Origin of the sequence: Sulfitobacter sp. 15WGC, assembly GCF_005068605.1 — a bacterium.
In the GTDB taxonomy this organism is placed as follows: Bacteria; Pseudomonadota; Alphaproteobacteria; order Rhodobacterales; family Rhodobacteraceae; genus Sulfitobacter; species Sulfitobacter faviae.
On record NZ_SZNL01000011.1, the window covers coordinates 1 to 54,960 of the forward strand.

At 64.1% G+C, this 54,960-nt stretch carries 57 protein-coding genes and 1 pseudogene (1 of these 58 only partly in view); 21 read left to right on the forward strand and 37 right to left on the reverse strand.

Going from position 1 to position 54,960, the window contains the following annotated elements; genetic code table 11:
* Positions 1-104: 104 nt before the first annotated feature.
* The 4 genes from FCK22_RS10925 to hemN form a co-directional block, all read right to left on the reverse strand.
* A complete protein-coding gene (locus FCK22_RS10925) occupies positions 105-1,877 on the reverse strand; it encodes a TRAP transporter fused permease subunit (protein ID WP_136720420.1) in 1,773 nt (590 codons plus the stop codon).
* A 61-nt stretch (positions 1,878-1,938) separates the two neighbouring features.
* Positions 1,939-2,892, reverse strand: a complete 954-nt coding sequence (locus FCK22_RS10930; RefSeq protein WP_067263903.1) for a TAXI family TRAP transporter solute-binding subunit — start codon at positions 2,890-2,892, stop codon at positions 1,939-1,941.
* A 365-nt stretch (positions 2,893-3,257) separates the two neighbouring features.
* The gene (locus FCK22_RS10935) at positions 3,258-3,602 is read right to left on the reverse strand and encodes a DUF3140 domain-containing protein (protein WP_067263901.1); all 345 of its coding nucleotides are present in this window, start codon (positions 3,600-3,602) and stop codon (positions 3,258-3,260) included.
* 159 nt (positions 3,603-3,761) lie between these two features.
* Positions 3,762-5,117, reverse strand: coding sequence for an oxygen-independent coproporphyrinogen III oxidase (gene hemN, locus FCK22_RS10940; protein WP_067263898.1), 1,356 nt, complete (start codon positions 5,115-5,117; stop codon positions 3,762-3,764).
* A 458-nt stretch (positions 5,118-5,575) separates the two neighbouring features.
* Here hemN and FCK22_RS10945 point away from each other — a divergent pair, with 458 nt between their 5' ends.
* On the forward strand, positions 5,576-7,474 hold the full coding sequence (locus FCK22_RS10945) for an efflux RND transporter permease subunit (RefSeq protein ID WP_282705405.1): 1,899 nt from the start codon (positions 5,576-5,578) through the stop codon (positions 7,472-7,474).
* A gap of 61 nt (positions 7,475-7,535) precedes the next feature.
* Here FCK22_RS10945 and FCK22_RS10950 read toward each other — a convergent pair whose 3' ends face one another.
* From FCK22_RS10950 to FCK22_RS10965, 4 genes are read right to left on the reverse strand one after another with little or no spacing between them, the layout of a single operon-like run.
* Positions 7,536-8,288, reverse strand: a complete 753-nt coding sequence (locus FCK22_RS10950) for an ATP-binding cassette domain-containing protein (protein WP_067261307.1) — start codon at positions 8,286-8,288, stop codon at positions 7,536-7,538.
* Positions 8,285-9,229: an iron chelate uptake ABC transporter family permease subunit gene (locus FCK22_RS10955; RefSeq protein WP_067261309.1), complete on the reverse strand. Its 945-nt coding sequence runs from the start codon at positions 9,227-9,229 to the stop codon at positions 8,285-8,287. The genes FCK22_RS10950 and FCK22_RS10955 overlap by 4 nt, the downstream gene beginning before the upstream one ends.
* Positions 9,219-10,166: an iron chelate uptake ABC transporter family permease subunit gene (locus tag FCK22_RS10960; RefSeq protein ID WP_067261310.1), complete on the reverse strand. Its 948-nt coding sequence runs from the start codon at positions 10,164-10,166 to the stop codon at positions 9,219-9,221. Before FCK22_RS10960 ends, FCK22_RS10955 begins: the two co-directional genes overlap by 11 nt.
* A 4-nt stretch (positions 10,167-10,170) precedes the next feature.
* The gene (locus tag FCK22_RS10965; RefSeq protein WP_067261312.1) at positions 10,171-11,061 is read right to left on the reverse strand and encodes a siderophore ABC transporter substrate-binding protein; all 891 of its coding nucleotides are present in this window, start codon (positions 11,059-11,061) and stop codon (positions 10,171-10,173) included.
* A gap of 104 nt (positions 11,062-11,165) precedes the next feature.
* On the opposite strand from FCK22_RS10965, the gene FCK22_RS10970 reads away from it, so the two are divergent.
* The gene (locus tag FCK22_RS10970; RefSeq protein ID WP_067261313.1) at positions 11,166-11,453 is read left to right on the forward strand and encodes a DUF2218 domain-containing protein; all 288 of its coding nucleotides are present in this window, start codon (positions 11,166-11,168) and stop codon (positions 11,451-11,453) included.
* Positions 11,454-11,537: 84 nt separating this feature from the next.
* On the opposite strand, the gene FCK22_RS10975 is transcribed toward FCK22_RS10970, so the two are convergent.
* Positions 11,538-13,517, reverse strand: a complete 1,980-nt coding sequence (locus tag FCK22_RS10975) for a TonB-dependent receptor (RefSeq protein ID WP_067261315.1) — start codon at positions 13,515-13,517, stop codon at positions 11,538-11,540.
* 438 nt (positions 13,518-13,955) lie between these two features.
* Between FCK22_RS10975 and FCK22_RS10980 the strand changes: the two genes are divergently transcribed.
* The 4 genes from FCK22_RS10980 to FCK22_RS10995 all read left to right on the forward strand — a co-directional run bounded on the left by FCK22_RS10980 (position 13,956) and on the right by FCK22_RS10995 (position 17,877).
* Positions 13,956-15,017 (forward strand): extracellular solute-binding protein, encoded by a 1,062-nt coding sequence (locus tag FCK22_RS10980; protein ID WP_136720422.1) that lies wholly within the window; start codon positions 13,956-13,958, stop codon positions 15,015-15,017.
* Positions 15,018-15,078: 61 nt separating this feature from the next.
* Positions 15,079-16,164, forward strand: a complete 1,086-nt coding sequence (locus tag FCK22_RS10985) for an ABC transporter ATP-binding protein (protein WP_067261317.1) — start codon at positions 15,079-15,081, stop codon at positions 16,162-16,164.
* Positions 16,164-17,021: an ABC transporter permease gene (locus FCK22_RS10990; RefSeq protein ID WP_067261318.1), complete on the forward strand. Its 858-nt coding sequence runs from the start codon at positions 16,164-16,166 to the stop codon at positions 17,019-17,021. Before FCK22_RS10985 ends, FCK22_RS10990 begins: the two co-directional genes overlap by 1 nt.
* 4 nt (positions 17,022-17,025) lie before the next feature.
* Positions 17,026-17,877, forward strand: a complete 852-nt coding sequence (locus tag FCK22_RS10995; protein ID WP_067261320.1) for an ABC transporter permease — start codon at positions 17,026-17,028, stop codon at positions 17,875-17,877.
* 41 nt (positions 17,878-17,918) lie between these two features.
* Here the strand turns inward: FCK22_RS10995 and FCK22_RS11000 are convergent, their stop codons facing one another.
* The 5 genes from FCK22_RS11000 to FCK22_RS11020 form a co-directional block, all read right to left on the reverse strand.
* On the reverse strand, positions 17,919-18,485 hold the full coding sequence (locus tag FCK22_RS11000) for a poly-gamma-glutamate hydrolase family protein (protein WP_067261322.1): 567 nt from the start codon (positions 18,483-18,485) through the stop codon (positions 17,919-17,921).
* Positions 18,486-18,507: 22 nt separating this feature from the next.
* Positions 18,508-19,443 (reverse strand): class II glutamine amidotransferase, encoded by a 936-nt coding sequence (locus tag FCK22_RS11005; protein WP_067261323.1) that lies wholly within the window; start codon positions 19,441-19,443, stop codon positions 18,508-18,510.
* 164 nt (positions 19,444-19,607) lie between these two features.
* Positions 19,608-19,895 (reverse strand): SH3 domain-containing protein, encoded by a 288-nt coding sequence (locus FCK22_RS11010; RefSeq protein ID WP_067261325.1) that lies wholly within the window; start codon positions 19,893-19,895, stop codon positions 19,608-19,610.
* Positions 19,896-19,955: 60 nt separating this feature from the next.
* Positions 19,956-22,352 (reverse strand): PAS domain S-box protein, encoded by a 2,397-nt coding sequence (locus FCK22_RS11015; RefSeq protein ID WP_231886274.1) that lies wholly within the window; start codon positions 22,350-22,352, stop codon positions 19,956-19,958.
* Positions 22,353-22,562: 210 nt separating this feature from the next.
* On the reverse strand, positions 22,563-23,711 hold the full coding sequence (locus FCK22_RS11020; protein WP_067261459.1) for an alpha-D-ribose 1-methylphosphonate 5-triphosphate diphosphatase: 1,149 nt from the start codon (positions 23,709-23,711) through the stop codon (positions 22,563-22,565).
* A gap of 47 nt (positions 23,712-23,758) precedes the next feature.
* Between FCK22_RS11020 and FCK22_RS11025 the strand changes: the two genes are divergently transcribed.
* Positions 23,759-24,436: a DUF1045 domain-containing protein gene (locus FCK22_RS11025; RefSeq protein WP_067261332.1), complete on the forward strand. Its 678-nt coding sequence runs from the start codon at positions 23,759-23,761 to the stop codon at positions 24,434-24,436.
* Here FCK22_RS11025 and phnN read toward each other — a convergent pair.
* Genes phnN through phnG form a run of 7 tightly spaced genes read right to left on the reverse strand, consistent with a single transcriptional unit; the run spans position 24,412 to position 29,498 of the window.
* Entirely contained in the window at positions 24,412-24,960 is a 549-nt protein-coding gene (phnN, locus tag FCK22_RS11030) for a phosphonate metabolism protein/1,5-bisphosphokinase (PRPP-forming) PhnN (RefSeq protein WP_067261333.1), read from the reverse strand. The two genes, FCK22_RS11025 and phnN, sit on opposite strands and share 25 nt — an antisense overlap.
* A complete protein-coding gene (gene phnL / locus FCK22_RS11035; protein WP_136720423.1) occupies positions 24,957-25,640 on the reverse strand; it encodes a phosphonate C-P lyase system protein PhnL in 684 nt (227 codons plus the stop codon). The genes phnN and phnL overlap by 4 nt, the downstream gene beginning before the upstream one ends.
* 52 nt (positions 25,641-25,692) lie before the next feature.
* Positions 25,693-26,463, reverse strand: a complete 771-nt coding sequence (gene phnK / locus FCK22_RS11040; protein WP_067261337.1) for a phosphonate C-P lyase system protein PhnK — start codon at positions 26,461-26,463, stop codon at positions 25,693-25,695.
* A complete protein-coding gene (locus FCK22_RS11045; RefSeq protein ID WP_067261460.1) occupies positions 26,460-27,329 on the reverse strand; it encodes an alpha-D-ribose 1-methylphosphonate 5-phosphate C-P-lyase PhnJ in 870 nt (289 codons plus the stop codon). The genes phnK and FCK22_RS11045 overlap by 4 nt, the downstream gene beginning before the upstream one ends.
* 47 nt (positions 27,330-27,376) lie before the next feature.
* Positions 27,377-28,480, reverse strand: coding sequence for a carbon-phosphorus lyase complex subunit PhnI (locus FCK22_RS11050; RefSeq protein ID WP_067261339.1), 1,104 nt, complete (start codon positions 28,478-28,480; stop codon positions 27,377-27,379).
* A complete protein-coding gene (phnH, locus tag FCK22_RS11055; RefSeq protein WP_067261341.1) occupies positions 28,480-29,040 on the reverse strand; it encodes a phosphonate C-P lyase system protein PhnH in 561 nt (186 codons plus the stop codon). The genes FCK22_RS11050 and phnH overlap by 1 nt, the downstream gene beginning before the upstream one ends.
* Positions 29,040-29,498, reverse strand: a complete 459-nt coding sequence (phnG, locus tag FCK22_RS11060) for a phosphonate C-P lyase system protein PhnG (protein WP_067261343.1) — start codon at positions 29,496-29,498, stop codon at positions 29,040-29,042. Before phnG ends, phnH begins: the two co-directional genes overlap by 1 nt.
* A gap of 101 nt (positions 29,499-29,599) precedes the next feature.
* On the opposite strand from phnG, the gene phnF reads away from it, so the two are divergent.
* Positions 29,600-30,313, forward strand: coding sequence for a phosphonate metabolism transcriptional regulator PhnF (gene phnF / locus FCK22_RS11065; protein ID WP_067261345.1), 714 nt, complete (start codon positions 29,600-29,602; stop codon positions 30,311-30,313).
* On the opposite strand, the gene FCK22_RS11070 is transcribed toward phnF, so the two are convergent.
* The 5 genes from FCK22_RS11070 to phnC all read right to left on the reverse strand — a co-directional run bounded on the left by FCK22_RS11070 (position 30,310) and on the right by phnC (position 34,925).
* Positions 30,310-30,924: a chloramphenicol acetyltransferase gene (locus FCK22_RS11070; protein WP_067261346.1), complete on the reverse strand. Its 615-nt coding sequence runs from the start codon at positions 30,922-30,924 to the stop codon at positions 30,310-30,312. The two genes, phnF and FCK22_RS11070, sit on opposite strands and share 4 nt — an antisense overlap.
* A complete protein-coding gene (gene phnE, locus FCK22_RS11075; RefSeq protein WP_082851945.1) occupies positions 30,924-32,159 on the reverse strand; it encodes a phosphonate ABC transporter, permease protein PhnE in 1,236 nt (411 codons plus the stop codon). Before phnE (FCK22_RS11075) ends, FCK22_RS11070 begins: the two co-directional genes overlap by 1 nt.
* 65 nt (positions 32,160-32,224) lie before the next feature.
* Positions 32,225-33,103: a phosphonate ABC transporter, permease protein PhnE gene (gene phnE, locus FCK22_RS11080; protein ID WP_136720424.1), complete on the reverse strand. Its 879-nt coding sequence runs from the start codon at positions 33,101-33,103 to the stop codon at positions 32,225-32,227.
* A 73-nt stretch (positions 33,104-33,176) separates the two neighbouring features.
* Positions 33,177-34,085 carry a phosphonate ABC transporter substrate-binding protein gene (gene phnD / locus FCK22_RS11085; RefSeq protein ID WP_067261351.1) on the reverse strand — a complete coding sequence of 303 codons (909 nt, stop codon included), beginning with the start codon at positions 34,083-34,085 and terminating at the stop codon, positions 33,177-33,179.
* 45 nt (positions 34,086-34,130) lie between these two features.
* Positions 34,131-34,925, reverse strand: a complete 795-nt coding sequence (gene phnC, locus FCK22_RS11090; RefSeq protein ID WP_067261353.1) for a phosphonate ABC transporter ATP-binding protein — start codon at positions 34,923-34,925, stop codon at positions 34,131-34,133.
* Positions 34,926-35,355: 430 nt separating this feature from the next.
* Here phnC and FCK22_RS11095 point away from each other — a divergent pair, with 430 nt between their 5' ends.
* The 6 genes from FCK22_RS11095 (at position 35,356) to FCK22_RS11115 (ending at position 37,729) form a co-directional block, all read left to right on the forward strand.
* Entirely contained in the window at positions 35,356-35,610 is a 255-nt protein-coding gene (locus tag FCK22_RS11095) for a hypothetical protein (protein WP_067261355.1), read from the forward strand.
* Positions 35,607-36,368 carry a ChaN family lipoprotein gene (locus FCK22_RS11100; protein WP_082851941.1) on the forward strand — a complete coding sequence of 254 codons (762 nt, stop codon included), beginning with the start codon at positions 35,607-35,609 and terminating at the stop codon, positions 36,366-36,368. Before FCK22_RS11095 ends, FCK22_RS11100 begins: the two co-directional genes overlap by 4 nt.
* A gap of 11 nt (positions 36,369-36,379) precedes the next feature.
* Positions 36,380-36,697 carry an antibiotic biosynthesis monooxygenase gene (locus FCK22_RS11105; RefSeq protein ID WP_067261356.1) on the forward strand — a complete coding sequence of 106 codons (318 nt, stop codon included), beginning with the start codon at positions 36,380-36,382 and terminating at the stop codon, positions 36,695-36,697.
* Between the two features lie 160 nt (positions 36,698-36,857).
* On the forward strand, positions 36,858-37,034 hold the full coding sequence (locus FCK22_RS18925) for a hypothetical protein (RefSeq protein ID WP_156505605.1): 177 nt from the start codon (positions 36,858-36,860) through the stop codon (positions 37,032-37,034).
* A gap of 5 nt (positions 37,035-37,039) precedes the next feature.
* The gene (locus FCK22_RS11110) at positions 37,040-37,204 is read left to right on the forward strand and encodes a hemin uptake protein HemP (protein ID WP_082851946.1); all 165 of its coding nucleotides are present in this window, start codon (positions 37,040-37,042) and stop codon (positions 37,202-37,204) included.
* 96 nt (positions 37,205-37,300) lie between these two features.
* On the forward strand, positions 37,301-37,729 hold the full coding sequence (locus FCK22_RS11115) for a YqaA family protein (RefSeq protein WP_067261463.1): 429 nt from the start codon (positions 37,301-37,303) through the stop codon (positions 37,727-37,729).
* Between the two features lie 3 nt (positions 37,730-37,732).
* On the opposite strand, the gene FCK22_RS11120 is transcribed toward FCK22_RS11115, so the two are convergent.
* Positions 37,733-38,254, reverse strand: coding sequence for a cell wall hydrolase (locus FCK22_RS11120; protein ID WP_067261358.1), 522 nt, complete (start codon positions 38,252-38,254; stop codon positions 37,733-37,735).
* 181 nt (positions 38,255-38,435) lie between these two features.
* On the opposite strand from FCK22_RS11120, the gene FCK22_RS11125 reads away from it, so the two are divergent.
* On the forward strand, positions 38,436-39,125 hold the full coding sequence (locus tag FCK22_RS11125) for a UTRA domain-containing protein (RefSeq protein WP_067261360.1): 690 nt from the start codon (positions 38,436-38,438) through the stop codon (positions 39,123-39,125).
* Between the two features lie 37 nt (positions 39,126-39,162).
* On the opposite strand, the gene hutU is transcribed toward FCK22_RS11125, so the two are convergent.
* The 4 genes from hutU to hutI are packed head-to-tail and all read right to left on the reverse strand — an operon-like array spanning position 39,163 to position 44,382.
* Positions 39,163-40,830 (reverse strand): urocanate hydratase, encoded by a 1,668-nt coding sequence (gene hutU, locus FCK22_RS11130; RefSeq protein ID WP_067261362.1) that lies wholly within the window; start codon positions 40,828-40,830, stop codon positions 39,163-39,165.
* Entirely contained in the window at positions 40,827-41,627 is an 801-nt protein-coding gene (gene hutG / locus FCK22_RS11135; protein ID WP_067261465.1) for an N-formylglutamate deformylase, read from the reverse strand. Before hutG ends, hutU begins: the two co-directional genes overlap by 4 nt.
* 11 nt (positions 41,628-41,638) lie before the next feature.
* The gene (hutH, locus tag FCK22_RS11140) at positions 41,639-43,177 is read right to left on the reverse strand and encodes a histidine ammonia-lyase (RefSeq protein ID WP_067261364.1); all 1,539 of its coding nucleotides are present in this window, start codon (positions 43,175-43,177) and stop codon (positions 41,639-41,641) included.
* Positions 43,174-44,382 carry an imidazolonepropionase gene (gene hutI, locus FCK22_RS11145; protein WP_067261365.1) on the reverse strand — a complete coding sequence of 403 codons (1,209 nt, stop codon included), beginning with the start codon at positions 44,380-44,382 and terminating at the stop codon, positions 43,174-43,176. The genes hutH and hutI overlap by 4 nt, the downstream gene beginning before the upstream one ends.
* An 85-nt stretch (positions 44,383-44,467) precedes the next feature.
* Between hutI and FCK22_RS11150 the strand changes: the two genes are divergently transcribed.
* From FCK22_RS11150 to FCK22_RS11165, 5 genes and pseudogenes are all read left to right on the forward strand, one after another.
* Positions 44,468-45,826 carry a formimidoylglutamate deiminase gene (locus FCK22_RS11150; RefSeq protein WP_082851942.1) on the forward strand — a complete coding sequence of 453 codons (1,359 nt, stop codon included), beginning with the start codon at positions 44,468-44,470 and terminating at the stop codon, positions 45,824-45,826.
* 109 nt (positions 45,827-45,935) lie between these two features.
* Positions 45,936-46,154, forward strand: a complete 219-nt coding sequence (locus tag FCK22_RS11155) for a hypothetical protein (RefSeq protein ID WP_067261373.1) — start codon at positions 45,936-45,938, stop codon at positions 46,152-46,154.
* Positions 46,155-46,274: 120 nt separating this feature from the next.
* Positions 46,275-47,117 carry an ROK family protein gene (locus tag FCK22_RS11160; protein WP_282705404.1) on the forward strand — a complete coding sequence of 281 codons (843 nt, stop codon included), beginning with the start codon at positions 46,275-46,277 and terminating at the stop codon, positions 47,115-47,117.
* Positions 47,005-47,265, forward strand: coding sequence for a glucokinase (locus tag FCK22_RS19555; protein ID WP_280321387.1), 261 nt, complete (start codon positions 47,005-47,007; stop codon positions 47,263-47,265). Before FCK22_RS11160 ends, FCK22_RS19555 begins: the two co-directional genes overlap by 113 nt.
* A 47-nt stretch (positions 47,266-47,312) precedes the next feature.
* Positions 47,313-48,583 (forward strand): annotated as a pseudogene (locus FCK22_RS11165) (glycerate kinase).
* A gap of 23 nt (positions 48,584-48,606) precedes the next feature.
* On the opposite strand, the gene FCK22_RS11170 reads toward FCK22_RS11165, so the two are convergent.
* The 6 genes from FCK22_RS11170 to FCK22_RS11195 form a co-directional block, all read right to left on the reverse strand.
* On the reverse strand, positions 48,607-49,695 hold the full coding sequence (locus FCK22_RS11170; RefSeq protein WP_067261378.1) for a zinc-binding dehydrogenase: 1,089 nt from the start codon (positions 49,693-49,695) through the stop codon (positions 48,607-48,609).
* A gap of 72 nt (positions 49,696-49,767) precedes the next feature.
* Positions 49,768-50,988 (reverse strand): TCR/Tet family MFS transporter, encoded by a 1,221-nt coding sequence (locus tag FCK22_RS11175; RefSeq protein WP_067261380.1) that lies wholly within the window; start codon positions 50,986-50,988, stop codon positions 49,768-49,770.
* Between the two features lie 120 nt (positions 50,989-51,108).
* A complete protein-coding gene (gene pcaD, locus FCK22_RS11180) occupies positions 51,109-51,912 on the reverse strand; it encodes a 3-oxoadipate enol-lactonase (protein WP_067261381.1) in 804 nt (267 codons plus the stop codon).
* Positions 51,913-52,082: 170 nt separating this feature from the next.
* Positions 52,083-53,054, reverse strand: coding sequence for a threonine/serine dehydratase (locus FCK22_RS11185; protein WP_067261383.1), 972 nt, complete (start codon positions 53,052-53,054; stop codon positions 52,083-52,085).
* Entirely contained in the window at positions 53,051-53,872 is an 822-nt protein-coding gene (locus FCK22_RS11190; protein WP_067261384.1) for an alpha/beta hydrolase, read from the reverse strand. The genes FCK22_RS11185 and FCK22_RS11190 overlap by 4 nt, the downstream gene beginning before the upstream one ends.
* Positions 53,872-54,558, reverse strand: a complete 687-nt coding sequence (locus FCK22_RS11195) for a haloacid dehalogenase type II (RefSeq protein ID WP_067261386.1) — start codon at positions 54,556-54,558, stop codon at positions 53,872-53,874. The genes FCK22_RS11190 and FCK22_RS11195 overlap by 1 nt, the downstream gene beginning before the upstream one ends.
* A gap of 195 nt (positions 54,559-54,753) precedes the next feature.
* Here FCK22_RS11195 and FCK22_RS11200 point away from each other — a divergent pair, with 195 nt between their 5' ends.
* Positions 54,754-54,960 carry the 5' portion of a peptidylprolyl isomerase gene (locus FCK22_RS11200; protein ID WP_067261388.1) on the forward strand. The gene runs 231 nt beyond the window's last position, so the window shows 207 of its 438 coding nt (coding positions 1-207); the start codon lies at positions 54,754-54,756; its stop codon lies off the right edge, out of view.

Consider the following 54,960-nt stretch of genomic DNA (forward strand, 5'->3'; position numbering starts at 1 on the left):
TTCTGAGGCAGCAAAGAAAACTGCAAAGGAGGCCAAAACATTGACCGCATCATAGACCACGACGCATAACTGAGGGTGGGTCAAATCTCGGTGAAAATACCGGGTCAGTTCTCAGTGACAATCAACACACCTGCGCAAAGCGCGAGCGTTGGCAAGGGCCGTCGCGCTCCGATCAAACCGTATGATAGCAGGGTCAACCCCAATGCGACACGACCAGCCGCCAAGAGTGCTGCCAATGGGGCGTCCGAAAGGCTCAGCATATCCGGGTTCGCGACCATACCCAGTGGAATGATGTAGAGCCCAATGCCAAGCGCCATCGCTGTCAGAGCGACCTTCAACCAATTCTCGCCAATCATCCCCGCGGCGATAAAAACAGCGCCGCAGACCGGGGGCGTGATTGTCGAGAGAAGCGCGAACCAAAAGACAAAGAGATGCGCTTGAAGCGGCGAAAGACCCAGTTCGATGAGCGCAGGCCCGGCGACGGAGACGCAGATCACATAGGCCGCCGTGGTGGGCACTTCCATGCCCAGGATGAGGCAGGCAAGCGCCGTGAGCAGCAGGGACGGCCAAAGAAGCCCCCCGGACCCCGCCAGAATGAGAGAGGTGATTTTCACGCCGAGCCCGGTGATCGACAGGACACCGATGATGACTGAGGCGCAAAGAATGATAGAGGCGATCAGGGCAACCTGCCGCGCGGCATTGAGAACTGCACTTGCTATTCGCGTGGCGATCTGGCGCGGCTCGAAAGTGAGCCGCGCGTTGAAGAACAAGAGCAGCGCCGCTGCGAGGATCGCCATAGCCGCCGCATATTCCGGCGTGAACTGCGCGACGAACATCCCCCATAGCAGGACCGAGAAGGGGACGAGGAAGAAGAGCGATGTGACAACCACGTCGCGCAATGTGGGGCGATCCGCTTCTGCAATACCTTTGAGGGCGAAGCGCTGCGCGTAGGCGTTAATGCCAACCCAGACCGCCACGAAGTAAAGCACCGCCGGAAGCGCGGCGGCAGCCATGATGCCGGTGTAGGGCACGCCGGTCAGCTCGACCATCACGAAGGCGCCCGCGCCCATCAGGGGCGGCATGATCTGTCCGCCTGAGGAGGCCACGGCCTCGACCGCGGCGGCGAGGCGTTTGGGATAGCCGAGCTTGGTCATTGCGGGCAGGGTGATCGCGCCGGTGGAAGCGACATTTGCGGAGGCCGAGCCGGAGATTGACCCAAAGAGCGCCGACGACAAAACAGACACCTTCGCCGCGCCGCCTTTCAGCCGCCCCGCCGCGGCGGCGGCGACATTCATGAAGCCTTGCCCCGCTTCGCCAGCGTTCAGAACTGCGCCGAAGATGACAAAGATCGCCACGACGGAGACCGAGACACCGGTGAGCGTTCCCCAGATGCCGCCCTCGGCGATGGTCAGTGTTCCGAAATAGCTTTCTATTGGCGTGCCGGAATGGCCGAACTCGCCAGGAATATGCTGCCCGAACAGGCCATAGAGCAGGGCGATTGCCGCGACCAGTGGCAAGGGCCAACCGATCACGCGCCGCGCCGTTTCCAGCACCACCAAGAGCAGGGTCACCGCCACGGCGAGCTGGAAGTTGCTTTCGATGAACCCATATTGATCGCCAAGCGCATCGCTGTTGAAGGCCACCCAAAGCGCTGCGGCGATGCCCAATGCCGCCAAGATGCTGCCAGTGATCCGCCGCAGCGGCGTCTGCGCGTCAAAGACCAAAGCGAAGGGCAGGATGAAGGCCATATGCAGCGGCCTGCTGATCAGGTTCGGCACCAGACCCGAAAACACCAAAGCCAAGTGATAGCTGACCAGCGCGATGGCCAGCGCGATCCAGAAACTCGCCGCCAGTCGGCTTTCGGGGAGGTTTGTCATCTATGGGGGTCCGGCTTTGGCTGGGCAAGCGCGGCGCGGAATACCCGCGCCGCGCATCCTTTTATTGCGAGGTCTCTGTCGCGATCCCGGCTTCTTCGTAATAGCGCAGCGCGCCGGGGTGCAGTTCAGTGGTGATATTGGCCATCAACTCAGGCGTGACATTGCCCCACCAAGGCGATGTATCGGCCATCTTGGCCTTGTTTTCCCAATAGGTCTTGGTCAGCTGATAAGCCGTTTCATCGTCCATCTTGGTTGTCGTGAAAGCGGCGACGGGCAGGGACGTTGTGGTCACATCCTGCTCTTGGCCCGCATAGGTGCCCGCCGGAATGACAATGCGGGTCCGTTTGGATTGGGTGATCTGCTCGTCCGACAACGGGACCACGGTCACGGGGGTCGAAGCGGCGGCTTCGACGACGTTTGGCGCCGGGAATGAACCCGCGGTGACAAAGCCGTCGATCTGCCCGTTCTTCAAAGCGGCCACGGCGTTGCTCAATTCCGCATCAGCGATCTCCACACTGTCTGCCAGCCCGAACATATCCAGATACTTCGCACCTTCGGTCGCGCCGAAAGACCCTTTGCCCAGCAGGATGCTCTTGCCTTCCAGATCCGCGAGCGCGTTGGCGCCGCTGTCCTGAGACATCACGAAATGCATGGTCAGCGATGGGATCGGGAAAAGCGCGCGAATCTCATCGAAAGCAGGTGCGGTCTTGCCTTCAAACATGGCCTTGCCGTTCTGGGCCAGACCAACGAGCGAGGGCGGGGTGGTAAAGACATAGTCGGCCCCGCGCGCGCGGACTTCCATGACGTTTTGAACCGATCCTTGGCTCTCTTCCACGGTAACCGAGATGTCTCCGCCGCTGCCCGCTTTCATAGCCTCGGCAAGCTCCACGCCCATTTGATAGTAGGACGAGCCCGATTTGGCCGACTTATAGGTCACACGGGTCTCGGCGCTTGCGGCGCCCCCCACAAGCCCCAGGGCCAATGCCGCGCAAATAGTTTGTCTCAACGCATTCATGGTTTTTCCTCCTCCAAGCGCAAGGCGAACGATCTCCCGGCGAAACAGGTGCGGGACTGCCTTTGGGTGACTTTGTGGCAGCACACTACGGCATTGTCGAGAATGGGGTTCGCTGTTGGGTGGCTCTTAGGGACCAATACGGCGGGCCGCTTCGGTCTTGCGAGGTCGAAGATATGGGAAGATGGTAGATGCGGCAGGTTCGCTGCGCCCCGCAACCAGTTCTGCGATGCGCGGATCGCAGGCCATAGAGGGCGAAAGATATCGACGCTTGAGATGCGAAGAAACGCAACTGTCTGCGCGCCTTCGCCAATGTCGAAGCCCGATCAAAGGTCCATCCCCTTATCTCTCGGGCAAGGCGCAGTGCGTCAGCTATCGCCTTTCAAAGGATCATGGCCCCAATTCATCAGCGAATAGCGCCATTTCGAGTCTTCAACGCCATCCTTCGGCCCGCCTTGGGAGAGATGTCGTTTGATATAGCCGACGACGGTCGCCATGTGATCCCACTGATCGTCGGTCAGGTCGTCCTTATTGGTGCGTTTGATCTTGACGATCCGGCGGCCGGATTTGTGCCCGGTGCTTTCACCGGTTCCGCTGTCGCCCACGGACTTGGAGTCCTCGGTCTCCAGCCAGTCCTCAAGCTCCGCCGGTGCCATGTTGACCAGATCGCGCCACTCGCCCCAGATTTCGTCCTTCGATTTCGATGAAGACATTTTCTTTCCCAATCCAATACTGGGAAGAAACCGGCCCGCGCGCGCTTTGTTCCCAAGGGTCACAGCGGTCCGCCACGGTCGGCGAGGCGCGCGCCGATCGGTCTGCCGTCAGCTTGTCAGTGTCCGAACGGCCCGCGCCTCGGGCGAGCCGGTCATAGCTCAGGAAGCTTGCGAATAGCGCATGCCTGCCGGCACCTCCCGGTCCAGCAGTGATGCGATCATGCGGGTCAGGGCGCGACCTTCGGGCAGGATGTCGAGGCGCGTTCCGGACAAGCGCACGAATGGGGTGTAGCGGGTCGCGATGGCCTTTAAATCGGGTGCGAGATCGAAGGCCCGCGCGCCGAAGGTTTCTGCCAAGGCGTTCAGGTCAAGGGTGAAGTCGCACATCAGACATTCGATCGCCCGCGCGGTCAGGCGGTCCGCGTCGTTCAAGGCGTAGCCGCGCGTACCGGGCAGGTCGCCAGCCGCGATGCGCGCGGTGTAGGCCGCCGTCGCGGGGGCGTTCTGTACGTAGCCCCCCGGAAAACGCGAGATTGACGAGGCGCCGAGGCCGATCAGGGTTTGGCAATTGTCATCGGTGTAGCCTTGGAAATTCCGGCGCAGGCGGCGGTTGTTTTTTGCTTGGGTCAGCCCATCCTGCGGCGTGGCGAAATGATCAATGCCGATTGCCTCCATGCCCGAAGCGGCGAAGCGTGCCGCGGCCTTCTCGGCGAAGTGATAGCGTGCGACCGCGTCGGGCAGTGTCGCCTCGCGGATGAGTTTCTGCCGTTTCGCGACCCAGGGCACATGCGCATAGCCGAAAAGCGCCACGCGATCCGGCGCAAGTGACAGGGTTTTGTCGATCGTATCCTCCAGCCGCGCCATGGTCTGATGAGGCAGGCCGTAAACCAAGTCGGTATTTAGCGAGGTGACCCCCTCGGCGCGCAACTGATCGACACAGCGGCGCGTGACCTCGAAGGACTGAAGGCGCCCGATGGCCTGCTGCACCTCAGGGTCGAAATCCTGAATGCCGATAGAGGCCCGTGTGAGGCCCGCAGCGCGCAGGGCCGCGATTTTGGCGGGGTCGATCTGGGTGGGGTCGATCTCGACGGAGAACTCGAAATCCTCGGTCGGGGTGAAGCGCTGATGAAGGGCGCGGTTCAGGCGGTCGATGAGGGCGGGCGGTAGGATGGTCGGTGTCCCGCCACCCCAATGCATCCGCCCCATCCGCATGCCCGCAGGCATCGCAGCGCGCAGAAGCTCAAGCTCGGCCTCAAGAGCTTCGATATAGCGCTCGACAGGGCTGAGCGTCTTGGTGCCCTGCGTGTGGCAGGCGCAGAAATAGCACAGCCGCTCGCAAAAGGGGATGTGAACATAGACCGAGACCGGCGCGCCGGGGTCCAACGCGTCAAGCGCTGAGCCCTGAAACGCGGCGCCGACCGCGGGGGTGAAAGCCGCCGCGGTGGGATAGGAGGTGTAGCGCGGCACGCGCGCGTCGAAGAGGCCGAGAGCCTCGAGCATCTGTATCTGTTCCATGGCACTGGTTTAGAGGGGCGGGGTAGCGTGGTCTTTGCGCTGGATCAAATCGACTGCAAATATCAGGGCGGTCCCGCGAGGGCGACGCGCTGCGGCCTTTATGGGTTTGTCCGCCGACGCATTCTCCCGCGAATAAAATCTCATCTTTGAGCGACGGAATGTTCTTTCCCCTCCGTATCAGGAGGAGCACCAGCATGACAGGGTCCCTCTACACCGCCAAAACTCGCACAATTCCAAACTGACCGGAGTACAACGTACCGCCCGCTTGGGGAGGCGCCTTTGCAAAACGCGCAGTTGGCAGACGCATGAAGCCCATTTGCCGCGCTGTTTAGGAGCAAAGAAGAAATTGAGAGAATTATCCGACGCCGTTTTCTCCCTGTTTATCATCGCTGGCGCCTATAGCGTCGCATTCGGCTTGCCCGCTGAGGTGACGCGCCTTTGGGGCGGAAGCGCTGGTTCTGGCGACGGGGATGGTCGTGGACGATGCCATCGTGGTGGATGAGAATATCATGCGCAAGCGCAAGTCCGGCATGGGGGGCTTCGCCGCTGCGGCCTCGGGCACGATTGAGGTGTTCTTCGCCGTGATCTCCACCACCGCGACGCTCGCCGCCGTTATCATCCCGATCTCCTTCCTGCCGGGGCAGGCGGGGGGCGTCTTTTCCGAATTCGGCTTCGTGCTGGCCTTTGCTGTCACCCTGTCATCGATCACCGAGCTCACGCTTGCGCCTGTGCTTTTCGCTCTGCTCGACCCCGGCAAGACGCTGACCAGCGCCGACGGTGCCGCACCGGGCGTCTTGGTGCGCGGCTTTGACCGGGTGATGGATTTGGCCATCCGCACGCCGCTGCTGGTTCTATCGGTCGCGATCGGCTTTGCCATGATCGCGATGGGGGCCGCGATGACCCTGCCGTCCGCCGTCACGCCGGTAGAGGGCCGGCGCTTCTTCCTCGTGCAGGCGCGCGGCGCCTCTGACACGACCACCGATTACCTCGATACGCAGGTCGCGCTTGTCGAAGATATCCTCGCTCCCCGTCGCGAGAGAGGGCAGATCGAGACGGTGCAAAGCATCATCGGCGGCGGCGGCGGCGGCGGCACCAGCGCCTTTATTGTCGTGCGCCTGCCGGATTGGGCCGAGCGTGACTTTACCCAGCAAGAGTTGATTGGCCAGATCAGTGGTCAGCTGGCCTCGATCCCCGGTGTGGAGGTCAGCGCGCGGTCGACCAACAGTCTCAACATCCGTGGCGCGGGCGGGGGGCTGAGCTTTGCCGTGACCGGGACGAACCTTGCCAATGTGACTGAGGCGGCAGGCAGGCTCGTGGCGGCGATGGCACAGGATGACACTTTCGTGAACCCGCAACTGTCCAACAACAGTGTCAATGCCCAGTTGGAGGTGACGGTGGATGACAGCGCGGCGGGCGATATGGGGCTTGACGGCTCCGATGTCTCTTCGGTCGTGCGTGCCATGGTGCAAGGCGATGTGGCGGTCAGCGTCTTTTCCGATGATGTCGAGGTTGACGTGAATGTCGTCCCCGGTGGGCAACCGATCGACGATCCATCGGATATCGCCACCATGCCCATCCGCCTCGAGAACGGTGTCTATGTGCCGCTTTCCTCGGTCGCCACGCTCGACATGGTGGTGAGCGAGGCGCAGATCAAGCCTTTGGGCGGTGCCTTGACCGTCTCCTTGCAGGCGAACCTAGGTGAAGGTGTTGACCTCTCCACGGCGATGGACCGGGTGCTGGCCCTGTCGAAAGAAGTGCTGCCCGAGGGGCTGGGGATCACCTTTGCCGGAGAGGCAGCGACGCTGAGTGATAGCCAAGGCGGGATCTACATGGTCTTCGGCGTCGCGCTGATCGTGGTTCTGCTGGTGCTCGCGGCCCAGTTCGAAAGCTTCGCCAGCGGGGTCATTATCATAATGACAGTGCCCTTTGGCCTTGCCGCTGCTTTGCTGGCGATCTCCATCACGGATGGCTCGCTGAACTACTTCAGCCAGATCGGCCGTGTGATGCTGATCGGGGTAATGGCCAAGAACGGCATCCTGATCGTCGAATTCGCCAACCAACTGCGCGAAGCAGGGGGTAATATCGACAGCGCCATCCGAAGCGCGCTGCGCCTGCGCATTCGGCCTGTGATGATGACGATGGTCTCCACCGTCTTTGTCGGCCTGCCATTGATCCTGACCTCGGGCGCAGGGACCCAGGCCCGCATTGCCGTCGGTTGGGTGATCGTCGGCGGCCTAGGCTTTGTCACGGTTCTTACGCTGTTCCTGACACCCATCTTCTATCTCTGGATCGCAGTGTGGGGGGCTGCCCCCGGCGGGGCAGCGCAGCGGCTGAAAGCGGAAGTGGAGGGGCAGTAGGGGGGAGGGGAACCCCCGGCCAATCGCCCCCTGAACAGCCCCCCTCTCAAACACCCCCCCCTCAAACAGCCACCACAACCTTCTCCCCAATTCGATGCACCCGCGCCGAAGTCCCATAAACCTCCGAAAGCATCGCATCCGTCACGACCTCGCGCGCTGCGCCGTGATGCGTGATCCGTCCGTCCTTCATCGCCACGATCTGATCGGCATAGGCGGCGGCGTAATTGATATCGTGCAGCACGATCACGATGGTCCTGCCATGGGTGCGGGCGAGGTCTTGTAATGTGTGCATCAAGCCGCGCGAGGCCGCGATGTCGAGGTTGTTCAGCGGCTCGTCGAGCAGGATATAATCGGTCTCCTGCGCAAAGGTCATGGCCACCTGCGCGCGCTGGCGTTGACCGCCTGACAGCGTATCGAGGCGGCGCTCGGCGAGGGGGGCAAGGTCGAAAGCCGCCAGTGCCGCCTCTACCTTTTCGCGGTCTTCCGCGCTCGGGCGGCCCTTGTGGTAGGGGTAGCGGCCAAAGCTCACCAACTCGCGAACCGTCAGCAGGGGGGCCGCATCGCTGGTTTGGGGCAGAATGGCCAAGCGTCGGGCCAATGCGTCGTTCGCGCAGGCGCCGATTTGCAGGTCATCGACCATGATCTGCCCGTGCTGAAGCGGGATCAGCCGGGCGATTAGTGACAAAAGCGTCGATTTCCCCGCCCCGTTGGGGCCGATCAGCGCCGTGATCCCGCCGCTCTGCAAGGTCAGATCGATCTCGCGCAGGGTCGGCTTGCCGTCCCGGTCGTGGTTCAGGTCACGGATGATGATCATCTGGGTTTCCTCCGCAGCAGCAGGATTAGAAAGACAAGGCCGCCAAGCACATCGACGATGACGACAAGCGGGGTCGAGGAGCGCAGGGCGCGCTCCTGCACCATCTGCCCGCCGACCAGCGTGATGGCCGAGACCAGTCCCGCCGAGGGTAGCATGACGCTATGAAACATCACCGGGGTGATCTGTCGCGCCACGCTGACCACCAAGAGGCCGAGAAAGGCCATCGGCCCCACCAGCGCGGTCGAGACTGAGACGAGGATCGACACGAGCACCAGCACTTGGAACATGCCGCGCTCCGGGTCTTCGCCGAGGTTGACGGCGCTTTCATCGCCCAGCGACAGCACATCAAGCCGCTGGCGCATCCGCCAAGCGGCGACCAGCGCGCCGCCGGTCAAGAGGGTGGCGAGGGTGAGAAGGGGCGTGTCGACCCGGCCAAAACGGGCAAAGGCATTGGCCTGTACGACCATGAATTCATTGGGGTCGATGACCCGTTGCAGAAAGCTTGAGACCGACCGGAACAGCCCGGCAAAGATAATGCCCGTCAGGATCATGCGAAACAGATCATGTCCGCCGCGGCGCAAGAGCGTGCCGAAAAGCGCTAAGGCGGCCCCCATCAGCAGGAGGCTGTTCACGAGGAACTGCGCGATCTCGGGCAGTTGGGTAAAGGTCTGGCCGCCGAGCACGAAGATCAGCACCGTCAGGGTCAGCAGATAGAGCGCATCGAACCCCATGACCGAAGGCGTCAGAATGTGATTGCGGGTGATGGTCTGGAACAGCACCGTGGCGGTCGAGATCGAGACGGCGACCAGCAGCAGGGCGATCAATTTATTGGCGCGAAACGATAGGACAAAGCCCCAGTTCCCCCGCGCCCCCAGCCCGAGGTAGAGCGCGATGCAAAGGCCCAGCAGCGCCAGAAGCCACCAAAGACGCTTAGGATACATGGCGTTTCGGCCCATGCAGCAACCACAGGAACAGCAGCGCACCCACCACGCCGAATACCGTGCCCACGGGGATCTCATAAGGATAGCGGATCAGCCGCCCGAGAATGTCGCACAGCAGCACAAGTCCCGCGCCGGTCATCCCGGTGAGCGGCAGGCTCCGCCTCAGATTGTCGCCTGCCAGCCGGGCCACGATATTGGGCACGACCAGCCCGACAAAGGGGATCAGCCCCACTGTCACCACGGTCAGGGCGGTAACGATGGAAATTGCCAGCAGCCCCAGCACCATCGTCTGCCCATAGTTCAGGCCAAGGTTGATGCTGGCCGTGCGGCCCATGCCGATGATCGCGAATTGATCGGCGGCGAGATAGGTCAGCGCCGCCACCAGCGCCACCAGCCAAAGCAACTCATACCGGCCCTGCAACACGCCGGAGAACTCACCGTTCATCCAGATCTCGACATATTGCAGCAGGTCCGCCTGATAGGCGATGAAGGTGACCGCCGCCCCAAGGATGCCGCCGTAGATCAGCCCCACCAGCGCCACCAGCAGGGGCTGGGTTGGGGGCAGGCGCTGCACGATGGCCAGAAACCCCGCGCCCGCCGCAAGGGCGGTGAGGGAGGCGAGGACCATCTTGACGAAGATAGAGGCCCCCGGCGCGAAGAGGGTGACCAAAAGAATGCCAAGCGCTGCGCCTTGGCCCGTGCCCGCGGTCATCGGTTCGACGAAACGGTTGCGCACCAGCATCTGCATGATGGCCCCACTCACCGCCAAAGCCCCGCCCGAGATCACCACGGCGATGGTGCGCGGCGCGCGGCTGACCACCAGCAGCTCCAAGGCCGCCGGATCAGACCAAAGCGCCGCCCAAGACAGGTCGATCACCCCGACGAAAAGCGAGGCGACAGACAGGATCACGAGGAGACAGGCAAGGGCAAACGCCACAGGCTTACTGCTCCGTCAGGGCGGCGTTGATCTCATCCAGCGTGCGGGTCATCGACTGGATGCCGCCGCCTGCGATGTAGATGGGCGCGGCGCTTAGGTGCACGACTTGGCCGGTTTTCCATGCGGTCGTCTCATGCACCAATGCGTTGTCGAGCGTCGCACGCGCGCCTTCGCTTTCCTGACCGATGGCCGCCATCCGGTCGATCACCAGCAGGATGTCGGGGTTGGCCTCGCGAATGAATTCAAAGCTGATCGCCTCACCGTGGTTGGCCATCTCGACATCCTGCACCGCTTCGGGCAGGCCAAGCGCCTCATGCAGCCAGCCAAACCGCCCGCCGATGCCATAGGCGCTGATCTTCGGCCCATTGGTCATCACGATAAGCGCGCGGCCCTTGCCCGCCAGCGCCTCTTTGGTCTGGGCGAGCTTATCCTCAAAAGCCGCCGTCAGGGCTGCGGCCTCTTCCTCTTTGTCGAAAACCTTGCCGTATGCCTCCAGCCGGGCCAGCCCTTCGCCGATGGTGTCTTGCCAAATGGTCATGTCCAAGGTGGGCGCGATCCGCGCCAGTTCCGGCACCTGTTCGGTGCTGCGCCCCCCGGCGATGATCAGGTCGGGGTTCAGGGCAAAAAGCGCCTCGTAATCCGGCTCGAAAAGGGAGCCGATGACCTCGGTCCCCTCTGCCGTCTCTTCGAGGTAGGGCAGATAGACCGGGCGCACCAAGCCCTGCGGTGTGACGCCGAGCGCGGTGAGGCTGTCGAAGGCCGCCAGATCGTAGACCGCCACCGTGGCGGGGGTGAGCGGCGCTTCGGCAGGGCCGCGGGCGGTGTCGACCGTCACGGTCTCGGCCAGCGTGGGCGTGGCGAAAAGCAGGGCCAAAAGGGCAAGGGGTTTGATCATAGCGGTAACTCTTTCATCAGGGGGGAGGGGAAGCCGGGCCGGTGTTTACCATTTCCATGGCCCGGCTTAGGACTAAGGCAGAAAATGCATCCGGAGAGAGCGCCATGCCGACGACCACAGGATTTTACCAAACCGAGAACGGCTCGAAATACTTGCAGCAGCTGTGCAAGCATTTCGGCCATAAGATCGAGACATCTTACGACAGCGAAAAGGGCTGGGCCGCTTTCGAGATGGGCACGGCCTATATGACGGCGGACAGCAAGGGCCTCACCGTCACGGCGACGCTCGACGATCCCGAGATGGTGCCTGCGCTGCATAGTGTCATTGACCGGCATCTTGAAACTTTTGCCTTCCGGGAAACAGAAAAGAACATGGTTTGGACGGTCGAATAGGCCGCCCCTTCACAGAAAATCCCGGCGCCGCAATGGGCGCCGGGTAAAAGGCCGAACCGGGGCTCGACCAAGCCTAGCCTCTGATCAGAAGATGATCTCGGCGCTGAGGCGGATGGAGCGGCCGGGTTCGGTCAGCGGCTCCACTTCGCCCACGAACTCTTGGCCATAGGTGGCGCGGCTGCTGTATTGCTCATCAAAGAGGTTGTTTACCTCGGCGCGCAGGGTCAGGTTGTCCATCCGCTTGGGCGTGTATTCGGCAAAGACATTGGCGATCGTGTAGCCGTCCAACTCCGGCCCGCTGCCGCCTGTGGCGGCGTCATAAGTATCGTCAAAGTCGAAGGCCACCTGCACATCGCCACCCAAGAGAACCCCGTTGTTCAAACGATGCGCCACTTGGAAGGTCAGGAAATCCCCCATCGGCATGGTCAGGTAGTTGCCATAGTAGGAGTCGGCCGCGCGGCCATCAATCTCGGTGTCGATGCGGGCAAAACCGGCGCGGAAGAAACCGTCTTCCCATGCGGTGCCAAGACCCAGTTCAAAGCCGCGCGATTGCACATCCGCCGTGAAGGCCGGGCCACCGCGATAGCTGGCAGCGCGGGCGTTGTCGATGTTGGTGGCGAAAAGCTTACCGTCGACGACCCATGCGCCCATGGTGTAATTCGCGGCAAGGTAGAGGTTATCGGCGGTGACTTCTTCGATGCCGGAACCATAGTTCCATGCGGGGTTGAGGATATAGTTCTCGGCCAGTTCCAGACCGCCCCAGACGTGGGAATAGCCCGCGCTGATCGTCAGATCGTCCGAGAGGTCATATTCGCCCGAGATATTGCCCGAGAGGCCCGATTCAGACTGCGAGGAGCCATCGGTGCCCTCGAAATCCTGAAAATCGGCCCGCGCGCCGAAGGACAGACGCGCATTGGGCGTGGGCTCTATCCGCGCTTGGGCGAAAAGACCGATGTTGCTGAGTTTCTCCGTGGCCGCTTCACGCGCGCCGGAGGAGAGGTCGCGATAGTCCAGATCGGCCTCATCGGAGTAAAAGTCGAGACCTGCGTTCAACTCACCCCAACTCAGTGCGAAACGGTTTGAGAATTCGCCGCTCAGGCTCACGGTCTCACCGCTGGTGATCGAATTGGTCGACAGCGCCGACTCGTCGTTAACCAGTTTGGTCCCGCTATAGGCCAGCCGTGCGGTGGGGTTCCACATCGCTGTGGGCGTGGTGTCACTGTAGCTCAGGACGATATTGGTGCGCTCCAGATCATAGGGGCGGTCCGCAGGAAGCGGGCGGCCCCCGATGATGGCACCGAGGTTCGCCCGGTAGGGGCGGATTTCATCGTCGACCACCCGTTCGTACGACAGCTCGACCCGGTCGCCGCTCTGCGCTTCATAGGCCAGTTTGCCCAGCCCGCTAAGCAGGTCAGTGCCCGAACCGATGATCTCGTCGCCATTGCCATCTTCGCGCAGCCCGCCTTCGGCGACCTTTGCAAAGCCGAGGTATTCAAACCCGCCTTCGCGGCCATAGACCGACAGGCTGTTCGAGAAGATGTCGCCGTTGCTGTCGTATTCCAGCTTGTAGCGCCCGCCAAAACTCTCGTCCGGGGCCAGCAGATCGCTCGCATCCTTGGTCTCATAGGCCAGCGCGCCGCCCAAGGCGCCGGGGCCCGCATCGGCGGGGGCCACGCCGGGGTCGACGCGGGCGGCTTTCAGCAGGGCGGGGTCGATCAGCGTGGTGGTGTTGTGGTGGAACACCTTGTTGTTCTGCCGCGCGCCGTCGATGGAAATGGCGAGGTTGTTCTCCTCGATCCCGTTGACATAGACCTTTTGCGACATCGGGATCGAACTGCCCACCGCGATGGTCGGCTCGGCTACGAAAAGTTCGGACAGGTCCGCAGGATTGCTCAGCGCCAGCCCTTCGCTGGAGATGGAGATGTCATCGTCTTCCATCCCCGGAACGGCTGGCATCTCAAGAACGATGGTCCCCAGAAAGGCTTCGTCGTTAGTGCTCTGCGCTTGGCCCGCGGCGGGAATCATCCCCGCGGCAAGGCAAGCAAATGCATGTGTCGGCTTCATCAAATTTCCCCTTACTCAAACGGCCCGGACCCGGAAAAGCACCCCCCGGACGGCGTTGCGGCGATTCCTTATAGAAACTGTCAGGAATCTCAAGAGGCATGATTTTGGCGGGGGGCTGCCTGTGTCTTTTGGGTAAAGGAAGTGGGTGGCAGCACGGGTGCGGGGCCGTGGATCACCTTGTTAGAAGGGGCGGCTCGGACCGCGAAGAGGTGCAATTCCCTTTGCCCCCGAAAGCGCAGGCGGCCTCGTCAGCCGTCCGGCCCATGACCGCTTCCGCCGATAGCAACCCTGCCAAAACAAACGGCATTTTCCGCCATTGTCACAAATCTTTTGCACTCTCAGGCCACAAGGAGCCGCGATGCGCCGAAGTATAAATTGACCAACTGGTCTAACGCGCGCATTCTGCCGACAATGAGTACACTAGAAAGAGGATTTCCCATGACAAGAACCATTCTGCTGGCTGGCACCATGCTGGCGGGGCTCGCCTCCGTGGCCCAAGCCGACACGCTGCGCCTTTTGACATGGGGCGGCTACGCACCTGAGGACGTGGTCGCGAAATTCGAAGAAGAGACCGGCCATACCGTCGAAGTCACGAAATCCAACAACGAAGAGATGATCGCCAAGCTGCGCGCCACGGGCGGCGGTGGTTTCGACCTCGCCCAGCCTTCGCAAGACCGCATCATGGGGCCGCAGATGGAATTCGGCATCTACAAGCCGATCGATGTCTCCAAGCTGAACAAAGAGCTTTTCATCCCCTCCATGCTCGACGCGACCATGGCCAACACCACCGTGAACGGCGATGTCTATGGCGTGCCGCATGTCTGGGGCACCTCCGGTCTGGTGATGAACACCGCCGAAGCGGGTGACACCGTCAAGGATTACACCGACCTCTGCGCGCCCGAAGTGGCAGGCAAAGTGTCCTACCGCCTGAAGCGCCCGACGCTCATCGGTTTCGCCTTCGCCATGGGTGAAGACCCCTTTGCCGCCTATGACGACGAAGCGAAATATGCTGAGATCATGGGCAAGGTCGAAGAGAAGCTGATCGAATGCAAAGAGAACGTCAAAACCTACTGGGGTGGCGGCGATGAGCTGATGAACCTGCTGCGCTCGGGCGAGGTGACCGCCTCCATGGCATGGGATACCGGCGGCTGGAAGCTGAACGACGACAACGCCGACATTACCTTCGTGGCCCCGGCCTCGGGTGCGCTGGGCTGGATCGACACCTTCGTTCTGCCCGCCAAAGGGCAGGCCGACGATGTGGCCTATGAATGGATCAACTTCGTCATGCAGCCGGAAATCGCGGCGATGATCACCGCAGCGGCGGGTAACTTCACCGCCTCCGCAGGCGCGGATGAGTTTGCCGAAGACAGCCTGAAAGCCAAGTATCAGAACAGCTTCCCGCAAGAAGCCGTCGACAATATCAAATGGTATCCGCCGGTGCCCGCCGGTCTGGAAACCATCGAAGGCGAAGTGCTGGACCGCGTCCAAGCTGCCAACTGATAACTGACCCTACGAGCGGCACCCTCATATTGGGGGTGTCGCATCTTTATACGGAATTCACATGACCCCAGATCTGGAATGCGTCGACCTCGTTAAGCGGTTCGGCGATACCACCGCTGTTAACAACGTCTCCTTCACGGTGCCGCCCGGCAGTTTCTTCTCCATCCTCGGGCCTTCGGGCTGCGGCAAAACAACAATCATGCGGATGATCGCGGGGTTTCTCGACCCCACCTCTGGTGACATTCGGATCAAGGGCGGCTCAGTGCTCGATACGCCGCCGAACAAGCGCCCGGTGAACATGGTGTTCCAACATCTGGCGCTTTTCCCGATGATGACGATTGCCGAAAACATCGGCTACGGGCTGCGCCGTCGCGGCATGCCCAAGGCCGAGATTGCGCGCAAAGTCGATGAGGCGCTAGACCGGATCGGCCTGCCGGGCATCGGCGCGCGCAAGGCGGATGAGCTTTCGGGCGGGCAGAAGCAACGGGTCGCCATCGCGCGCTGCATGGTGCTGGAGCCTGACGTGCTGCTACTGGATGAGCCGCTGGGGGCGCTGGACCTCAAGCTGCGCGAGCATATGAAGGTTGAGCTAAAGGCCCTGCAAGCCGCCTTTGATACGACATTCGTCTATATCACCCACGACCAATCCGAAGCGCTCGTGATGTCTGACCAGATCGCGGTGATGAGCAATGGCCAGTTCGAGCAGGTGGGCCGGGGGCAAGATCTCTACTACCGCCCCGAAACGCCCTTCGTCGCCGGTTTCATCGGAGAGTCGAACCGCTGGAAAGGCCGGATCGAACGGGTGGAGGGCGACGCCCTGCAATTGCGCACCGACAGCGGGCTTGCCATGCGCGCCACCGGCGCGGGCCTTGTCCAAGGGGCAAAGGCCGAGATTTTCGTGCGGCCCGAATCCATTCGGCTGGCTGCCAGTGCCGATGCGCTGTCGGGGTTCGACAATCAGCTAAAGGGCACCGTCACCAGCCTGTTGTTCAATGGCGCGGCTTCCCGCGTCTTGGTGCAGGATGATGTGGGTGAGACGCTCGAAGTCACGCTGCCGCAATCGGGAGAGTTCTCAAGCCTGAAACGCGGCGACGTGGTCCATATCGGCTGGGGCGCGGGGCAGGCGACCTGCTTTGGGGTCGCGTGATGCGCAGCCAATCTCGACTGACATTCTACTTGCTGCTGACGCCCTTGGTGCTGTGGCTGGGGCTTTTGATCATCATCCCGCATATCGACATGCTGCTGATTTCGCTGCGCGAGCGGATCAGTTTCGGCGTCTATGAAACCAGTCTGGTGCAATATGAAAAGGCGCTGACCGAGCCACTTTACTTGCGCACCTTCTGGCGCACGGCGGTGATGTCCGTGCTGGCCACCGCGCTGACGCTGCTGATCGCCTTTCCGGTGGCCTATTACATCGCCAAAATGGCGAAGGGGCGCTTGCAGCAGGTGTTGTTCCTGCTCTGCCTGATCCCGTTTTACGTCTCCGAACTGGTGCGCACCTTTGGCTGGATGATCCTGCTGCGCGAGACGGGTCTCGTCTCGAACCTGTTGCAATGGGTGGGGCTGGCGGACCGTCCGGTCGAGTTGCTTTATACGGATGCCACGATGATGGTGGGGCTGGTCTATACCTCTATGCTCTTCATGGTGGTGCCGCTTGTCACCACGCTGGAAAGCCTCGACGACAGCGTGATCGAGGCGGGCTATGATCTGGGCGGCAGCGGGCTTTCCGTCTTGCGTGAGATCATCATCCCCCATGCGATGCCCGGCATCGTGTCGGGCTGTATCGTGGTCTTCATGCTGAGCTTGGGCAACTACCTGACGCCGACGATGCTGGGCGGCAAGGACAGTCTGTGGTTCACCGAAATGATCTATAACCAGTTCATCGTGCGCTCCAATTGGGAGCTGGGCGCCGCCTTTGGCTTTATGCTTTTGGTGCTGTCTTCGGTGATCGTCTGGGGGATGCTCTGGCTGACGGGCCGGACCCTCAAGGAAACGATGGGGTGATCCAATGATCCCGACAATCCCGCAATCGCGCAGCTTTCGCATTGTCTATGGTGGCTATGTGGCGCTGTTCTTTCTCTATCTGGCCCTGCCGCTGACCGTGGTGGCGGTCTTTGCCTTCAACGACAGCCAGTTCCCCTCTCTTCCGTGGGAGGGGTTCACATGGAATTGGTTCTTTGGCGAGGAGCGTCCGCAGATCGGCGTCTTTCACGAACGCGGCATTCTGCGCGCGGTCGGCACCTCGGCCTTTGTGGCGCTTTGCGTGGCGGTGCTTTCCGTCTGCGTGGGCACGACCAACGCCTTTTTGTTCAACCGTTATGAGTTCCGTGGCAAGGGGTTCCTCTATGTGCTGATGCTGCTGCCGCTGGTGATCCCCGGCATCGTCTTGGGCATCTCGGTGCTGGTGTTCTCTTCGACGCTGGCCAATGGTGTTTGGGACTTGGCGCAGATCGACATACAGGCGTTGCGCCCCGGTCTGCTTTTGGTGATCCTCGGGCAGTTCAGCTTTATCACCACCATCGCCACGCTGGTGATCTCGGCCCGGTTGCAGAAATTCGACCGGACCTTGGAAGAGGCGGCGCTGAACCTTGGCGCGGACCGTCTGACAGCGGTGCGCACGATCACGCTGCCGTTCCTTGCGCCTGCGATGGTCGGTGCCGTGGTGGTGGCGTTTTTGATGAGCTTTGAGAACTTCAACACCACGCTGATGCTCGTGGGCTCCGACGCGCCGCTGACCATCGCCATGTTCGACCGGCTGAAAGAGGGGTCGACCCCGCTGCTGAACGCCGTGTCGCTGCTCTTGATGCTGGGCTCGTCGCTTTTGGCGCTGCTGGTGATCCTGTTCCAGAAAAAGGGCTAATCCCCCTCGGCAGGCCCGCCAGCCGGGCCTGCTACATCCGGCTAAAGCGCGGCACGCACCGCCCGGCTGAACCTTTCAAGCAAATCCGCATCCTCTGCCAGATGGCGCCTCAGCGACCGGGGCAGTTCAAGCTGGACCCCCGCGCCCTTGCCGGTGCGGTTGCAGATGTTCGTCTCATGTAGGCCGGGCAGGGCGGTGTTCACCTCTGCCCCGAAGCCCGCTTTGCGCAGGGCGGCGCCGATGGCATCGCGCATCGCCTTGTCCCGCCCGCCGAGCCATACGGTTTCTGTGCCATCGTCCTTGCGGCCATGTACGGCGACGGCCCCCTCGGCGCTGCCGACAAGCGCCAGCGCCTGCGGCTCATCGAAACGGTGCGAGGTGATGTGAAAATCCCCATGCGCCCCGGGCTTTAGCGCCTCGAAGACATAGAGCGACAGGTCGCGCCCCGCGATGGCCTCGGCGATCAGGCCCGTCTCGGGTTCGATCGTGCCGCCATGCGGGGCCAGAATGACGACCGCGCTGCCGCGGTCCTCGGCCCGGATGCGGTAATCGACGCCCGCGTTCATCTCAGCGGAGAGGTCGGCAAAATTCTGGAAGCGATCTGCCATAAAGGCTCCTGTTAAATGGCGGTTACACGTCGAGCTTGCGGACCGTTTTGCGGATCAGCCCGTCCTTCCGCTCCAGAAATACGATCTCGCCGAATTCGATCTTCAGCCATTCCTCCGCGTTTTCGGTCAGCGGTTCCGACGCGAGGATGGCCGAGGTGGCCCCCCCTTCGGGGCAGGCGTCGATGTCATAGGTGTTCGCATAGTCCTGAAAATTCGCCCCGGTGAGCAGGTAGATCGGCTCAAGCAGCATCGACAGGGGCAGGTCCTCATCCCGCAGCTTTTGCCAATCGCCCGTGACATCCGTCTCCCCCTCATGGCCGCAGCCAAAGTTCACGCCGATGATCCGCTCCCTGCTGACCAGCGCGATCTTGAGCTTTGTGAGCGCGGCGAGGTCGAGGTCGCGGGCAGCCTTGCAGATCACCTGCAACAGTTTTTCAAACCCGCGCTGCACGTCCTCGTCGCTGTCGCCCTCCAGCAGGGACAGCAGCAGCACATAAAGGAATTCCGTATCCGTCGTGCCGCGCATCTGGGTGAGGTAGCGATCCTTGCAATGGGGTAGGAGTTCACGCTGCAACTGCCGCCAATGGGGCAGGGCGCCGTTCTGGGCGATGATCCACGGCGTATGGTCAAAGGAGAATGGGTGGCAGTTCTCATCGGCCTGCACCACGCTGGCGTCATAAGAGGCCGCGCGGATATGCGACAGCAGCGTGTGCGCCTGTAGGCTAGGGATCACCGATTTGGCGTTGTCGTCGTGAAAGGCGGCCTTGGGCCGGTGGTAGCGCAGCGGTGCTTCGGGATGCAGCAGATGGTCGCTCCAGGCGGCGAACCCCCATCCGGCCAGTTGAAGGCTTGGGTGCAGTTCCGGATCGAGGCTTTGGTTCAGCAGGCTGTTCTCAGGCGCAAGGAGCAGCGACTCGATTGGCAGTTCAGGTCCGATATAGGCGAGGAAGCGGCACATGGTTTTCCTTACTCTTGAGATATTTCAGCGACTTCGAAAAAGGGTGTGAAGGGCTGAGATAGAGCAAGGCGCGCGAAAATCGACTTGGGACGCGGCAGCGCGGCCCTAGAGCCGCGCCCGTCGGGGGGCGGCGGCCCGGCAAACGGGCCACCCGAGTTCATAAATCAGATGTCAGAGATATAATCCGCCGAGACATAGCCCTGCACCTCAGGCGCATCGGCCAAGGAGACGCGGCACCACAACTGCCCGATCTCGGTCACGCAATCGCGGCGGTTCAGGATGGTGCCGTCGGGCAGCCCCATGATGATCCCGAAGTCCAAACCCGGCCCGGACCGCAGTTTTAAAAGCTCATCCGGCCCGGTGCGGTGCACCATGACGCGGTCACTGGCCACGCCCGCGCAACCGGCGATGAACATGGCGGTGGAAACGGCTGCGAATGTAATGCTGCGCATGATCTGCCTCTCTTTTGTTTTCTTTCTCATAGATCGAAAACCGGGCTGATCCTAGCCGCCTTATTCCGCCGCCGCCTTGCACTGCTCCAACGCCCGTTTCAACGAATGTTCGTCATAGGGTTTCATCAAGCTGACATAGCGACCCGCCTCTGCATCGCCTTCGGCATATTCCCGCGGATCGGCGCCCGAGGCGATGATCACGGCGATCTCGGGGCGCAGCTGCGTCACATGCTGCACCAGTTCCATGCCGGAGCCATCGGGCAGGCCAAGGTCGGTGAACATGACATCAAACCGTTCTGCCTGAAGGCTGCGTTCCGCGGCGGCGACGCTGTCGGCCTCGGTCACGACATAGCCCAGATCAGCGAGCATATCCGCCGTGGCCATGCAGATCAGCGCATCGTCTTCGACCAACAGCACCTTCGGCGCGTCATCGGTGCTCGGCGCGGCCTCCGCCGCTGGCTGGGCGGTGTCGGCACTGGTTTGGCGCGAGAGGATTTCATGGATTTTCAGCGCCAGCCGTTCGCGGGTGTAGGGTTTGCTCAGCAGATCGACCCCTTCGTCGAGCCGTCCGGCATGAACGATGGCGTTCTGCGTATAGCCCGAGGTGAAGAGCACGCCGACATTCGGCAGATGCGCCTTGGCCTCGCGGGCAAGCTCGGGGCTACGGATTTTGCCGGGCATGACCACATCGGTGAACAGCAGGTTGATCTGCACCCCGCTTTTGACGATCGCCAGCGCGCTGTCCGCATTCTCGGCGGTGAGCACGCCATAGCCAAGATCGCGCAGTTGATCGACGGCAGTCTCACGCACGGCGGCATCGTCTTCGACCACAAGGATCACCTCGCCACTGCCGGTGGGCGTGTCGGTGGTGGCGGGCAGCGGGGCGCTTTCCTCCTTGCGCTGTGTGCGCGGCAGGTAGACCCGCACGGTCGTGCCTTGCTTCTCTTCGCTGTAGAGCTTGATGTGCCCGCCGGATTGTTTGACGAAACCGTAGACCATGCTAAGGCCCAGCCCCGTGCCCTCGCCGGTCTCCTTGGTGGTGAAGAAGGGGTCAAAGACCTTTTCCATGATCTCGGGCGGGATGCCCGCGCCGGTGTCGGTGATCGCCAGCATGACATATTGGCCCGGCGCCACGTTCGGATGGTTCTGCGTATAGGCATCGTCCAGCGCGGCATTGCCCACTTCGATCGTCAGCTTGCCGTGATGGGCCATTGCATCGCGCGCGTTGATGGCGAGGTTCAGGATCACGTTCTCCAACTGCGCCGGGTCGACAAGACAGTTCCACAGGCCCCCCGAGATTACCGTCTCGACCTCGATCCCTTCGCCAAGCGTGCGGCGCAGCATGTCGTCCATGCCCCGCACCAATCGGCCAAGGTTCTGCGGTTTCGGCTCCAAGGGCTGCTGCCGCCCAAAGGCCAGCAACTGCGCGGTGAGCTTGGCCCCGCGCGACACGCCTGCCATGGCATTGTCGACGAACCGCCGCTTGGCGTCGCCTTCGGGCAGTTCTTTCGACAAGAGTTGCAGGTTGCTGCCCACCACTTGCAGCAAGTTGTTGAAGTCATGCGCGATGCCGCCGGTCAACTGGCCCACGGCTTCCATCTTTTGCGCCTGCACCAATTGCGCCTCAAGCCGGTCCCGCTCGGCCATGGCCTCTTCGATCTTGGTTTTCAGCGCGTTGTTGAACTCGATCTCGGCATTGCGGGCGCGCAGTTCTTCGCGCAGGTCGCGCACCTCGATCACCGTGCCCACGGTCTTGCCGGTCTCGTCCTTCATCGGGGAGGCGGTGAAGCCCACGGGGTAGAAGCTGCCGTCCTTATGGACAAAGGTCTCTTCCCCTTGGGTCTGGTGGTTCTCGGGAAAGGCCCGGTCGATGGCGCAGTCTTCGATGGGGAAATGCCGCCCGTCGGGATGGGTGTGGTGGATCACATCATGCAACGGTCGGCCTGCGGTTTCCTCGAACCGATAGCCGGTCAGCTCTTCTGCGGCGCGGTTCATGAAAACGCATTGCTGTTTGTCGTCCATCATGAAGATGGCCATCGTCGTGTTGCTCAGGATGGCGTCCAGCCGGGCCGAGACCTTGGTCAGCGCCGCGTTGGCCTCTTTTTGTTTCGTAATGTCCTGAATGGCCGCGTAGAGGACCGTGTCATTCTCAGTCACGATCAATTGCAGATGGGTCAGCACGTTATAGCGCGACCCGTCCTTGCGTTGGTGGATCGTCTCATATTCCAACATCGTCTTCTCACCGCTCAGCAGCGGTTGGACGAGTTCCAGAAAGGCCTCGCGCGAGAGTTCGGGCTTGATGTCCCAAGCCGCCATGCCGCGCAGCTCATCCATCGAATAGCCAAGGTTCTCCCGCGCGCCGCGATTGGCGAGGGTGAAGGTGAAATCTTCGACTGAAAACAGGTAAACTTCGCTGGCCGCATCTTCGACGATCTGGCCAAGGCGATCACTCGCCAATCTGAATGCTTCTCGCACCATTTTCCTCAAACTTGTCGGCCATGATGACCGGCTAAATTATTACTGCAAGATGCAGGTTTGTTTAACCTAGCCTTATGGAGGGACAAGACGAGGGCAAAAAGCCACATTCGTACAAGGGGCGGGTTTTTGCGCAAATAGGTGGGAGGGGCACCCGCCGGGACCGGCGGATGCGCAGGGGGCAGGGCGCGGTTACGCCACGCGGTTGCCCATGGCATAGACCGCGCGCAAAATCGGCGCGTCTTTCATGATGTCAAAGAGGATCAGATCGGCCCGCGCGCCCAGGGCGATCTCGCCCCGGTCGGTCAACCCTGCGTGATGCGAGGGCGTGCGGGTCACGGTGGCGAGCCCGCGTGCCATGTCGCCCCATAGGTTGCCCAGTTGCACTGCGCCCAGCAAAAGGGCTGCGGGCACATAGTCGGACGACAGGATATCGAGCAGGTCCAGTTCCGCCAGTTCCTTGGCCGCGACATTGCCCGAATGTGAGCCGCCGCGCACGAGGTTCGGCGCGCCCATGATCGTGGCGATGTCTTGGGCATGGCACGCCTCTGCCGCTTCGCGGGTGGTGGGGAATTCGGCCAGCCGCACGCCATGGGCATGGCTGGTCGCGACCTGTGCGGCGGTGGTGTCGTCATGGCTGGCCAGCGCCGCGCCATAGCGCGCCGCCGCCGCCACCGCGGCCGCTTCATGTTTCGCGCCAAGCCGGTCCTGCAACCCATGTAGGAAGGTGACGTAATCGCCGAAATCCTCCCGCGGCAGGCCGTTCTTGCCGCAGACGTAATCCTCGAATTTTTGCACGTCGCGGAATTGCCGCTGGCCGGGGGTGTGATCCATCAGGCTGACGATGCCGACCTTATCGTCGGGGCCAAACTCGGCCAGTTCCTCCTCCAGCGTTTCGGAACAGATCTCGGCGCGCAGGTGGATGTGGTGGCTGATCGCCAGCGCCCCGCTGTCGCGCATCATCAGGATCTCATCGGCCATGTCGCGGGCGTATTTTCCGTAACGTTTGCGCCCTTCGTCCGACAGGATCGACCCCACCCGGATCGCGTCGAAAACCGTGGTGATCCCGGTGCCCGCCAGTTCGCGGTCATGGGCGATGATAGCGGCACGGTGCGGCCAGTCGACCTTGGGCCGCGGCTTCATGTGGCGCTCTAGGTTGTCGGTATGCAGCTCCACCAGCCCGGGGGCGACGTAGCGGCCTTCGCAATCGATCGCCCCTTTGGGCAGGGCGGTGCCTTCGGCGATCTCGGCGATCACCCCGTCGCGCAGCACCACGCTGCCGGGGATCACCGCATCGGGCAGGATAATTTTGGCATTGGCGAGAATGGTTTCTTTTGTCATGTGAAGGTCACGCTTGTTGCGCATCCATGGATGCAGGGAGAAGATGAATGAAGTTCGACCGCTACGCGATCTATTACACGCCACAGGGCGCATTGGCCGAGGCTGGGGCCGCTTGGCTGGGGTGGGATTTGGCGCGCGGGCGTGCCGTGGCGCATCCTGAGGTCGCGGGGCTGGACGTGGCCGCCCTGACCGAAACGCCGCGCAAATACGGGCTGCACGCGACGGTCAAGCCGCCGTTCGTGCTGGCCGAAGGCACCACGGCTGACGGGGTGTTGACCGAGTTCAAGACGCTTTGCAAGCGGCTTGCGCCGGTCACGCTGGACGGGCTGGCGCTGACCCCGCTGGGCCGGTTTCTGGCGCTGACGCCCGAGGGGGACACCGCCGCGCTCAACGCGATTGCCGCCGAGGTGGTGCGCGGCCTCGATACTTTCCGCGCGCCGCCGACCGAGGCCGATCTGGCCCGCAGGCGTCAGGCCAATCTGACCCCAGAGCAGGAGGCCAACCTCAGCCAATGGGGCTATCCTTATGTGATGGAGGCGTTCCGCTTTCACATCACCCTGACCGGCAAACTGCCCAAGGCCGATCTGCCGCAGGTCACCGCAGCGCTCGCCCCCTATATCACGCCGCATCTGCCGCAGCCCTTCGTGCTGGACAGCCTGACACTGGTGGGGCAGGCCGAAGACGGTATGTTCCATGAGGTTCACCGCGCGGCCCTTTCGGGATAAAACGCCGCCAGCGCCTGTGCCACGGTCTGCTTCAGCGGGCCGGAGTTGTCGATCTCGATGGCGGCGATATGGTCGGGCAAGGCCCGTTCGGCGCGGGCCAGTCGGGCGGTGATTTCCGCTTCACTCTCGCGCCCACGGCCCCGCAGCCGCGCGGCCAGCACTTCGGGCGCGGCGGTGAGCGACAGCACCTCGAACCGGTCAAACCTGAGCTTCGCTTCGGTCAGCACCGCGCGCGAGAGGTTGGCCAGCACGTCGCGCCCCTCGGCCAGCGCCATATCGACCGCGATGGGAATGCCGTAGCGCAGCCCATGCGCGGCCCAGCTGAGGGCAAAGGCGCCTTCGGCCTCCAGCCGCAGGAACGTGTCCTCTTCGATCCCGTCGAAGTCTTCGCCGCCCGCTTCGCTGGGCCGGGTGATGGCGCGGCGGGCGAGGAAGAGGTCGGGCTGCGCCTCGGCAAGCGCTGCCATCACGCTGTCCTTGCCCACGCCCGACGGCCCCACAACCGCGATGAAACGCCCGCTCATGCCGCCAATCCGGGGGTGAAGCGGGTCACGTCCACTTCGCGGTCGCAGATTTGGTCGCGGGCGGCTTCGTCATGGAAGATGCCCAAGATCGCCGTGCCGCGGGCTTTGGCCTCTTCGATCAGCGCCAGCACCGTGGCGCGGTTGGTGGCATCAAGGCTCGCCGTCGGCTCGTCCAGCAGCAGGACGGGGTAGGGATGCGCAAAGCCGCGCGCGATGTTCACCCGCTGCTGCTCCCCGCCGGAAAAGGTCGTGGGGCTGAGCTGCCAAAGCCGTTCGGGGATGTTGAGTTGTGCCAGCAATTCTTCGGCGCGGGCCCGTGCCTCGGCCTCACTGCTGCCCACCGCGCGCAGCGGCTCGGCTACCACATCCAGCGTTGCTACCCGTGGCACGACGCGCAGGAACTGGCTGACATAGCCCAGCACATGACGGCGCAGCTCCAGTATCTCGCGTGGGGCAGCTTGGGCGACATCCAGATCGCCCACCATGATCCGGCCCGAGGCGGTCAGGTAGTTGCCATAGATCATCCGCATCAGCGTCGATTTCCCGGCGCCCGAAGCGCCAGTCAGCGCCACGCATTCGCCCCGCGCCACGGTCAACTCACCGCCGCGCATCACCGGGATCACCGCAGCGCCCTGATTGTGCAGGGTGAAGGATTTGCTTGCATTTTCCACGCGTATCATGGTTTAGCCTTGCTCGGTATAATTCTGAAATTGAATGGTTTTCTTTGCATGTTCACACCTGTAGCACGCTAGAGACCAAAAGCTGCGTATAGCCGTGCTGCGGGTCGTCGAGCACCTGATCGGTCAGGCCGGTTTCCACCACATGGCCGTCTTTCATCACCATCAACCGATCCGCCAAGAGCCGCACCACCGCCAGATCATGGGTCACGATGATGGCGCTCAGCCCCATCTCGCGCACAAGCCCGCGCAGCAGGTCGAGCAGCCGCGCCTGAACGCTCACGTCCAGCCCGCCTGTGGGTTCGTCCATGAAGACCAGCCGCGGTCCGGTCACAAGGTTTCGGGCGATCTGCAAACGCTGCTGCATCCCGCCAGAGAAGGCCGAAGGCCGGTCGTCGATCCGGTCTTCGTTGATCTCAACCCGGCCCAGCCAATCGGTGGCGCTGGCGCGGATGTCGCCGTAGTGCCGCGCGCCCACGGCCATCAGCCGCTCACCGACATTGCCGCCTGCGCTGACGTTCATGCGCAGCCCGTCGCGGGCGTGCTGGTGGACAAAGGCCCAATCGGTGCGCGACAGCATCCGGCGCTCCGGCTCGCTCATCGTCACCGTGTCGCGCAGCCCGTCGGCGCGGGTGTCGAAACGCACCGCCCCGCGATCCGGCGTCAGATGCCCCGCCAGCGTGTTCAGCAGCGTCGACTTGCCCGAGCCGCTTTCCCCGACGATCCCCATGACTTCGCCGGGGAAGAGGTCAAAGCTGACATCGGTGCAGCCGATCCGCGCACCATAGAATTTCGCGATGTTTTCCACTTGCAACAAGGGGGTCATGCCATGCCCTCCACCACAGGTGCCGCATCCGCGCCGCGATGCCCGGCGGCCTGACGGGCCGCGCAATAATCGGTGTCGGAGCACATGAACAAACGCCCACCTGCATCATCGACGATCAACTCATCCAGATAGCTGTCCTCGGCCCCGCAGAGGCCGCAAGGATGGTCGGCCTTGCTCGCCTCAAAGGGGTGGTCCTCAAAATCCAGCGAGACGACCTGCGTATAGGGCGGCAGCGCATAGATCCGCTGCTCGCGCCCCGCGCCGAAGAGTTGGATCGCGGCCATTTCCAGTTTCGGATTGTCGAATTTCGGGATCGGCGATGGGTCCATCACGTAGCGCCCCTCGACCTTGACCGGATAGGCATAGGCCGTGGCAATCGCGCCGTGCTGGGCGATGTCTTCGTAAAGTTTCACATGCATCAGCCCGTATTCCTCCAGCTCGTGCATTTTGCGGGTCTCGACCTCCGAAGGCTCAAGAAAGCGCAGCGGTTCGGGGATCGGCACCTGATAGACCAGCACCTGATCCTCGCGCAGCGTGGCTTCGGGGATGCGGTGGCGGGTTTGGATGACGCTGGCCTCGGTCGTGGCTTCGGTCACGGCGACACTGGCGGTCTTTTGAAAAAAGCGGCGGATCGAGACGGCGTTGGTCGTGTCATCGGCCCCTTGGTCGATCACCTTGAAGGTATCCTCGGGCGTCAGCACCGCGGCAGAGACTTGCACCCCGCCAGTGCCCCAGCCGTAAGGCATCGGCATCTCGCGGCTGGCAAAGGGCACCTGATAGCCCGGGATCGCCAGCCCTTTCAGGATCGCGCGGCGGATCATCCGTTTGGTCTGCTCGTCCAGATAGGCAAAATTGTAGTCGTTCATGCCCCGGTCCTCATGCCTGTCTTGGTCACTCTGTGTCATCGCAAGGTTCATTCCGCGGCCTCCCGTGCTGCGTCTTGCGCCGCGGCTGTCGCCTCGCGGCGCAGTTTGCGGATCAGTTCGAGTTCGGATTGGAAGTCGACGTAATGGGGCAGTTTGATATGCTCCAAGAACCCCGTCGCCTGAATGTTGTCGGCGTGATAGAGCACGAATTCCGCGTCCTGCGCCGGCGCGCCGAGGTTGTCTTCGCCCAACTCCTCCCAACGCAAGGCCCGGTCTACCAGCGCCATGGAGATCGCCTTGCGCTCGGACATGCCGAAGACCAGCCCATAGCCGCGGGTGAACTGCGGCGGCTCGGTCTTGGAGCCTGCAAATTGGTTCACCGTCTCACATTCGGTCAGCTCGACCTCGCCGATCTCAATGGCGAAACCCAGTTCGGGAATATCCATTTCGACCGCGACTTTGCCGATGCGCAGTTCCGCGACGAAAGCGTGGTTGCGCGCATAGCCGCGTTGCGTGGAGTAGGCCATGCCGAGAACAAAGCCCTCGTCGCCACGGGTCAGCGCTTGCAGGCGCAGGTCGCGCGTGGCGGGGAGTTCCAGCGGCTCGCGGGTCAGGTCGCGCGGCGGGGTCTTGCTGTCCGTGTCGCGCTGCATCAACCCTTCGCGGTCGAGGAATTCCATGATGTGCGGCGTCTCCGCGGGCGGTTCGGCCTCGGGCGCTTCGGGGGCCGGGGGCACCTCACCATCGGCGGCGAGTTTGAAATCCAGCAGCCGGTGCGTGTAGTCGAAGGTCGGCCCCAAGACCTGCCCGCCCGGCGCGTCCTTGAAGGTGGCCGAGACGCGGCGGTCGCAGGCCATGGTTCCGGTGTCCATCGGGCGCGAGGCCCCGAAACGCGGCAGGGTGGTGCGATAGGCGCGGATGAGAAACACCGCTTCGATCAGATCGCCCCGCGCCTGTTTGATCGCCAGCGCAGCGAGGTCGGGATCATAGAGTGAGCCTTCGGCCATCACCCGGTTCACCGCCAGCGTCATCTGCTCGCGAATCTGCGCGACGCTGAGTTCGGGCACCTTTGCGTCACCGCGCCGCTCTTCGGCGAGCCATGCGTGGGCGTTGTCGATCGCCCGCTCGCCGCCTTTTACCGCTACATACATCAGGACACCTTTGTGCTTCGGGGCAGCGCCGCCAGACGGTCGCCGCAGGTGAAAATGAAATCCAGCCCACGCGGGAAGAGCGCCGCGTTTTGTTGGAAGGCGGCGCGCTCGGGCAGAGACAATGCCGCGCTGTCTTTGATGCCGGGGCCGGAGAGGGTCGCGCCATCGCCGTGCAGATCATCCACCTCGACGATCAGCGTGGCAGAGCGGTCGGGGTAGGCGGCGGTCCCGAGGGGGAAGTCGCCGCGCGGCAGATCGTCCCAAGCGCCCAAGGCGAATTGCGCCGCAGTTGCGGGGGCGAAGGGCGCGCCGGTGTGGAAGGTGATCCAGTCGCGCACTTCGGGCCGGTCGAAGCCGGGCGCGAGGTAGAGCGGCGTTTCGGGGTCGCAGAGCGTCAGCAGGACAACCCCGGCGGCGGTGGAGAGACCCGCAGGCGGTTCGGCCCCGGTCACGCTGTTGATCTCCCCCGGTTTGGCCATGGCGTTCATCACCGCGCGAAAGGCAAAAGCGGCGTCTTTGGGCGCGTCGCGAAACCCACCTGTCAGCGATAGGGTCTGCATCAGTCTTCTCCTCTGACCATGGTGAAAAAGTCGACCTTGGTGGCGGCGGCCTTGGCGGCACGGCTGGCGCGGCGCTGGCCCTCGATCTCGGCCAGCGGGTCGAGCAGTTTCGCGCGGACCTCATCCGCCGCATCACCCTGCATCAGCGCGTCGGCAAGGGCTGCTTGCAGCGCCTTGTCGCGGCTGCGGCCCTGCACATAGGCGTGCCCGTCTGGCCCATCCGTCAGCCGGACCGAACAGCGCGTGACTGACATCTCACCCATGTTGAAGGCATCGCCCACAGCGCCCATCCGGCCCCGCAGCATGACGCCGCCGATCTCAGGCGCGCGGAGCACCTCATGGGCGGGCAGGGGGCCGAAGCCCTCCCAAAGCCGGGCGAGATCGCGGGCCTCGGCCCGTGCGAGCAGGCCCATCCACGCCTGCCTGTCGCGGGTCTTTTCCTTGGTTTCAACCGTCATCTAGACACCTTGTGCATTTGTCTAATTTACTATACAACTAGACAAGTATTAGCCGCTGGCCTTCCGCTGGCGCAAGCTTGGATATGTGAAACTTCTGCGACATGGCCCGTACTGCGATCTGGAAAACCATTACCGCCGCCCTGACCCATGACATCGCCACGGGGAAATACGCCCCCGGTGACCGGCTCCCGACCGAGGCGCAATTGGCGGCGCGCTTTGGGGTCAACCGGCACACGGTGCGCCGCGCGATCAGCGACATGAACGAGAGCGGGCTGACCTATAGCCGCCGGGGGGCGGGGGTCTTCGTGGCGCAGCGGCCCACGGATTATCCCATCGGCAAACGGGTGCGCTTTCACCAAAACCTCGCGGCGGCGGGGCGGGTGCCAGCCAAGGAGGTCTTGACCTTGGAGACACGCGCCGCCTCGGCCCATGAGGCCGCGCAGTTGGGGCTGGAGGGCGAGGCGCAGGTGCATGTCTATGAGGGGCTGTCGCTGGCCGATGAGCAGCCCATCGCGATCTTCCGCAGCATCTTTCCCGCCGCGCGGTTTCCCGATCTGTTGGCGGCGCTTGAGGCCAGCCGTTCCGTCACCACCGCCTTGGCGCAGGGCGGGGTGGCGGATTACACCCGCGCCTCGACCCGGCTGACGGCGAAGCTTGCCACTGCCACGCAGGCGCTGCATCTGCGGCTGTCCGAAGGCGCGCCGATCCTGCGCTCGGCGGGGATCAACGTGGACCCCGAGGGCGTGCCGGTGGAATACGGGGTGACTTGGTTCGCGGGTGACCGGGTGACGCTGACGCTCAACCCCGGCGACTAGCCGTATTTCTCCAAAAACGCTTCGGCGGATAGCGTTTGGAAGTCCTTGAGCGATGCTTGCAGCCGATCATGGGGCCAATCCCACCACGCCAATTCCTCTATCCGCGCGGCGATGCTTTCGGAAAAGCGGCGGCGCAGCGGCTTGGCGGGGATGCCGGCGACGATCATATAGGGGGCGACATCGCGGGTGACGATGGCTCCGCCCGCCACCACCGCGCCGTGGCCGATGGTCACCTCGGGCCGGACCTGCGCGCCGTGGCCCAACCATGTGTCATGGCCAATCACCGTGCGGCGGCTGCGGCGGAAGGCGAACCAGTCGGCGTCATCCTCGGCCTCGTCGAAGTAATCCCCGGCGCGGTAGTGGAAGTGGTGCAGGCTGGCCTTTTCCATCGGGTGATCGGTGGCCCCGATGCGCACGCTGGCGGCGATATTGCTGAACTTGCCGACTTGCGTGTTGGCGATGTCGCACCAGCGGTCGCAATAGGAGTAATCCCCGATCTCGGAATGGGCGAGGCGCGTGGCGCGCCCGATCTCGACATAGCGCCCGAACTGCGTGTCAGTCACTTCGCAGTCCGGGTGAAGGAAGGGCGCATCGGGTTTGAGACGCGCCATCAGTGGCCCGCCTCATTGCCCGCGATCAGTTTGCGGCGCAGCCAGCCCGAGAAGCTGTCCATCGCCACGACCATCAGAATGATCAGCACGATGTAATAGCTCACCTCTTCCCAGTCTTTCTGGGTGATGATCGCTTGGGTCAGCAAAAGACCGATGCCGCCGCCGGTGATCGCGCCGATGATGGTGGCAGAGCGGGTGTTGGACTCCAGATAGTAGAGGACTTGGCTCAGCAGAACCGGGGTGATCTGCGGGATCACGCCAAAGCGGTAGCGCTGCACGGGGGTGGCCCCGGTAGAGGCGATGCCCTCGATCTGCTTGTCGTCCACATTCTCCAGCGCCTCGGAAAAGATTTTGCCGAAGGTGCCGGTATCGGTCAGCAGGATCGCCAGCGAGCCGGTGAGCGGGCCGGGGCCAAAGGCACGGGACAGGACGATGGTCCAGATCAGCCCATCGACCCCGCGCAGGAAGTCAAAGAGCCGCCGCGCGGCAAAGCGCAGCGCGCCGAGCGGAGAGAAGTTCTTGGCCGCAAGAAACCCCAGCGGCAGGGCGATCATCGCCGCGCCAAAGGTGCCGAGGAAGGCCATGAGAACGGTCTCGACCAGCGCCCAAGCCACATCGCCGTGACGCCACATCTTGTTGGTCCAAAAGTCCTGCCAGATCGCGCCGTATTCACCGCTGCGCAGCAGCTCAAGCGGGGACATGCCGTAGTAGGGGCTGTCGAGCGTGAAGAAGAACAGCTCCCACCCGTTGAAATAGCGGAAGACCTCGGCGCGGTTGCGGGTGATCGTCAGGCGGCCTGCCTCCGTGGTCACGGCAAGACGGTTTTTCGAGGCGTTGATCCACGCGGGCAAGGGGCCATCGGGCAGGGTGGCATTAACGCCGCTGCGCCCCGGCGTGGCGGTGATCAGCCCGTAGCCCGGCACGTCATAGCGCACCTCTGGCCCCAGTTCGACGGTATGGCCGTTGCCCAACTCGACGCGGGTCGTCTCGCCCAAGGTGACCCAATCGGGGGCGGTGCCGGGGGCATAGCGGCCCTTGCGCTCGCCTTCGATGGCGATCTCCATCTCGCCGTTGCGGTTGTCGCGGGCGACATGGGTTTTGTAGCTATAGCTGTCGGCCACCAGCGTCTTCATGTTCGACACATTGATGCGGTCACCCAGACCGGCCACGTCGAAGGCAAAGAAGACGTAAGTGAGATAGGCAAGGATCAGCACCGGGGCGGCAAGGCTCGCCATGCGTTTGCGCCGGAAGCTACGGCTGGCGACCTGCTGAGCGGGGAGGGTGGAAGCGGTAAGGTCGGTCACAGGATGGCTCCCTTGTCCTTATAGGCGCGGCCATGGGTCAGCCGATCGCGGAAATGGCTTGAGACTTGGTCGACGATGATGATGGTGCCGAAGAGCAGCAGAAAGATCGCCGCCGCCTCGTCGAATTTACCTTGACCCCAAGACATCGTGTTGCGCAGGTCATAGCCGATGCCGCCTGCGCCGACGAAGCCGAGGATGGCCGAGGCGCGGATGTTGATCTCGAACCGCAGCAGCGCGTAGGAAAGGTAGTTGGGCGCGACCTGCGGCACGACGCCCAGCACCATGCGTTGCAGCCAGCCCGCCCCGACAGAGGCAAGGCCGTCGACAGGTTTGAGAGAGGCGTTTTCATTCACCTCGGAGAAAAGCTTGCCGAGCGCGCCCACGGTATGCAGCGCGATGGCGATCATCGCAGGCACCGGGCCGCCGCCCAGCAAGAAGATCAGCACCAGCGCGACGACGATCTCAGGCACCGCGCGCAGCACGTCCAGAAGGCGGCGCAGCGGCGCTACGAGCCACGGGGCCGGGGCAAGGCCGCGGGTGGCCAGAAGGGCAGCGAAGAAGGCCAGCAGCGCACCGATCAGCGTGGCGGCCCCGGCGATGTTCACCGTCTCGATCAGAGAGGGGAGGTATTTCACGAAATAGCCGGGCAGCAGATGGATACGCTCCCAAGCCTCGCCCAGCACATCGGCGGGGAAGTCAAAGATATTGGGCAGCCCCTTCCAGAACCCGCCTGCGTTGCGGGCATTGGCGGTGCCAAAACCGCCGATCAGCAGGGCCAGGAAAACGACCAGCAGGATCATGTTCATCACCCGCTTTTGTCGGGTCTGGGCAAGGTAATCCGCCGTGATATCTGGTGCGGTGGTGGTCTGGTGCATCTGTCGTCCCCCTATGACGACAGGCCCCGACAATCGTTGTCGGGACCTGCCAGATGTCTTGTAATCGCTGCGATCAGTTGGATTTCGCCTTGCGCGCTTCGACGATGGAAACATAGGCGTCATGCGCGATCGGATCGAAACCAAGGCTCTCGCCCGCGGCCACACCGTAGGCGCAATCGGCGTCCATCTCGTGCAGTTCATCCACCAGTTGGGTCATCGTCGCCTTGACCTCTTCAGGCAGGGCCTTGCGCAGCACAACCGGGCCTTCGGGGATCGGCTTGGAGCGCCAGATTTCCACCAGATCGTTCATGTCGACGAGGCCCGCGTCCACGGCTTTGCGCAGCGCGCCGGAGTTGTAGCCGTCTTCCCAGTTGCCCTGACCGTCGGCCCATGTCACGCCGCCGTCGACGTCACCGTTGTTGACCGCGACGATGGTCTGCTCATGGCCGCCGGTGAATTTCACTTCGCCGAAGTAGTCGCCGGATTCCATCGTGGCACCAGTGGTCTGGGGGATTTCGATGGAGGGGATCAGGTAGCCGGAGGTGGAGTTCGGATCGCCAAAGCCAAAGACCTTGCCCTGCATGTCTTCGAGGCTCTCGATGCCCGCGTCTTTGCGCGCAAAGCCGATGGAGTGATAGCCGTAGGAGCCGTCGAGGTTGATCTTGACCAGCACCGGCTCGACCGCTTCGGGGTCTTGCAGATGCACGGCGGCATAGGCCGAGGCGCCCAGCCATGCCATGTCGAGCGTGCCGCCCAGCAGACCTTGGATCACGCCGTTATAGTCGGCCGGGGCAAAGAGTTTGGCCGGAACGCCAAGGCGCTCTTCGGTGTAGCCGCGCAGGCATTCGTAGGAGTTCATCCGGTCCTGCGCGTTTTCCCCGCCGAGGATGCCGATGCGGAATTCGTCGATCTCGGCACTTTGGGCCATGGCGGTGCCGGTGAGGGCCGTGGTTGCCAAGGCGGCGGCGATGAGCTTTTTCATTGTGTCGTCTCCGTTTGCAAAAAATGCCCTTTGGGGCGGGTCGTGTCAGGCTGGCACTTTGTCCAGCGTTTCGATCTCGGTTGAGGTGGCGGCTTCGGAAAAGCTGCTGTCCGCACCGTAGATTTCGCGGGCCATGCCGGTGGTCAGCTGTTCGGGCGTGCCGTCAAAGACGATCTTGCCGTCGCGCATCCCCACCACGCGGTCGCAGTAGCGGCGCGCGGTATCCAGCGTGTGAAGGTTGGCGATGACCATGCGGCCATCTTCCTCGTGAATGCGGCGCAGCGATTGCATCACCACCTGCGCGTTCATCGGGTCGAGGCTGGCGATGGGTTCATCCGCCAGAATGATCTGCGGGTCCTGCATCAGGGCGCGGGCGATGGCGACGCGCTGTTGCTGCCCACCAGAAAGCGCCTCGGCCCGTTTGGGCGCGTGCTGTGCGATGCCCAGCCGGTCGAGGATTTCGATGGCGCGGGTGATGTCGGCATCGGGGTAGAGGTTGAAGATGCTGCTCAGCGTCGAGCGACGGTTGAGCGTGCCATGCAGCACGTTCGATACCACATCCATTCGCGGGACGAGGTTGAACTGCTGAAAGATCATCGCGCATTCCGCCTGCCAGCCGCGCCGGGCCGCGCCGCGCAGGGCGGTCACATCGCGCCCTTGAAACAGGATCTGCCCCGAGGAGGCATCGGTCAGCCGGTTGAGCATCCGCAGCAGGGTAGATTTCCCCGCGCCGGAGCGCCCGATGATTCCGATCATCTGCGGCTTGTCGACCTCTAGGTTGGCGCGGGCCACCGCTGTGTTCGCGCCGAATGTTTTGGTCAGTTCAGAAATGACGAGCATAAGTCCCCCGGGGTTTGCGGGGCGAGCTATCGCAGCGGTGAATGTCACGAATGTTTAAGTTTGACGAAGCTTTTGTAACGCGTCCCTTTTTGCGGAACGGCTGCCTAAGCCTGCGCGTTTGTGCTTGTTTTATAGGCGATTGTGCGATGCTGCCGGTGCTGCGCATGGGTCAAACGAGCGGGGCTGCGAGGGCCGAAGGGCCGGTGGAACGCAATAAAACAAGGGCCTGCGAAATAGAGCTTGCGGAACAAACTGCGCGGATTAATGCTTTCTCTCACAAGGCGGTTCAGATAGGGCCGCATCTGGTCAGGCCGCGCAATTGGCGCAGCGACCGTTAAGATCTTTGGCCGGATCACCGCGCGCGCAGTGTCCTCCACCCGCGCCCCTATGGTGAGACAGGCCCCCGACAAGCATTCAAAGGAGCGCGTTCATGGACGCCCAAGTTATCGCATTTCTGATTCTGCTGCCGATCACGCTGGTTTTCGTCTACGCAGGCATCCACGAGTTTCGGCGCTACAAAAGCGAGGGCAAGGCGAACTACGGGCTGGTCTTTGACGAGGAAAGCGGCACCACCCATGTCAGCGGCATCGCCGAAGACGAAGACCCGTTCGACCCCGAAGACTTTGACCCCAACGATTACAACGACCCCGAGATCAAAAATGACACGGATGAGCGCAAATCGTGAGCGCGAAGCGCCTTTGCGCCGCGCTGCTGCTCTGGCTGGCGCTGCCCGCGAAGGCTGACACCCCCGCCGAGATCGTGATCTTTGGCGAGGTGCATGACAATCCCCATGCCCATCTCGAACAGGCCGCTGCCCTAGAGGCGCTCCGCCCCACTGCCGTCGTGTTCGAGATGCTCACCGCCGAAGAGGCGGCAAAGGCCGACGCCGATCGCAGCCAGATTGCGCAGGCTTGGGCGGCGAGCGGGTGGCAGCACTTCGATATCTATGCCCCGATCTTTGACGCTTTGGGAGACGCCCGCATTATCGGTGCCGCCGCCCCGCGTGAGGCGGTGCAGCGCGTGTACCGCGAGGGGGCAGCCGCGCTCTTCGGGCCTGAGGCGGCGCGCTTCGGCCTTGACCAGCCCTTGCCGGAGGATCAGCAGGCCGCGCGGGTAGAGTTGCAATTCGCTGCCCATTGCGAAGCCATGCCGCGCGAGATGATGGGCGGGATGGTCGCCGTGCAGCGCTACCGCGACGCCACCTTCGCCCGCGCCGCGCTCGATGCGCTCAAAGTCCACGGCCCGCCCGTGGCAGTGATCACCGGCAATGGCCACGCCCGCACCGATTGGGGCATTCCCGCCCTCATCGCCCAAGCCGCTCCCGAGGTCACGACCCATGCCATCGGCTTTGTAGAGGCCGAGACCGCGGTGCCTTTCGATGAGACCCGTCTCATCCCGCCCGCTGAGCACGACGACCCCTGCAACGCCCTAATCAAGAAGTAAAGGACAGGCCCATGTATCTTGCCATGAACCGTTTCACCGTCTTGCCCGAGAATGCCGCCGCTTTCGAAGCGCTTTGGCTGAACCGCGAAAGCCACCTGAAGGAGAGCGAAGGCTTCGTCTCCTTCCACATGCTTAAAGGGCCCGAGGCGGAGGGGACGATCCTCTATGCCTCTCACACCGTTTGGGAGAGCGAGGCGCATTTTCGGGCTTGGACCACCAGCGATGCCTTTCGCGCCGCCCATGCGCGGGCGGGGCAGACCCGCAAGCTGCATGAGGGTGCACCGCGGTTCGAAGGCTTTAGCGCCATTCAGAAGATCGACGCGGAATAACGCGGGAGGGCCGGGGTTTCTATACTTGACTAAAATAATCGGATTAAGTAGCCGTTAAGGGAGCCCGGGCTTTTCGCCGGGGTATGAACGACTTTACGCCGAAACCGTCCAAGCCACCGCGCGTCGGAAGCCCGGATGTCAATGGAAAGGAGCCCGCCCCGTGAGGACACCCGTGACCACGCCCGAGCCAATGGCCCATGCCCGGCTACAGACCCCATCCAACAACAGCTGGCGCGACATCGCGCTTGGCAGCAACGATGCCGCAGCCTGCGACGGTTTCGGGCTGGAGCATCTCATCGATCTGCAACGCGCCCGCCAAATGGGAGAGATGGCATGAGCCTGATGCAAAAACTGCCCGATCCATCGCCCGCCGCTCAACCGGCCCAAGAGGCTGTGCATGATGCCCGCGCCTTGGTGCCCAATGGCTCGACCGCGAATATCGTCTTGGACGGCCAGACCTATACGCTGCGCATCACGCGGGCGGGCAAGTTGATCCTGACCAAATAAGCCTGCGCGCTGTTCCAAAGCGCGGCTTGCCCTGTGGGCGCGGCGTCATTACTGACGCGCCATGCCCTGCCGTCTTTGCCCACTTTTGTCGCCGACATGCTGGCCCTGCTGAGCCTGTTCTTCGCGGCGCTGCTGGCGGCCACCCTGATCCCCGCGCAATCCGAAGCGGTGCTATTGGGGCTGATGTGGTCGGGCGCTCATGCCACGGCGCTTCTGTGGCTGGTGGCGACGCTGGGGAATGTGCTCGGATCGCTGCTGAACTGGTGGCTGGGCCGCTACCTTAGTCATTTCGCCGATCACCGCTGGTTTCCCTTTTCGGCCAAGCAGATGGCCCGCGCCTCTGGCTGGTATCGGCGGTGGGGCTATTGGAGCCTGCTGGCCAGTTGGGTGCCGATCATCGGCGATCCGCTGACCTTGGCCGCGGGCATGTTGCGCGAACCACTTTGGCGGTTTCTGCTGATCGTCAGCTTCGCCAAGGGCGGGCGTTACCTCGTGCTGATCCTGATCGCCCGCGGGGTTCTGTGACCCTCAGTGCGGGGTGATCCCTTCGAGCGGCGGCAGCGGATTGGGCGCGGTCACAAGATGGGCGCGGCGCTTTTCGTAAAAGGCATTGCCGCCTGCGGTCACCACATAGTGCATGTTGTTGTAGTTTGCATTGTACCACGCCGCGTGAAAGAATTTGGCGCGGGTGACCTTCGGGTGCCGCTCCCCCTGAAGCACCGCCAGCGCCGTGGCGCGGGCCAACGGGGCGCCGCGGTCGGTCATCGGTTTCGTCATCACGCCGGGGGCGAATTGATTGGGCTGGCCGACCACGCCGCAGACCGTGTTAGGAAAGGCGTCGGAGTGGACGCGGTTCAGCACCACCGTGCCCACGGCCACCATTCCGTCGCGGCTGGAGCGGTTGGATTCGAAATACATCGCGCGGGCCATACACTCCACCTCATCCGCCGGAACCGCGACGACTTCGGTCTGTTTGCCACCGCAGGCGGCGAGCAGGCCAAGGCTCAAGAGCAAAGCGGCAGTGCGGATCTTCGGGGGCTGAACGCGCATGGGCGGCCTTTCTGGCTGAGGGGGCAGGTGGCACGTAATTTTCCAGCAAATGCGGCGGGAGGCAAGACCCGCGCCCGGCTCCGGCGGTTTCCCTCTGGGCCGGGCGCGCGGGGGCGCTTGGGCTGGGGATTAATCTAGTGTAATGCTTGGTAAAACAGTCATGATCGCAGCAGGCCGCCCTATGAAAGTCACCTACCGGGATGTGAAGACCGACATCCTGTCAAAGATCACCAAGGGCGAATGGCCGTTGGGCAGCCTTGTGCCCAATGAGGTCGATCTGGCCGAGACCTATGGCTGCGCCCGGGCGACGGTCAACCGCGCCATGCGCGAATTGGCCGAAGAGGGTTTCATTGAGCGGCGGCGCAAGGCGGGGACGCGGGTGCGCATGGCCCCGCTGCGGCAGGCGCGTTTCGACATTCCGCTGGTCCGGGCCGAGATCGAAGAGAAGGGCGCCGACTACCGGTATTCGCGGGTGAGCCACCGGGTCGAGCCTGCGCCCGACTGGCTGCGCGCCCGGCTCAAACTGGGCGCGGGGAGCGAGGCATTGCATCTGGTCTGCATGCATTACGCCGATGGCGATCCCTATCAATTTGAGGACCGTTGGATCAACCTCGCCACCCTGCCGCAGGCGCGGGAGGAGAGTTTCACCGAGGTCGGGCCGAACGAATGGCTGATCTCGGCCATTCCCTTTTCGGATGTGGAGATCAGCCTTTCCGCCGGTTTGGCCGATCAGCGGCTGAGCGAATACCTCGCCTGCGGCTTGGGCGATCCGGTCTTTACCGTCGAGCGGTCGACGTGGTGGGAGGGGCAGGCGGTGACCTATGTGCGGCTGTCCTACCGCCCCGGCCACCGCCTGACCACGCGCTATTAAGCTGCCGCCGCCGCGGGTGGGCGGCGGCGTGCAACCCTTAAAGGATACCCGGCAGGTTCAGCCCATGTTCGCGGGCGCAATCGCGTGCTTCGTCATAGCCCGCATCCGCATGGCGCATCACGCCCGTCGCCGGGTCGTTCCACAGCACCCGCTCGATCCGGCGGTCGGCGTCCTCGGAGCCGTCACAGCAGATCACCATGCCCGAGTGCTGCGAGAAGCCCATGCCGACCCCGCCGCCGTGGTGCAGCGACACCCAAGTCGCCCCCGAGGCGGTGTTCAAAAGCGCGTTCAGCAGCGGCCAGTCCGACACGGCGTCAGAGCCGTCCTTCATTGCCTCCGTCTCGCGGTTGGGCGAGGCGACGGAGCCGCTGTCGAGGTGATCGCGGCCAATCACCACCGGGGCGCTGAGTTCGCCATTGCGGACCATCTCATTGAAGGCCAGCCCCAGCTTGTGGCGCACGCCTAAGCCCACCCAGCAAATCCGTGCGGGCAGCCCTTGGAAAGAGATACGCTCCCGCGCCATGTCGAGCCAGTTGTGCAGATGGGTGTCCTCAGAGAGGATCTCCTTAACCTTGGCGTCGGTCTTGTAGATATCCTCAGGATCGCCCGACAGCGCCGCCCAGCGGAAGGGGCCGATGCCGCGGCAGAACAGCGGGCGGATATAGGCGGGCACGAAGCCGGGGAAGTCGAAAGCGTTCTGCAACCCTTCCTCCAGCGCCATCTGGCGGATGTTATTGCCATAGTCGACCGTGGGGATGCCCGCGGCGTGGAAATCGACCATCGCCTGCACCTGCACCTTCATCGAGGCCCGGGCGGCTTTTTCGACCGCTTTGGGATCGCTCTCACGTTTCTCGCGCCATTCGCCCATCGTCCAGCCCTGCGGCAGGTAGCCGTTCACGGGGTCATGGGCCGAGGTCTGGTCGGTCACGATATCGGGGCGGACCCCGCGTTTCACCAGTTCGGGAAAGACATCTGCCGCATTGCCCAGAAGCGCCACGGACTTCGCTTCGCCCGCGGCAGTCCAGCGCTCGATCATCGTCAGCGCCTCATCAAGGCTGTCGGTCTTCTCGTCGACGTAGCGGGTGCGCAGGCGGAAATCGATGCTGTCGGGATTGCACTCCACCGCCAGACAGCAGGCACCGGCCATGACCGCCGCCAAGGGCTGCGCGCCGCCCATGCCGCCCAAGCCCCCGGTGAGGATCCATTTGCCCTTGAGGTCGCCACCATAGTGCTGGCGGCCCGCCTCGACGAAGGTCTCATAAGTGCCCTGCACGATGCCTTGACTGCCGATGTAGATCCACGATCCGGCGGTCATCTGGCCGTACATCGCCAGACCCTTCTTATCGAGTTCGTTGAAATGGTCCCAATTCGCCCAATGCGGCACGAGGTTGGAGTTGGCGATCAACACGCGGGGCGCGTCCTTATGGGTTTGGAAGACGCCCACGGGCTTGCCTGATTGCACCAGCAGCGTCTGGTCTTCTTCCAGCGCGCGCAGGGAGGCGACGATCTGGTCATAGTCCTCCCACGTCCGCGCCGCGCGCCCGATGCCGCCGTAAACGACCAGCTCATGCGGGTTTTCGGCCACGTCGGGGTGCAGGTTGTTCATCAGCATCCGCAGGGGCGCTTCGGTCAGCCAGCTTTTCGCCGAAAGCTCGGTGCCGGTGGCGGGATAGACGTCACGGGTGTTCTTGCGCGGATCGCTCATGCTGTGCCTTTCAGGGTAGGGGCCAGTGCGGCCAGAGTTGTCAGGATATCGGTCAGATGGACGCGCAGCCGCGCGGCCTTGTCGGGGTCATAGGGCCAAGGCGGCGCCTCGGCGCCGAGGTAGCTGCTTTGCGCCAGTTCCATCTGGATCGCGTGGAGCCCTTCGGCAGGGCGGCCATAGTGGCGCGTGGTCCAGCCGCCTTTGAAGCGCCCGTTGCTGACGGCGGTGTAGCCGGCTGCGGCGGCGCAGATCTCGGCGACGGCGGCTTCGATCGCAGGCGCGCAGGTGGCGCCGAGGTTCGTGCCGATGTTGAAATCGGGCAGCGGGCCGTCAAAGAGGAAGGGGATGAGCGAGCGGATCGAGTGACAGTCATAAAGGATCGCGACCCCATGCAGGTCGCGGACGCGGGCCAGTTCGGCCTTGAGCGCTGCGTGATAGGGCGCGTGGTATGCCACGCGGCGGGCCTCGACCTCGGCTGCGTCGGGCGGGGTGGTCCAGATGTCCTGCCCGTCGAAATCCGTCAGCGGCACCAGCCCGGTGGTGTTCTGCCCCGGATATAGCGATGCGCCCGATGGGTCGCGGTTGGCGTCGATGACATAGCGGTGGAAGGTCGCGCGGACCGTGGTCGCGCCGGGCAGCAACCCGTCGTAGAGCCGGTCGATATGCCAATCGGTATCCGCCAGTTCCCGCCCGCGGGGGTTCAGGTCGCGCCGGATGGCCTCGGGCAGGTCAGTCCCGGTGTGGGGCAGGCCGAGCACGATGGGGCTGTCGCCGCGGGTGATCTCGACGGGTGTGATCTCAGCGGGGGTCATGTGGAAAGCCCCGGCATGTCGCAGGCGGCGGCACGGGTGATCTCACCGCCCGCTACCATCCGTGCCGCGCGTTCCAGATCGGGGGCGAGGTAGCGGTCTTCCTCCAGTGTCGCGACCTCTTCGCGGACCCGCGCGACCACCCGCTGCAAGGTCTCGCTGGTGGCCAGCGGCGCGCGAAAGTCGATGCCCTGCGCGGCGCAGAGCAGTTCCACCCCGAGGATGCGGTTCAGGTTCTCGACCATCTGCCCCAGCCGCCTTGCGCCATGGGCGGCCATGCTGACGTGATCTTCTTGGTTGGCCGAGGTCGGCGTGCTGTCGGTGACGCAGGGGTTGGCGAGATGCTTGTTCTCGCTCATCAACGCGGCGGTGGTGACTTCGGCGATCATATAGCCGCTGTTGAGGCCGGGCGTCGGCGTCAGGAAAGGCGGCAGGTTGAAGCTGAGCACCGGATCGACGATCAGCGCCACCCGGCGCTGCGCGATGGCGCCGATCTCGGCCAGGGCGAGGGCGATCATATCGGCGGCGAAACCCACCGGCTCGGCATGGAAATTCCCGCCCGAGACGATGAGGTCCGCGCCCGTCAGCACCAGCGGGTTGTCGGTGGCGGCATTGGCTTCGACCTCCAGCGTGGCGGCGGCCATACGCAGCACGTCCATCGCCGCCCCCGTCACCTGCGGCTGGCAGCGGATGCAGTAAGGGTCTTGGACGCGGGCATCATTCGCCACATGGCTTTCGCGGATCTCCGAACCCTCGAGCAGGGCGCGCATGGTCTCGCCCGCTTCGATCTGGCCGCGATGGCCGCGCAGGGCATGGATTTCCGGTTGTAGGGGCGCGGTGGACCCCATGATCGCATCCGTCGACAGGGCTGAGATCACCAGCGCCGAGTTCGCGGCCTGCCATGCGTCGAAGAGCCCCGCCAGCGCGAAAGCGGTGGAGAATTGCGTGCCGTTGATTAGCGCCAGCCCTTCCTTGGGGCCGAACTCCAACGGGGTCAGGCCTGCGGCGGCCAGCGCCGCGCCACCCGTCATGACGTGGCCCTCGAACTCCGCCTCGCCATGGCCCATCATCACGGCGGCCATATGCGCCAAGGGGGCCAGATCGCCCGAGGCCCCGACCGACCCTTGCGCCGGGATCACCGGGGTCACGCCACGCGCCAGCATGGCTTCGATCAGGTCCACGACCGCCAGCCGCACGCCCGAGGCACCGCGCCCGAGGCTCAGCAGTTTCAGCGCCATCAGCAGCCGTGCATGGCCGCGCGGGATCGCGGGGCCGACACCGCAGCAATGCGACAGGATCAGGTTGCGTTGCAGCGCCGCCGTATCCTCCGCCGCGATCTTGACCGAGGCGAGCTTGCCGAAACCGGTGTTCACGCCGTAAACGGCATCCTCCCCCGCCACGGCCCGCGCGATGCGGGCATGGGCCTCTTCGATCGCGGGGCGGCAGGCGGGGGCGAGCCGCACCGATGCCTCTTCGCGGTAGATGCGGGCCAGATCGTCCAATGTGGCCGCGCCGGGGGTGAGGGTCAGGGTGGTCACGATTGGCCTCCGAAAATGCGGGAGTGAAGCGGGTTGAAGCCGATGCGATAGGCAAGCTCGGCCGGGTGTTTAATGTCCCAAACGGCGAAGTCGGCGCGCAGGCCGGGGCGGATCATGCCGCAATCCGCCAGCCCGAGCGCGCGGGCCGCGTGCTGCGTTGCGCCGCGCAGCGCCTCTTCCGGCGTCAAGCGGAACAGGGTGCAGCCCATGTTGAGCGTCAGCAGCAGCGAGTTCAGCGGCGAGGAGCCGGGGTTGATATCCGTCGCCAGTGCCATTGGCACGCCATGTCGGCGCAGCAGGTCGATGGGCGGCGCTTGGGTCTCGCGCAATGTATAGAAGGCACCGGGCAGTAGAACGGCCACGCTGCCCGCCTCGGCCATCGCGATCACGCCGCTCTCATCAAGGTATTCGATATGATCCGCCGAGAGCGCGCCATAGGAAGCCGCGAGCCGCGCGCCGCCCAAGTTCGACAATTGCTCGGCATGGAGTTTCACCGGCAGGCCCAATTCCCGCGCCAGGTCAAAGACCCGGGCGATCTGGGCGGGCTGAAAGGCGATGCCCTCGCAGAACCCGTCGACCGCATCGACCAGCCCTTCGGCATGGGCGGCACGCAGGGCGGGGAGGCAGACATCGTCGATATAGGCATCCGCGCGGCCTGCGTATTCGGCAGGCACCGCATGGGCGCCGAGAAAGGTGGTGGAGACGCGGATCGGGCGCTGCTGGCCAATGGCGCGGGCGGTGCGCAACATGCGCAGCTCGGTCTCGATATCCAGACCGTAGCCGGATTTGACTTCGATGGCCGTGACCCCTTCGGCGATCAGCACGTCGACGCGGCGCAGGGCATCGGCCAGCAACTCTGCCTCATCGGCGGCGCGGGTGGCGGTGACGGTTGAGACGATGCCGCCCCCGGCGCGGGCGATTTCCTCATAGCTGGCCCCCTCCAGCCGCATCTCGAACTCTCGCGCGCGGTCGCCGCCGTGCACGATATGGGTGTGGCAATCGATCAGCCCGGGGGTGACGAGGCGCTGGCCCAGCGATTCGGCGGGCAGGGCGCGGTAGCCTTGCGGCAGATCACCGCGCGGGCCGACCCATGCGATCTGGCCCTCGGCAATCGCGATCGCCGCATCTTCGATCAAACCATAGGGCTGTGGGCCATCCATCGTCGCCGCCGCGAGGTCGACCAAGACCCGATCCTGCGTTGTCATCCTATCGCCTCCTCCTAAGGTTTCGCTTTTCTACATCGGTTTTATTTGCTATATGTCTATACATAAAGAAGTAGAGGGCCGTCAAATGATTTTCGCTACACATGCAAAACTGCCGCAGGGATGGGCGCGTGACGTTCGGATCACGGTGGCTGATGGGCGGGTGACACAGGTGGAGACCGGGCAGGCACCGCAGGCCGATGACGCCCGTGTCGACACCCTGCTGCCCGCGCTGGCCAATCTGCACAGCCACAGCTTCCAACGCGCCATGGCCGGGATGACCGAGACGCGCTTGGCCGGGAAGGACAGTTTCTGGACATGGCGCGATTTGATGTATCGCTTCACCGCCCATCTGACGCCCGCGCATATCGAAGCCATCGCGGCCTTCGTCTTCCTAGAGATGCAAGAGGCCGGTTTCGCCAGCGTGGGAGAGTTTCACTACCTCCACCACCAGCCCGACGGCACGCCCTATGACGATCTGGGGGAGCTATCGGCCCGGATCGCGGCGGCGGCGGCACAGACGGGGATCGGGCTGACCCATCTGCCGGTGCTTTATACCTATGGCGGGGCGGGGCAGCAGCCCTTGCAGGCGGGGCAGGCGCGGTTTGGCAATGGGGTGGCGCGCTTCGGCGCGCTGGTTGAGCAGGCGCAGCGGGCGGTGCGGGACCTGCCCCCCGATTGCCGCGTCGGCATCGCGCCCCATTCGCTGCGCGCCACCGCCCCGGCGGAATTGGCAGAGGTGCTGGCCGCCCATCCCGATGTGCCGGTCCATATCCACATCGCCGAACAGCCCAAAGAGGTCGCGGATATCTCCGCTTGGCTTGGCGCGCGCCCGGTCGAGTGGTTGCTGGCCAATGCCGAGGTCGCCGAGAACTGGTGCCTGATCCACGCTACCCATATGACGGAAGGTGAGACCGCTGCCATGGCCCGCAGCGGCGCGGTGGCAGGGCTTTGCCCGGTGACGGAGGCCAATTTAGGCGATGGGCCGTTCAACGGGCCGGGCTACCTTGCCGCCGGGGGGCGGTTTGGCATCGGATCGGATTCCAATGTGTTGATTTCGCTGACCGAGGAATTGCGCACGCTGGAATATTCCCAACGTCTGCGGGATTTGGCACGCAACGTGATGGTGGCGGGCGAAGGTTCGGTCGGGGCGGCGCTTTACACGGGCGCGGCGCGTGGCGGGGCGCAGGCGCTTGGCCGGGGCCGGGGCGAGATTGCCGTGGGCGAATGGGCCGATCTTGTGGCGATCGACAGCCAAGACCCGGCGCTCTGCGCGCTGCGGCCCGACCAATTGCTCGACGGTCTGGCCTTTGCCGCCAAGGACCGGGTGGTAACCGATCTGTGGTCAGCGGGCCGCCATGCAGTGACGGGCGGGCGGCACCGGCAGCGGGATCGGATCGTGGCGGGTTACCGTCGCGCCATGGCAGCGGTGATGGCGCTTTTGTGAAACCTTCTCTTTTCGGGAACTTTGGCGCGGCCTGCCGGGTTGGCCCGGTAACGAGGACCGCGCGAAGTGCTGCGCGGCACAGCCCGAAGACAGCGAAAGGGAGCGGATCATGAGTCCACCAGACACGAACCTCAAAAAGCAGGAAAGCCGTCATAAATGGCCCCTGATCGGCATGGCGCTTGTGGTGATCTTTGGCGTCGGGATCATCGTCTATTGGACGGGCGAGGAAGTCGCCACCGCGCCCGAGGCGGAAGAAGAAGTGATCGTCGACGAGGAAAACGCCATTGAAGGCGACGATGCAGCATCGGTGCCGATCGCCCCTGATTGATCCAAACGGACAGCAGTCAGACGCGAAACCCGGAAGCCTCGGCTTTCGGGTTTTGTTGTTTGACCTTGGCCGCGCGTGCGGGCCATCTTGCACCGGTATCAAGGGCAGCAGGGCAGGCACATGTGGTATTTGGTAGGGGACATCGGCGGCACCAATCTGCGCCTCGCGGCGGTGGACCCGGCGGGGGCGGTGGTAGAACGCCGCACCCATCCCACCGACGGGCTGACCACTTTGCCCGACGCCTGCGCGACGCTTTGTGCCGAGATGGGCCGCCCGCCCGAAGGGGTCGCCATGGCGGTGGCCGGGGTGGTTGTCGACGGGCAGGTGCGCATGACCAATGCGGCGCGCAGCATCTCGCGGGATGATCTGGCGCGGGCCTGCGGTTTGGGCCCCGCCAAAGTGCTGTTGCTCAATGATTTCGAGGCGGCGGCTTGGTCCTTGGCCACGCTGGATGCGGAGAAAGTGACCTATCTTCAGGGCGGGCCCGATCCGCAACCAGGGGCGCGGGTGATCATCGGCCCGGGGACGGGCCTTGGCGTCGGGTCTCTGGTCTGGCAGGGCGCGCGGCCCACGGCGGTGCCGGGCGAAGGCGGGCATCTGCGGCTCACCCCCCATAGCGCCGAGGAAGTGGCCTATTTCGAAGCCCTGATCGCGCTTTGGCCCGAGGTGCAGATGGGTGAAGCGCTAGCGGTCGAGGCCGAGGCGATCCTGTCGGGCACCGGCATGCCCTATTGGTATCGCGCCATCGCCTCCGCGCGGGGCGAGGCGGCGCATTTGGAGGGGGCGGCGGCGATTTTCGCGGCGGCCAAGGCCGGGGGGGGACGCGAGCGCCTGTCGCGCGGTTGCTTTGATGGTGCAGTATCTTGGCGGGGTCGCCGGGGATCTGGGCTTGGTCATGGGCGCGCGCGGCGGGGTCTTCATCACGGGGGGCGTGGCGCAGCAGAACCAGTGGATGCTGGATGACAGCTTCCTCGCCGCCTTCAACGCAGGGGGGCGGCACAGCAAATGGCGCGCGGCGATGCCCTTGGGCCTGTGCAGCGACCCCGACTTTGGCCTGCTGGGCGCGCGCAACTGCCTGTTTGTCCAACACGAACGCCCCCTGCCGGATTGACAGCAGGCACCGGGCCGCCATGATCGCCGCAGCAGTCGGAGTGCCCTATGTCCAACCTCAATGACCCGAAACGCCAGTTCTTGGCCGAATTGTTCGACACCGCCGTCGCCGCCGCCGATCCGCATTTGATCCTGAAAGACCAGCTGCCGCCGCCGCCCAAAGGGCGCACGGTGGTGATCGGTGCGGGCAAAGGGGCGGCGCAATTGGCGCAGGTGTTCGAGGCCATCTGGCCGCATCCCTATGACGGTGTTGTGGTCACCCGCTACGGCTATGGCGCGCCTTGTCAGCGGATCAAGGTGCTGGAGGCCGCCCACCCGGTGCCCGATCAGGCCGGGATCGAGGCTGCCCGCGCCTTGCAGGAAGCGGTGCAAGGTCTGGCGCCGGAGGATCAGGTGATCGCGCTGATCTGCGGCGGCGGCTCATCGCTTTTGCCCGCCCCGCCAGAGGGGCTGACGCTAAAGGATTTGCAGGCGTTGAACGCGGCGCTCTTGGCCTCGGGCGCGCCGATCTCTGTCATGAACGACATCCGCAAGCAGTTCAGCACGGTCAACGGCGGACGTCTGGCGGAACTGGCCCATCCCGCGCGGATGGTGAGCCTTGTCGTCTCGGATGTGCCGGGGGATGATCCGGGGGCCGTGGCCTCTGGCCCCACAGTGCCGGGGCGGCGTACTGCGAGGGGGGTGTTGGAAGAGGTGGCCGCGCGGGGGTTGGAACTGCCGGAGCGCTGTATGGCTTTTCTGCAAGAGGCCGCCGCGCAACCGTTGCAGGACGCGCCAAGCACTACGCAGACCCATGTCATTGCCTCTGCCGGTCTGTCGCTTGCCGCCGCGGCCAAGGCCGCGCAGGCGCGGGGGGTGAACGCGTGGATACTGTCGGACGCGATTGAGGGCGAGGCGCGGGAGGTGGCGTTGGTCCATGCGGCCCTCGCGCGGCAGGCGCAGGAAAGCGGTTTTCCCCATCCCGCCCCGCTGGTGCTCCTTTCAGGTGGTGAGACGACGGTCACCCTGCGCCACAAGGGCCGCGGCGGGCGGAATAGTGAGTTTGCGCTGTCCCTCGCGCTGGCGCTCGAAGGGCAGGATGGGATCACGGCCTTGGCCGCCGATACTGATGGTATCGACGGGTCAGAGGATAACGCGGGCGCCTTTGTCGAGGCGGGCACGGCGGCTGCGATGCGCGCGGCGGGGGTGGACCCGCGCGCGCTTTGCAGCGCAACGATGCTTTTGGGGCCTTCGAGGCGATTGATGCGCTGTTTCACACTGGCCCCACCGGGACCAATGTAAATGATTTTCGCGCCCTTCTGATCGGCGATCTGCCGTAGCGTCCGCCCGCCTCGGGGCCGATTTAGGACCGGTCGAAGACGATCACATTGCGCCGCGCGGCGCCGGTCTTGGTGTCGGCAATCGCCTCGTTGATCTGATCCAGCTGCCAGCGGCCAGAGATCAGGCTGTCGAGTTGCAGGCGGCCCTGAAGATAGAGGTCGACCATCCACGGAATGTCGCGCTGGATCACCACATCGCCCATTTTGGAGCCGACCATGCCTTGCCCTAGGGCGGCGAGGACCACTGGTTCATAGCTGGCCTCGGCCCCGCTGTGGGGCATGCCGACCATGATCACCCGGCCCCCGGCGGCAAGGTAGCGCGGCGCGGTCTCATAGGCGGGGATCGCGCCCACGGTGACGATCACGGCATCCGCCCCGCGCCCCATGGCCTTGAAGGCCGCGCGCCACGGCTTCGCCTCGGTGGCGAGCACAGTGTCGGTCGCGCCGAATTCGCGGGCGATGGCGAGTTTTTCTTCGGTCATGTCGACCGCCACGATCCGCCGCGCGCCCGCGATGCGCGCCCCTTGGATCGCGTTGAGGCCGACCCCGCCCGCGCCGATCACCACCACGTCTTGTCCCGCTCGCAGGCCCGCCGCATTGACCACGGCGCCGACGCCGGTGATCACGCCGCAGGCGATCAGGCAGGCGGCGTCTTTGGGGATGTCATGCGAGATTTTCACGACCTGCGACCGATCGACGACGACCTTCTCGGCGAAACCGCCGGTGTTCATGGCCTGAACGAGCGGTGCGCCCTCCGCCGTTTGCAGCGGCCCTTCGGGCGCTTGCGGGGTTTCGCAGATCGTCGGCTGGCCCGAGGCGCAGTTGGGGCAGCTGCCACAGGCGCGGATCAGGGTGACCACCACGCTGTCGCCTTCGGCCAGACCCTGCACATTCGGCCCCACCGCGCTGACCCGACCTGCGGCCTCATGCCCATAGACGGCGGGCAGGGTGCCACCCCAGCCGCCTTCGGCAAACAGAATGTCGGAATGGCAGATCGCCACGGCATCCAAGGTCACTTCAACCTCACCCGATTGCGGTGCCTTGATGCGGATGTCTTCGACGCTTAGCGGTGTGTCAAAGGCATGGCAGACGGCGGCTTTGATGGTTTGCAATGGCCTGTCCCTTTCTTTCAATTTTCGCCAGCCTGACGCGGATGGGCCGGTGGCGCAAGACGGGGAATGGGCCTACTGCGGGGAAGTTTCACCTTGTGACGTGGGGGTAGGGCGGCTGGCAAAGATCGCCAAGCCGCCAAGGGTCAGCAAAAGCGCCAGTAGGAAGGGCGCGCCGGGCAGGTAAAGCGCAGCTTCCGGTGCGGTGAAATAGGCAAAGACCGCCGTCATCGTCAGCGGTGAGAGGATCATCGCCAGCGCGGTGGAGGAACTGAGCGCGCCATGCAGCTCCCCTTGGGCATCGGCGCTGACGCGGGCCGACATGATGCCTTGAAGCGCGGGCGGGATCACCCCGGCCAGCGCGGCGAGCGGGGTCATGATCAGCGCCCAAGTGCCCGAGGTCAGCACGGTCAGCGCGGCAAAGGCGGCAAGGGCAAAGATGTGGCCCAAGATCACCGTGGCGCGCGCGCCCAAGCGGCGGATCACGGGGCCGATCAAGACGCCTTGGACAAGCGCCATCAACACGCCGAAAAGGCCCAGTGACAGGCCGATCATCGTCGGCGACCAGCCAAAACGCTCGACCCCGAAATAGGCCCAGACCGCGGGATAGGCGGCAAAGCCCACATGGTAGATGAAATAGACCGCGAGCAGCCTGCCAACCTCGGGCAGTCGGCCAAGGGCGCGCAACGCGCCCAGCGGATTGGCCCGCCGCCAGTCGAAAGCGCGGCGTTGCGTCGGGGGCAGGGTTTCGCGCAGCACGGCCCAGCCGAGCGCCGCATTGCCCGCCGCCAGCAGCGCCGCCGCCCAAAAGGGCGCGCGGGTGCCATATTCGCCCAAGACGCCGCCCATCAGCGGCCCCAGAACAAAGCCCGCGCCAAAGGCTGCACCGATCAGCCCGAAACGCGCCGCGCGGTCCTGCGCCGGAGAGATATCGGCCATATAGGCCGAGGCCGTGGCATGGGTGGCCGCCGTGATGCCCCCCACGAGCCGCCCGATCAGCAGCAGCCAAATGCTGCCCGCGAGTGCCATCACGCCATAGTCCACCGTCATCACGATCAGCGCCAGCAGCAGGATCGGGCGGCGGCCAAAACGGTCGGAGAGCCCCCCCAGCACCGGGCCGAAGAGAAATTGCATCGCAGCAAAGCCCGTGGCCAGCACGCCGCCCCAAAGGGCCGCATCGCTCAGCCCACCGCCGCGAACTTCGCGGATCAGGTCGGGCATGACGGGCAGGATCAGACCGACGCCCATGGCATCGATCATCACCGTCACAAGGATAAAGATCAGTGGCAGCGGCATTCGGTCAGATTTGGTCCGCGCAGGGGGCGAAGGCAAGAGTGAACGTCGCGATAGGGCGCGAATGCGGCAGGCGTTGCGGGCGCATGGCCCGCTTGCCGCCAGAGACACCTGCCGCCACGATCAGCCCTGCGCCTTCGGGATATGTCCGACACTGGCGAGGAAATCGTTCAGCGTTTCGGCGTATTCCTGCGGCTGCTCGACACAGGGCAGATGGCCCGCGCGGCGGATCAATTTGAATTTCGAGGCAGGGATCAGGTCCATCAACTCGCGCACCAAATCCGGCGGGGTTGAGCCGTCTTCCGACCCTGCGATGCCAAGCGCGGGCAGGCGCAGGCCGGAGGTCGGCGTCATGAAATCACTGTGCGAAATCGCCGCCGAACAGCCCGCATAGCCCGCGTCGGGCTGCCGCGTCAGCATGTTGCGCCAGAGCGCCAGTTCCGGCGTGGCGCGGAACCCGGTCGAGAACCAACGCTCCATCACCGCATCGGCAAGGCTTTCGATGCCGCCCTTTTCGACCTCCGCGATCCGCGCATCCCAGATGTCGCGGTTGCCGATCTTGGTGGCGGTGTTGCTCAGCACCAGCGCGCGGATCATGTCGAGCCGTTTGACCGCAAGGCCCTGCGCGATCATCCCGCCGATCGAGAGGCCGACGAAGACGCAATCGCGCACCTGAAGGTGGTCGAGCAGGCGTTCGGTGTCGGTGATAAGCGAGCCCATGGAATAGGGCGCGGGCGGGCAGGACGACAGGCCGTGGCCGCGTTTGTCGAAGCGGATGATGCGCAGACCGGGCGCGAGCAGCGGCAGGATCGGGTCCCACAGGCGCATGTCGGTGCCGAGCGAGTTGGCGAAGACCACGGGCGCGCCGTCCTCGGGGCCGTCGACACGGTAGTGCAGCTGCACCTCGCCGGTGTCGAAAATCTGCATGGGGGTCTCCTTTGGGCGGCGTTGAGGGTGCAGCATATCGTGCGGGTGGCGGAGGTCAAAGCGTCTCGGCTTCAGAAATGCCCCGCCCGGCCGTAGGCCGGGCAGCGCCGACCCGCCCCCCTGGGGCGGCGCTTTCAGCACCACCCCGCGGGCCGGCGCTGCCCTAATCGCTACCCCAGCGTCTGCAGCGCGTGGGCGAACATATCCGCATCAACGTTCCCGCCGGAGATGGTGACGATCACATCGTCCCCTTCAATCTCTCCGCCCCGGAACAGCGCCGCGGCAAGCGCCACGGCACCGCCCGGCTCAGCCACAACCTTCAACCGGTTGAACGCATGCCCCATCGCCTGCAACGCCTCATCGTCGCTCACCACCAGCCCCGGCCCCACCAACCGCTGCATGATCGGAAAGGTCAGCTCCCCCGGCGCAGGCGTCACGATGGCGTCGCAGATCGAGCCGAGCGCCTTCGCATTCCGCTCGATCTGGCCGGAAACCAGTGACCGGGCCGCATCGTCGAAACCCTCGGGCTCCGCCGGGCGCACGCGGAACCCCGGCGCCTCGGCCTCCAGCGCCAGCGCGATGCCGGAGGTCAGTCCACCGCCGCCGCAGCAGACGATCACCTGGGCCTCTTCGATCCCGGCCTCGGCGGCCTGCTGTGCGATTTCCAGCCCCGTGGTGCCTTGCCCGGCGATCACCTGCGGCTCGTCATAGGGTTTGATCAGCGTGAGCCCGCGTTCCTCGGCCAAACCGGCGCCGATCTCCTCGCGGCTCTCATTCGCGCGGTCATAGAGCACCACCTCGGCGCCATAGGCGCGGGTGTTGGCGATTTTCAGCCGCGGGCTGTCTTCGGGCATGACGATCACGGCAGGCGCGCCGTGCATCTTGGCCGTCAGCGCCACGCCTTGGGCATGGTTGCCGCTGGAATAGGCGATGACACCCTTGGCGCGCTGCGCGCTCGGCAGGGCCGACAGGGCCGACCACGCCCCGCGGAACTTGAAGCTGCCGGTATGCTGCAAACATTCGGGTTTGACCCAGACCCGGCGGCCCGCAATCTCGTCCAGAAAGGGGGAGTTCAAGAGCGGCGTGCGCCGCACATGGCCCTTGGCGCGGTCGGCGGCGGCGCGGATCATGTCGATGTTCATTTGATTTGTCCTATCCATTCGTGCAGCGCGGCAAGCGCTTGGGGTTCGTCGAGAAAGGGCACATGGCCGCGGTCCGGCACGTCGGCCACGATCATATCGGGGCGGCGGGCCTGCATTTGCATCAGCGTCTCGCGGCTGAACAGGGTGGAATTGGCTCCGCGGATCGTGACCAGCGGCAACCCTTGCAGCGCATCGAAGAACGGCCACAGGTCAACAGCCTGCTGGCCTGCGGCGGCCACGGCATCGCGCAGATGCGGATCATAGGTGATTTTCAGCCCATCGTCGGTCGCCCTGTAGTGACGTTTGACCTCCTCAAGCCAGCGGCTCTCGGGCACGCCGTGAAACTCGGGGAAGGCGCGGGCCATGGCGGCGGCGGCTTCTTCATAGGTTTTGGCGGCGGGGTTGCGGCCCAGATAGCCCATGATGAATTCAACGCCCTTGGGGTCAAGCGCGGGGCCCACGTCATTCAGCGCCACGCCCGAAAGGTGATCATGAGCGATCATCGCCAGCGCCATGGCATTCAGCCCGCCACGCGAGGTGCCGATGAGGGCGACCTGTTCCAAATCCAGATGCGCCAGCAATTCCAACACGTCGCGGCATTCCACCGAGAGCGTGTAATTCCGCCAATTCGCGTCGAAATCCGAGTGGCCCCGCCCGCGGTAGTCCATGCGGATCAGCCGGTGGTCGGCCAAATGCGGGGCGAGGTAGTCGAAATCCACGCCGGTGCGGGTGAGACCGGCAAGGCAAAGGATCGGCAAGCCACTGCCCTCATCCGTGTAATGCAGCGACAGCCCGTCGGAGGTGGTGAAACGCGGCATCAGAGCCCCGCCAATGCGGGAATGCCGCTCAGCTCGCGCAACTGATGCGCGGGTTTCCACGGCAGCCGGTCCACCGGATCGCCGCCCCGGTTCACCCATGCGGTGGTGAACCCATAGCCCGTTGCCGCCGCCGCATCCCAGCCGTTGGAGGACACGAACAGCACCTCGTCCTTGGCACAACGGAAGTGTTCTCCGACAAGGTCATAGACCGACGCATGCGGTTTGAAGACGCCGACGCTTTCGACCGAAAGCGAGACATCCAAAAGTTCACCGATTCCCGCCGATTGCACCGCCCCGTCCAGCATCGCGGGGGCGCCGTTGGACAGGATCGCAGTGTTCAGGCCCCCGTCTTTCAGCGCGCGCAGCATGGCGGGCACCTCGTCATAGGCGCGAAGCTCCCAGTAAAGCGCCAGCAGGCGTGCGCGTAAGGCGGGGTCATCGGCGAGGTTCATCTTCTCCAGCGTCCAATCCAGCCCCTCTTGGGTGACTTGCCAGAAATCGTCATGCGCCCCGGTCACCGCCCGCAGCCATGAATACTGCAACTGCTTGAGGCGCCAGTGTTCTGCCAGTTCCGGCCAAGTCTCGGCGATGGCGGCAAAAGCGGGTTCGGCTGCGGCCTCACGGGCGGCGGCGGCCACGTCGAAGAGGGTTCCATAGGCGTCGAAAACGCAGGTGGTGATGGGCATCTGACAGGCTCTCCCTTTCCGTGTCGCGGCAGAGTGGCACGCAGGCGCGGCGGCGAAAAGGGGCGAATTCCGCGATCGACCCGGACGGGGGGTTTACTCTCGGGGTCACAATCTTCATGCTGTCGCGGAATTTGGAGCACCCGCGCAGATACGCGGCCTCCTTCCCTTTTTCCCCCTACAGATTGGAGACACCCGATGGCTGAGGTCAAATCCGGCGACACAGTACAGATTCACTATACCGGCACGTTGAAAGACGGCACCACATTCGACAGCTCCGAGGGCCGTGACCCGCTGGAGTTCGTTGTGGGCTCGGGCCAGATCATCCCCGGCCTCGACAGCGCGCTGCCCGGCATGACCGAGGGCGACAAGAAGGTCGTTCAAGTGCCCAGCGAAGAGGCCTAC

Excerpts from the sequence above, each read along its gene's own strand:
- FCK22_RS10925 (WP_136720420.1), bottom strand. The coding sequence starts at position 1,877 with ATGACAAACCTCCCCGAAAGCCGACTGGCGGCGAGTTTCTGGATCGCG.
- FCK22_RS10930 (WP_067263903.1), bottom strand. The coding sequence starts at position 2,892 with ATGAATGCGTTGAGACAAACTATTTGCGCGGCATTGGCCCTGGGGCTT.
- FCK22_RS10935 (WP_067263901.1), bottom strand. The coding sequence starts at position 3,602 with ATGTCTTCATCGAAATCGAAGGACGAAATCTGGGGCGAGTGGCGCGAT.
- hemN (WP_067263898.1), bottom strand. The coding sequence starts at position 5,117 with ATGGAACAGATACAGATGCTCGAGGCTCTCGGCCTCTTCGACGCGCGC.
- FCK22_RS10950 (WP_067261307.1), bottom strand. The coding sequence starts at position 8,288 with ATGATCATCATCCGTGACCTGAACCACGACCGGGACGGCAAGCCGACC.
- FCK22_RS10955 (WP_067261309.1), bottom strand. The coding sequence starts at position 9,229 with ATGTATCCTAAGCGTCTTTGGTGGCTTCTGGCGCTGCTGGGCCTTTGC.
- FCK22_RS10965 (WP_067261312.1), bottom strand. The coding sequence starts at position 11,061 with ATGATCAAACCCCTTGCCCTTTTGGCCCTGCTTTTCGCCACGCCCACG.
- FCK22_RS10970 (WP_067261313.1), top strand. The coding sequence starts at position 11,166 with ATGCCGACGACCACAGGATTTTACCAAACCGAGAACGGCTCGAAATAC.
- FCK22_RS10975 (WP_067261315.1), bottom strand. The coding sequence starts at position 13,517 with ATGAAGCCGACACATGCATTTGCTTGCCTTGCCGCGGGGATGATTCCC.
- FCK22_RS10980 (WP_136720422.1), top strand. The coding sequence starts at position 13,956 with ATGACAAGAACCATTCTGCTGGCTGGCACCATGCTGGCGGGGCTCGCC.
- FCK22_RS10985 (WP_067261317.1), top strand. The coding sequence starts at position 15,079 with ATGACCCCAGATCTGGAATGCGTCGACCTCGTTAAGCGGTTCGGCGAT.
- FCK22_RS10990 (WP_067261318.1), top strand. The coding sequence starts at position 16,164 with ATGCGCAGCCAATCTCGACTGACATTCTACTTGCTGCTGACGCCCTTG.
- FCK22_RS10995 (WP_067261320.1), top strand. The coding sequence starts at position 17,026 with ATGATCCCGACAATCCCGCAATCGCGCAGCTTTCGCATTGTCTATGGT.
- FCK22_RS11000 (WP_067261322.1), bottom strand. The coding sequence starts at position 18,485 with ATGGCAGATCGCTTCCAGAATTTTGCCGACCTCTCCGCTGAGATGAAC.
- FCK22_RS11005 (WP_067261323.1), bottom strand. The coding sequence starts at position 19,443 with ATGTGCCGCTTCCTCGCCTATATCGGACCTGAACTGCCAATCGAGTCG.
- FCK22_RS11010 (WP_067261325.1), bottom strand. The coding sequence starts at position 19,895 with ATGCGCAGCATTACATTCGCAGCCGTTTCCACCGCCATGTTCATCGCC.
- FCK22_RS11020 (WP_067261459.1), bottom strand. The coding sequence starts at position 23,711 with ATGACAAAAGAAACCATTCTCGCCAATGCCAAAATTATCCTGCCCGAT.
- FCK22_RS11025 (WP_067261332.1), top strand. The coding sequence starts at position 23,759 with ATGAAGTTCGACCGCTACGCGATCTATTACACGCCACAGGGCGCATTG.
- phnN (WP_067261333.1), bottom strand. The coding sequence starts at position 24,960 with ATGAGCGGGCGTTTCATCGCGGTTGTGGGGCCGTCGGGCGTGGGCAAG.
- phnL (WP_136720423.1), bottom strand. The coding sequence starts at position 25,640 with ATGATACGCGTGGAAAATGCAAGCAAATCCTTCACCCTGCACAATCAG.
- phnK (WP_067261337.1), bottom strand. The coding sequence starts at position 26,463 with ATGACCCCCTTGTTGCAAGTGGAAAACATCGCGAAATTCTATGGTGCG.
- FCK22_RS11045 (WP_067261460.1), bottom strand. The coding sequence starts at position 27,329 with ATGAACGACTACAATTTTGCCTATCTGGACGAGCAGACCAAACGGATG.
- FCK22_RS11050 (WP_067261339.1), bottom strand. The coding sequence starts at position 28,480 with ATGTATGTAGCGGTAAAAGGCGGCGAGCGGGCGATCGACAACGCCCAC.
- phnH (WP_067261341.1), bottom strand. The coding sequence starts at position 29,040 with ATGCAGACCCTATCGCTGACAGGTGGGTTTCGCGACGCGCCCAAAGAC.
- phnG (WP_067261343.1), bottom strand. The coding sequence starts at position 29,498 with ATGACGGTTGAAACCAAGGAAAAGACCCGCGACAGGCAGGCGTGGATG.
- phnF (WP_067261345.1), top strand. The coding sequence starts at position 29,600 with ATGGCCCGTACTGCGATCTGGAAAACCATTACCGCCGCCCTGACCCAT.
- FCK22_RS11070 (WP_067261346.1), bottom strand. The coding sequence starts at position 30,924 with ATGGCGCGTCTCAAACCCGATGCGCCCTTCCTTCACCCGGACTGCGAA.
- phnE (WP_082851945.1), bottom strand. The coding sequence starts at position 32,159 with ATGGCGAGCCTTGCCGCCCCGGTGCTGATCCTTGCCTATCTCACTTAC.
- phnE (WP_136720424.1), bottom strand. The coding sequence starts at position 33,103 with ATGCACCAGACCACCACCGCACCAGATATCACGGCGGATTACCTTGCC.
- phnD (WP_067261351.1), bottom strand. The coding sequence starts at position 34,085 with ATGAAAAAGCTCATCGCCGCCGCCTTGGCAACCACGGCCCTCACCGGC.
- phnC (WP_067261353.1), bottom strand. The coding sequence starts at position 34,925 with ATGCTCGTCATTTCTGAACTGACCAAAACATTCGGCGCGAACACAGCG.
- FCK22_RS11095 (WP_067261355.1), top strand. The coding sequence starts at position 35,356 with ATGGACGCCCAAGTTATCGCATTTCTGATTCTGCTGCCGATCACGCTG.
- FCK22_RS11105 (WP_067261356.1), top strand. The coding sequence starts at position 36,380 with ATGTATCTTGCCATGAACCGTTTCACCGTCTTGCCCGAGAATGCCGCC.
- FCK22_RS11110 (WP_082851946.1), top strand. The coding sequence starts at position 37,040 with ATGCAAAAACTGCCCGATCCATCGCCCGCCGCTCAACCGGCCCAAGAG.
- FCK22_RS11115 (WP_067261463.1), top strand. The coding sequence starts at position 37,301 with ATGCTGGCCCTGCTGAGCCTGTTCTTCGCGGCGCTGCTGGCGGCCACC.
- FCK22_RS11120 (WP_067261358.1), bottom strand. The coding sequence starts at position 38,254 with ATGCGCGTTCAGCCCCCGAAGATCCGCACTGCCGCTTTGCTCTTGAGC.
- FCK22_RS11125 (WP_067261360.1), top strand. The coding sequence starts at position 38,436 with ATGAAAGTCACCTACCGGGATGTGAAGACCGACATCCTGTCAAAGATC.
- hutU (WP_067261362.1), bottom strand. The coding sequence starts at position 40,830 with ATGAGCGATCCGCGCAAGAACACCCGTGACGTCTATCCCGCCACCGGC.
- hutI (WP_067261365.1), bottom strand. The coding sequence starts at position 44,382 with ATGACAACGCAGGATCGGGTCTTGGTCGACCTCGCGGCGGCGACGATG.
- FCK22_RS11150 (WP_082851942.1), top strand. The coding sequence starts at position 44,468 with ATGATTTTCGCTACACATGCAAAACTGCCGCAGGGATGGGCGCGTGAC.
- FCK22_RS11155 (WP_067261373.1), top strand. The coding sequence starts at position 45,936 with ATGAGTCCACCAGACACGAACCTCAAAAAGCAGGAAAGCCGTCATAAA.
- FCK22_RS11160 (WP_282705404.1), top strand. The coding sequence starts at position 46,275 with ATGTGGTATTTGGTAGGGGACATCGGCGGCACCAATCTGCGCCTCGCG.
- FCK22_RS19555 (WP_280321387.1), top strand. The coding sequence starts at position 47,005 with ATGGTGCAGTATCTTGGCGGGGTCGCCGGGGATCTGGGCTTGGTCATG.
- FCK22_RS11175 (WP_067261380.1), bottom strand. The coding sequence starts at position 50,988 with ATGCCGCTGCCACTGATCTTTATCCTTGTGACGGTGATGATCGATGCC.
- pcaD (WP_067261381.1), bottom strand. The coding sequence starts at position 51,912 with ATGCAGATTTTCGACACCGGCGAGGTGCAGCTGCACTACCGTGTCGAC.
- FCK22_RS11185 (WP_067261383.1), bottom strand. The coding sequence starts at position 53,054 with ATGAACATCGACATGATCCGCGCCGCCGCCGACCGCGCCAAGGGCCAT.
- FCK22_RS11190 (WP_067261384.1), bottom strand. The coding sequence starts at position 53,872 with ATGCCGCGTTTCACCACCTCCGACGGGCTGTCGCTGCATTACACGGAT.
- FCK22_RS11195 (WP_067261386.1), bottom strand. The coding sequence starts at position 54,558 with ATGCCCATCACCACCTGCGTTTTCGACGCCTATGGAACCCTCTTCGAC.